The sequence below is a fragment of the Alphaproteobacteria bacterium genome (assembly GCA_035625915.1).
Taxonomy (GTDB): Bacteria; Pseudomonadota; Alphaproteobacteria; order JACZXZ01; family JACZXZ01; genus DATDHA01.
This window is the reverse complement of the sequence record DASPOR010000022.1, coordinates 1-57,671: the sequence shown is the minus strand read 5'-3', so window position 1 is coordinate 57,671 and position 57,671 is coordinate 1. Positions and strand designations below refer to the sequence as shown.

Annotated in this window: 47 protein-coding genes and 1 tRNA gene (1 of these 48 running past the window's edge); 25 read left to right on the top strand and 23 right to left on the bottom strand. The window is 59.9% G+C overall.

Translation table 11 applies throughout. From position 1 onward, the window contains the following. Positions 1-872, top strand: part of the annotated coding region (locus tag VEJ16_02225; GenBank protein HYB08470.1) for a tetratricopeptide repeat protein (this coding region is incomplete at its 5' end). Its footprint begins 51 nt before the window's first position; 872 of its 923 annotated nt are in view. Positions 873-1,706: 834 nt separating this feature from the next. On the opposite strand, the gene VEJ16_02220 is transcribed toward VEJ16_02225, so the two are convergent. From VEJ16_02220 to VEJ16_02200, 5 genes are all read right to left on the bottom strand, one after another. Next, positions 1,707-2,195, bottom strand: coding sequence for a CreA family protein (locus tag VEJ16_02220; GenBank protein HYB08469.1), 489 nt, complete (start codon positions 2,193-2,195; stop codon positions 1,707-1,709). A 472-nt stretch (positions 2,196-2,667) separates the two neighbouring features. Then, the gene (locus VEJ16_02215) at positions 2,668-3,558 is read right to left on the bottom strand and encodes a LysR family transcriptional regulator (GenBank protein HYB08468.1); all 891 of its coding nucleotides are present in this window, start codon (positions 3,556-3,558) and stop codon (positions 2,668-2,670) included. A gap of 62 nt (positions 3,559-3,620) precedes the next feature. Continuing rightward, the gene (trxB, locus tag VEJ16_02210; protein HYB08467.1) at positions 3,621-4,592 is read right to left on the bottom strand and encodes a thioredoxin-disulfide reductase; all 972 of its coding nucleotides are present in this window, start codon (positions 4,590-4,592) and stop codon (positions 3,621-3,623) included. Between the two features lie 124 nt (positions 4,593-4,716). Then, positions 4,717-6,627, bottom strand: a complete 1,911-nt coding sequence (locus VEJ16_02205; protein ID HYB08466.1) for a hypothetical protein — start codon at positions 6,625-6,627, stop codon at positions 4,717-4,719. A 53-nt stretch (positions 6,628-6,680) separates the two neighbouring features. Continuing rightward, complete coding sequence (locus VEJ16_02200) at positions 6,681-7,679, bottom strand: mitochondrial fission ELM1 family protein (protein HYB08465.1); 999 nt, start codon at positions 7,677-7,679, stop codon at positions 6,681-6,683. A 260-nt stretch (positions 7,680-7,939) separates the two neighbouring features. On the opposite strand from VEJ16_02200, the gene VEJ16_02195 reads away from it, so the two are divergent. Further along, complete coding sequence (locus VEJ16_02195; protein ID HYB08464.1) at positions 7,940-8,437, top strand: Lrp/AsnC family transcriptional regulator; 498 nt, start codon at positions 7,940-7,942, stop codon at positions 8,435-8,437. Between the two features lie 56 nt (positions 8,438-8,493). Here the strand turns inward: VEJ16_02195 and greA are convergent, their stop codons facing one another. The 3 genes from greA to carA form a co-directional block, all read right to left on the bottom strand. Then, positions 8,494-8,967, bottom strand: a complete 474-nt coding sequence (greA, locus tag VEJ16_02190) for a transcription elongation factor GreA (GenBank protein HYB08463.1) — start codon at positions 8,965-8,967, stop codon at positions 8,494-8,496. 79 nt (positions 8,968-9,046) lie between these two features. Continuing rightward, positions 9,047-12,298 (bottom strand): carbamoyl-phosphate synthase large subunit, encoded by a 3,252-nt coding sequence (carB, locus tag VEJ16_02185; protein HYB08462.1) that lies wholly within the window; start codon positions 12,296-12,298, stop codon positions 9,047-9,049. Beyond that, positions 12,291-13,484, bottom strand: a complete 1,194-nt coding sequence (gene carA / locus VEJ16_02180; protein ID HYB08461.1) for a glutamine-hydrolyzing carbamoyl-phosphate synthase small subunit — start codon at positions 13,482-13,484, stop codon at positions 12,291-12,293. The genes carB and carA overlap by 8 nt, the downstream gene beginning before the upstream one ends. Before the next feature lie 255 nt (positions 13,485-13,739). On the opposite strand from carA, the gene VEJ16_02175 reads away from it, so the two are divergent. The 8 genes from VEJ16_02175 to VEJ16_02140 all read left to right on the top strand — a co-directional run bounded on the left by VEJ16_02175 (position 13,740) and on the right by VEJ16_02140 (position 22,114). After that, positions 13,740-14,201 carry a GatB/YqeY domain-containing protein gene (locus tag VEJ16_02175; protein HYB08460.1) on the top strand — a complete coding sequence of 154 codons (462 nt, stop codon included), beginning with the start codon at positions 13,740-13,742 and terminating at the stop codon, positions 14,199-14,201. A gap of 87 nt (positions 14,202-14,288) precedes the next feature. Beyond that, entirely contained in the window at positions 14,289-16,145 is a 1,857-nt protein-coding gene (dnaG, locus tag VEJ16_02170) for a DNA primase (protein HYB08459.1), read from the top strand. Positions 16,146-16,247: 102 nt separating this feature from the next. After that, positions 16,248-18,275 carry an RNA polymerase sigma factor RpoD gene (rpoD, locus tag VEJ16_02165; GenBank protein ID HYB08458.1) on the top strand — a complete coding sequence of 676 codons (2,028 nt, stop codon included), beginning with the start codon at positions 16,248-16,250 and terminating at the stop codon, positions 18,273-18,275. Positions 18,276-18,351: 76 nt separating this feature from the next. Then, positions 18,352-18,427, top strand: a tRNA-Ile gene (locus tag VEJ16_02160). A 116-nt stretch (positions 18,428-18,543) separates the two neighbouring features. Beyond that, positions 18,544-18,936: a DUF1801 domain-containing protein gene (locus VEJ16_02155; GenBank protein HYB08457.1), complete on the top strand. Its 393-nt coding sequence runs from the start codon at positions 18,544-18,546 to the stop codon at positions 18,934-18,936. Between the two features lie 242 nt (positions 18,937-19,178). Then, positions 19,179-20,762: a tetratricopeptide repeat-containing glycosyltransferase family protein gene (locus tag VEJ16_02150; protein HYB08456.1), complete on the top strand. Its 1,584-nt coding sequence runs from the start codon at positions 19,179-19,181 to the stop codon at positions 20,760-20,762. 194 nt (positions 20,763-20,956) lie between these two features. Next, on the top strand, positions 20,957-21,274 hold the full coding sequence (locus VEJ16_02145; protein ID HYB08455.1) for a hypothetical protein: 318 nt from the start codon (positions 20,957-20,959) through the stop codon (positions 21,272-21,274). 246 nt (positions 21,275-21,520) lie between these two features. Beyond that, positions 21,521-22,114, top strand: coding sequence for a DUF3576 domain-containing protein (locus VEJ16_02140; protein ID HYB08454.1), 594 nt, complete (start codon positions 21,521-21,523; stop codon positions 22,112-22,114). Positions 22,115-22,274: 160 nt separating this feature from the next. On the opposite strand, the gene VEJ16_02135 is transcribed toward VEJ16_02140, so the two are convergent. Then, on the bottom strand, positions 22,275-23,816 hold the full coding sequence (locus VEJ16_02135; GenBank protein HYB08453.1) for a DcaP family trimeric outer membrane transporter: 1,542 nt from the start codon (positions 23,814-23,816) through the stop codon (positions 22,275-22,277). A 797-nt stretch (positions 23,817-24,613) separates the two neighbouring features. On the opposite strand from VEJ16_02135, the gene VEJ16_02130 reads away from it, so the two are divergent. Then, on the top strand, positions 24,614-24,943 hold the full coding sequence (locus VEJ16_02130; protein HYB08452.1) for a hypothetical protein: 330 nt from the start codon (positions 24,614-24,616) through the stop codon (positions 24,941-24,943). A 26-nt stretch (positions 24,944-24,969) separates the two neighbouring features. Here VEJ16_02130 and VEJ16_02125 read toward each other — a convergent pair whose 3' ends face one another. The 5 genes from VEJ16_02125 to VEJ16_02105 all read right to left on the bottom strand — a co-directional run bounded on the left by VEJ16_02125 (position 24,970) and on the right by VEJ16_02105 (position 32,592). Beyond that, positions 24,970-27,069, bottom strand: coding sequence for an ABC transporter ATP-binding protein (locus VEJ16_02125; GenBank protein ID HYB08451.1), 2,100 nt, complete (start codon positions 27,067-27,069; stop codon positions 24,970-24,972). Positions 27,070-27,084: 15 nt separating this feature from the next. Next, a complete protein-coding gene (locus tag VEJ16_02120) occupies positions 27,085-28,242 on the bottom strand; it encodes an ABC transporter permease (GenBank protein HYB08450.1) in 1,158 nt (385 codons plus the stop codon). A 9-nt stretch (positions 28,243-28,251) separates the two neighbouring features. Further along, positions 28,252-29,289, bottom strand: coding sequence for an ABC transporter permease (locus VEJ16_02115; GenBank protein ID HYB08449.1), 1,038 nt, complete (start codon positions 29,287-29,289; stop codon positions 28,252-28,254). 103 nt (positions 29,290-29,392) lie between these two features. Next, on the bottom strand, positions 29,393-31,039 hold the full coding sequence (locus tag VEJ16_02110; protein ID HYB08448.1) for an ABC transporter substrate-binding protein: 1,647 nt from the start codon (positions 31,037-31,039) through the stop codon (positions 29,393-29,395). Positions 31,040-31,359: 320 nt separating this feature from the next. Beyond that, positions 31,360-32,592, bottom strand: a complete 1,233-nt coding sequence (locus VEJ16_02105; protein HYB08447.1) for an aromatic ring-hydroxylating dioxygenase subunit alpha — start codon at positions 32,590-32,592, stop codon at positions 31,360-31,362. 560 nt (positions 32,593-33,152) lie between these two features. Here VEJ16_02105 and VEJ16_02100 point away from each other — a divergent pair. The 3 genes from VEJ16_02100 to pgaD all read left to right on the top strand — a co-directional run bounded on the left by VEJ16_02100 (position 33,153) and on the right by pgaD (position 35,433). Then, complete coding sequence (locus VEJ16_02100; protein HYB08446.1) at positions 33,153-33,527, top strand: DUF488 family protein; 375 nt, start codon at positions 33,153-33,155, stop codon at positions 33,525-33,527. A 158-nt stretch (positions 33,528-33,685) separates the two neighbouring features. Continuing rightward, a complete protein-coding gene (gene pgaC / locus VEJ16_02095) occupies positions 33,686-34,948 on the top strand; it encodes a poly-beta-1,6-N-acetyl-D-glucosamine synthase (GenBank protein HYB08445.1) in 1,263 nt (420 codons plus the stop codon). Next, complete coding sequence (pgaD, locus tag VEJ16_02090; GenBank protein HYB08444.1) at positions 34,945-35,433, top strand: poly-beta-1,6-N-acetyl-D-glucosamine biosynthesis protein PgaD; 489 nt, start codon at positions 34,945-34,947, stop codon at positions 35,431-35,433. The genes pgaC and pgaD overlap by 4 nt, the downstream gene beginning before the upstream one ends. A 54-nt stretch (positions 35,434-35,487) precedes the next feature. Here pgaD and VEJ16_02085 read toward each other — a convergent pair whose 3' ends face one another. From VEJ16_02085 to VEJ16_02070, 4 genes are all read right to left on the bottom strand, one after another. Further along, the gene (locus VEJ16_02085) at positions 35,488-35,739 is read right to left on the bottom strand and encodes a hypothetical protein (protein ID HYB08443.1); all 252 of its coding nucleotides are present in this window, start codon (positions 35,737-35,739) and stop codon (positions 35,488-35,490) included. Continuing rightward, positions 35,736-36,491, bottom strand: coding sequence for a hypothetical protein (locus tag VEJ16_02080; protein ID HYB08442.1), 756 nt, complete (start codon positions 36,489-36,491; stop codon positions 35,736-35,738). The genes VEJ16_02085 and VEJ16_02080 overlap by 4 nt, the downstream gene beginning before the upstream one ends. A gap of 159 nt (positions 36,492-36,650) precedes the next feature. Then, positions 36,651-38,792, bottom strand: a complete 2,142-nt coding sequence (locus VEJ16_02075; protein HYB08441.1) for a peptidase domain-containing ABC transporter — start codon at positions 38,790-38,792, stop codon at positions 36,651-36,653. After that, a complete protein-coding gene (locus tag VEJ16_02070) occupies positions 38,789-40,036 on the bottom strand; it encodes an HlyD family efflux transporter periplasmic adaptor subunit (protein ID HYB08440.1) in 1,248 nt (415 codons plus the stop codon). The genes VEJ16_02075 and VEJ16_02070 overlap by 4 nt, the downstream gene beginning before the upstream one ends. A gap of 1,005 nt (positions 40,037-41,041) precedes the next feature. On the opposite strand from VEJ16_02070, the gene VEJ16_02065 reads away from it, so the two are divergent. The 4 genes from VEJ16_02065 to VEJ16_02050 are packed head-to-tail and all read left to right on the top strand — an operon-like array spanning position 41,042 to position 44,644. Beyond that, positions 41,042-42,172: an ABC transporter permease gene (locus VEJ16_02065; protein ID HYB08439.1), complete on the top strand. Its 1,131-nt coding sequence runs from the start codon at positions 41,042-41,044 to the stop codon at positions 42,170-42,172. 13 nt (positions 42,173-42,185) lie between these two features. Continuing rightward, positions 42,186-42,962, top strand: a complete 777-nt coding sequence (locus tag VEJ16_02060) for an ATP-binding cassette domain-containing protein (protein ID HYB08438.1) — start codon at positions 42,186-42,188, stop codon at positions 42,960-42,962. 27 nt (positions 42,963-42,989) lie between these two features. Beyond that, complete coding sequence (locus VEJ16_02055) at positions 42,990-43,985, top strand: MlaD family protein (GenBank protein HYB08437.1); 996 nt, start codon at positions 42,990-42,992, stop codon at positions 43,983-43,985. Next, positions 43,982-44,644, top strand: a complete 663-nt coding sequence (locus VEJ16_02050) for a PqiC family protein (protein HYB08436.1) — start codon at positions 43,982-43,984, stop codon at positions 44,642-44,644. Before VEJ16_02055 ends, VEJ16_02050 begins: the two co-directional genes overlap by 4 nt. 55 nt (positions 44,645-44,699) lie before the next feature. Here the strand turns inward: VEJ16_02050 and VEJ16_02045 are convergent, their stop codons facing one another. The 3 genes from VEJ16_02045 to VEJ16_02035 form a co-directional block, all read right to left on the bottom strand. Continuing rightward, positions 44,700-45,311 carry a hypothetical protein gene (locus tag VEJ16_02045; protein ID HYB08435.1) on the bottom strand — a complete coding sequence of 204 codons (612 nt, stop codon included), beginning with the start codon at positions 45,309-45,311 and terminating at the stop codon, positions 44,700-44,702. Between the two features lie 52 nt (positions 45,312-45,363). Further along, the gene (locus tag VEJ16_02040; GenBank protein HYB08434.1) at positions 45,364-46,221 is read right to left on the bottom strand and encodes an amino acid ABC transporter substrate-binding protein; all 858 of its coding nucleotides are present in this window, start codon (positions 46,219-46,221) and stop codon (positions 45,364-45,366) included. Between the two features lie 142 nt (positions 46,222-46,363). Continuing rightward, positions 46,364-46,861 (bottom strand): hypothetical protein, encoded by a 498-nt coding sequence (locus tag VEJ16_02035; protein HYB08433.1) that lies wholly within the window; start codon positions 46,859-46,861, stop codon positions 46,364-46,366. Between the two features lie 401 nt (positions 46,862-47,262). Here VEJ16_02035 and VEJ16_02030 point away from each other — a divergent pair, with 401 nt between their 5' ends. From VEJ16_02030 to VEJ16_02005, 6 genes are all read left to right on the top strand, one after another. Beyond that, a complete protein-coding gene (locus VEJ16_02030) occupies positions 47,263-47,949 on the top strand; it encodes a CerR family C-terminal domain-containing protein (protein HYB08432.1) in 687 nt (228 codons plus the stop codon). 32 nt (positions 47,950-47,981) lie between these two features. Further along, positions 47,982-49,487 (top strand): efflux transporter outer membrane subunit, encoded by a 1,506-nt coding sequence (locus VEJ16_02025; GenBank protein HYB08431.1) that lies wholly within the window; start codon positions 47,982-47,984, stop codon positions 49,485-49,487. A gap of 62 nt (positions 49,488-49,549) precedes the next feature. Then, positions 49,550-50,680, top strand: coding sequence for an efflux RND transporter periplasmic adaptor subunit (locus tag VEJ16_02020; GenBank protein HYB08430.1), 1,131 nt, complete (start codon positions 49,550-49,552; stop codon positions 50,678-50,680). A 15-nt stretch (positions 50,681-50,695) separates the two neighbouring features. After that, positions 50,696-53,785: an efflux RND transporter permease subunit gene (locus VEJ16_02015; GenBank protein HYB08429.1), complete on the top strand. Its 3,090-nt coding sequence runs from the start codon at positions 50,696-50,698 to the stop codon at positions 53,783-53,785. A gap of 102 nt (positions 53,786-53,887) precedes the next feature. Beyond that, on the top strand, positions 53,888-54,262 hold the full coding sequence (locus VEJ16_02010; protein HYB08428.1) for a metalloregulator ArsR/SmtB family transcription factor: 375 nt from the start codon (positions 53,888-53,890) through the stop codon (positions 54,260-54,262). Next, positions 54,225-54,719 (top strand): SRPBCC domain-containing protein, encoded by a 495-nt coding sequence (locus VEJ16_02005; GenBank protein ID HYB08427.1) that lies wholly within the window; start codon positions 54,225-54,227, stop codon positions 54,717-54,719. The genes VEJ16_02010 and VEJ16_02005 overlap by 38 nt, the downstream gene beginning before the upstream one ends. Positions 54,720-54,925: 206 nt before the next feature. Here the strand turns inward: VEJ16_02005 and VEJ16_02000 are convergent, their stop codons facing one another. Beyond that, entirely contained in the window at positions 54,926-55,363 is a 438-nt protein-coding gene (locus VEJ16_02000) for a transglutaminase-like cysteine peptidase (GenBank protein HYB08426.1), read from the bottom strand. Between the two features lie 800 nt (positions 55,364-56,163). Here VEJ16_02000 and VEJ16_01995 point away from each other — a divergent pair. Beyond that, positions 56,164-56,562, top strand: coding sequence for a hypothetical protein (locus tag VEJ16_01995; protein HYB08425.1), 399 nt, complete (start codon positions 56,164-56,166; stop codon positions 56,560-56,562). A gap of 378 nt (positions 56,563-56,940) precedes the next feature. Here the strand turns inward: VEJ16_01995 and VEJ16_01990 are convergent. Continuing rightward, the coding region (locus tag VEJ16_01990; protein HYB08424.1) for an HlyD family type I secretion periplasmic adaptor subunit at positions 56,941-57,671 on the bottom strand (731 nt) is incomplete at its 5' end.

Here is a 57,671-nt window from a genome sequence, read left to right as displayed (position 1 = left end):
TGGCTCAATCCAATCTCGGCACGGCGTACTACATCGGTCGAGGGGTGCCGCAGGATTACTCAGAGTCCGTGAAGTGGAATCGCCTGGCAGCCGATCAGGGATACGCCCTGGCACAATGCAACCTCGGCGTCATGTACGAGAATGGGCAAGGTGTTTCTCGGGACTACGCGGCGGCCGCAGATTGGTATCGCAAGGCCGCCGATAAAGGTTACGACGTGGCTCAGTCGAATCTCGGTGCCATGTATGCCAGGGGTGAGGGTGTGCCGCAGGACTTTGCTATGTCGGCCAAGTTGAATCGACAAGCCGCGGACCAGGGATATGCGGTCGCTCAATATAACCTCGGCACGGCGTATTATCTCGGCAATGGTGTAACGCAGGACTACGCGGAGGCCTTCAAATGGATCCGCAAGGCTGCGGATCAGGGTAACGCGCTGGCGCAGTCGAACCTCGGCATCATGTACAGCAAGGGCCAGGGCGCGCCGCAGGACTATGCTGCGGCGTTAAAATGGTATCGGAAGGCTGCGGATCAGGGGCTGGTTGTGGCGGAGAACAATCTCGGCTTCATATATGAGAATGGCCGCGGCACGCGGCGGGACTTTGCCGAGGCGGCGAAGTGGTATCGAAAAGCGGCGGACCAGGGATATGCGCTCGCTCAATACAATCTCGGGGGCATGTACGCCAAGGGCGAGGGTGTGCCGCAGGATTTTGTAAGGGCATACATGTGGCTCGACCTTGCCGCATCGAAATACGCCGCGGCGGAGCCAGAGAGCCGCAATGGAGCGATCCGAAACCGAGACGTCGTGGCAGCAAAAATGACGCCGGCCCAGATCGCGGAGGCGAAGAAGTTGGTGCAGGAGTGGAAGCCAAAATGATCGGTGACGGCTTGTCAAAATATTCATGACGACCCGGCACCATAATGCGTTCGAATCGGCAGCGATGACGGATCTTGGGGCGATTGCGTCGATCGCGTTCGCGTACGAAGCCTAGTGTAGCGCTTCGCACCCCGCCTCCACCATACCGCCCACTTGCTACAGACGCTTCGAGTCTGCGCCTCAACCCTCCTTTGGCTGGGTTACTTTTCTCTCATTTTCTCGAAGCTGACTTTTGATGGTTCCTTTATTTTTTGCGCGGAAAAATCGAATGGAATTTTTAGGGGGTTCGCACTTACATGCAGCTTGCAGTGGGCACTTTGAGTGAGGGCATCCGTGAACATCGTCGCACCCTCGTTCCGCCGAGAAAAATCCGACCGCCTGGTTTCGCCGGCCGGCGTCACCGGTAGCGCCTTAAAGATGGCCGAAGACTCATATCCTATGGCAGGCAGCTGGCATGCCGCCAGGGGCGGCAGCGAGAAATCGGATCCTTATGCACTCTTGGCAATCGTCGTTGGCATTGTCGTCGTTCTCCTGTTGGCAATACCGGCTGCACAAGCCACATCGTGGCCACCCGCGCCGAAGGACCCGACCAGTTCATGCTTTGCACCTGCACCACCTCCAAACAAATCGATGAAATCCCCGGCGTGCCATACGGATCGAGTAGCAGGACGGAGATTTTCACCTGATCGCTCCGGCCGATGGTACTAGACTGCTACGATTTCATCGCTCTGTCCCAGCCCACTTCCCACATTGAAGGTGCGAGAGTCGAGGTCTCTTTCACAATCTCCACCACATCCCAATGGGGGACTCCGCCGCACACAAACCACGTCTTCGTCAAGGTGCTGTGGAGGACGGCCAGGGCATGACTGGCACAGTCGAGATCGAATTCTTCGGCGAGCCCTTTAGAACCTTGTCCGTATAACTTAGATACACGAGCGTGTTGTGCTTGGCGTCGTAGAAACGCACGACGTGGAGGTATTTGAACCAGATCGAGCGATGTTCATCGAATACCTCCTTCTTGACCGGCATTTTCGACGGCAGGGTGATTGGGCCCACTTGCCGGCATGCGATCGCTGCATCGGAAGTGTCTTCGGCGATGCCGATCATCCCCGACACACCGCCAGTCCTTGCCCGGCTCAGATGGCAAGCGACGCCAGGGATGTCAGGATCATCGAAAGCGGTAATGACGATCTTGCTGTCGGGGCCTAGCAGCTTCCATTCCGTATTGACACTGCCGACTTCGTTCTCGTCCGCAAGCGCTTCACAGGAGAGCACGATGGCCGCCAATACGAACAGCGGCGCGAGATATGTCCGAAGGGCCATTTCAGTTGCTCCAATTATTGAGAATCCACAGTACGAGATATGCAGGGGCCGTTAAGGGAGGCTGGACCGGGGCTCGCGCTCTTCAATTCGATAAGTGTGGCATCCCAGTATTGCCGTTGCTACCAAGCAAATCATTGAGCACAAAAGAAGACCGGGCCTTTCGGCCCGGTGAGTTGAACAGGGAGGCTTCACGTCTGGGAGACGTAGGGCCCGAAGGCCCCTTCCAGGCCTTGCGCCTGGAACTCGGAGGGCGAAATCGCCCAAAATCATTTAACAAATCAACGCAGGGGCTTGCTGCAACGCAACAACTACTTAAAACAGTAAATAGGTCTTTTTGCCGTGAAAACCATATAAAAATCATCAAAGTTGCCATGCGTTCCATGCATGGCGTGCGCGAGTTACACGCGGGTTAGCGTTTCGAAGGTGCCTGAAATGTCAGGAATCGGTGAGCCGCAGCGCTCCGCCAATTCGCCTAAAAATGCGACTCCGATATCCGCTTAATCAGGAACTCCCGGAACACTGCAATGCGCTTCGAGTGGCGCAACACCTCTGGATAGACGAAATAGGCATCGACACTCGGGCCTTCAAGATCGGTCAAGACGCGGATCAAGTCCTTATCTTCGCGCACCATGAAATCCGGCAGCGAGGCGATTCCCATTCCGCTCTTCACGGCGCGATAGATGCCGTAGATGTTGTTGACCCTGAGAACTTGCCTGGGCGAGCGCTTGTAAGCCTTGCAAAGGTCCATGAGCCAGTTGACGCTCGACGCGGGCAGCCGTGCCTCTTCGCCGAAAATGACGATCTTATGGTTCTCAAGATCCTCGGCGGCGACCGGCGTCCCGTTAGCATCCAGATAGTCGCGCGTCGTGTACAGGTGAACGTGCACCTTCATGAGCTGACGCTGGATCAGATCCGGCTGGCGGGGCGGCGCCATCCGTATCGCAACGTCGGCCTGCCGCATCGACAAGTCGAGCTGGCCGTCATCGAGGATGAGTGTCATCTCGATTTCCGGATAGAGGTCTAGAAATTCTCGGATGCGCGGCGTCAGCCAGGTCGAGCCGAAGGCGACCGTCGTCGTGACCTTGAGGGGACCCTTCGGTCGTTCCTTGCTCTCGGTCAGCATCGCCTCGGTCATGGCGAGCTTGCCGAACACGTCCTTCACCGTCTGGTTCAAAAGCTCGCCTTGCTCGGTGAGAATGAGGCCGCGCGCATGGCGATGGAAGAGCGTCGTGCTGAGGCTTTCCTCGAGTGCGCTTATCTGGCGGCTTACCGCCGATTGACTAAGTTTGAGGGTCTCACCGGCGTGCGTGAAGCTGCCCGCCTCGGCGACCGCATGAAAAACCCGGAGCTTATCCCAATCCATTCCCCTGCCTCTAAATCCCCGAATTTGCCCGCCCTTCGGGGTCGTTGAATTATCGCGCGGCATTATTCGGCCGCCGTCCGCGCTTGCTCTTCCTCGTTGGCGGCAAGAAAACGCTCCGCCTCGAGTGCGGCCATGCATCCCATCCCCGCAGCGGTCACCGCTTGACGGAAGACCTTGTCTTTGACGTCGCCCGCGGCGAACACGCCAGGGACACTCGTTGCCGTGCTGTCCGGGGCCGTCAGCACATAACCTCCACCGTCCATCGCGACCTTGCCCTTGAAGATCGATGTCGCCGGCTCATGGCCGATGGCGATGAAGACGCCGTCGACGGCAAGAGTGGTCGCAGCCCCGGTCTTGACGTGGTGAAGCCTTACGCCGGTCGTCGTTGCCGGGTTGCCGCTTCCAAGGATCTCATCGACCGCGTGGTCCCAGACGACCGTGATCTTGGGATTCTTGAATAGACGATCCTGGAGAATCTTCTCGGCTCGCAACTTATCGCGCCGGTGGACCAACGTGACGTGACGCGCAAAGTTGGTCAGGAAGATTGCCTCCTCGACCGCCGTATTGCCGCCGCCGATCACCGCCACCGCTTTATCGCGATAAAAGAATCCATCGCAGGTCGCGCACGCCGAAACGCCACGGCCGCGATAAGCGGTCTCGCTCGGGATTCCGAGCCAGCGCGCCTGTGCACCGGTCGAGATGATGACCGAATCGGCAATGTACGTATCGCCCGAGTCACCGAGGAGTCGGAATGGACGGTGCTGAAAATCAACCTCGACGATCAAGTCATTGAACAAGCGGGTTCCGACGTGCTCGGCCTGAGCCTGCATCTGCTGCATGAGCCAGGGACCCTGAATCACGTCGGCAAAGCCAGGGTAGTTCTCCACGTCGGTTGTGATCGTGAGTTGGCCGCCCGGCTCGAGGCCGGCCACCAGAATGGGCTGCAAATTGGCGCGTGCGGCGTAGATCGCGGCCGTGTAGCCGGCCGGGCCCGAGCCCACGATGACGACTTTGCTTTTGTGGGAATTGGCCATGAATCGAGGTCCAGAGGCTTCCAGGTCGAGAGTGGCAGCGTTGCCGTATAAGCGGAAAGGATAGGTAACCTATGCGCCAGAAGCAAGCCATGCGCTTCGGGAATAGCGTCCAAGGCCGCCGATTTCAGAATCCGAACATATGGTCCAGGCTGAAGGCGCCGTCCTCGCCGATGAGGCCGTGATAGCCGAAGAGCCGGCATGTCCCATCACGCACCACGATATAGGCGCCGGACCCGGCGTGCTCTCGCTCGCCTGCATCGAAGGTCTCGGCATATCGCCAAAATCGCGAGCCGCCGCACGGAATTGCAACTTGCCGCCGAGCCACTTCCTGCCCTTCGCCGTCATGGAGGATGAGATCGGTCGCCGAATGGGCGCGCCACGGCAAGGAGGCCGGAAAAATCAAATGGCAAAGTGTGTCGAGAGGCGGGGGGCCGAGCCGGAGGAAAAGGCGCGTTGAGAGGCCAGGTGGGGGTCCCGAATAGGATTGGGGCTCGCCCTTGTATGTAAGCACTGTATTGAAGACGTGGGCGCCGAAGCTCGTCTCGGCGGCGTGCCCGCTCGCGATGTCCTCGTACCGGAAGATGCCATGGAGCCAGCCATCGGCTTCGCCTCCGTGTGCAAAATCGTACACGAGTTCGACATGGCCGTAGCCGCGGGCAAATTCAGCGCCGCCATCGATGAGATCGCCCAAGTCCAGGGCAATACTCTCGCTTCGCTTCAGGCAGCCAAAGGAGTGGCGCGCGCGCTCATATCCCTCGGAGTCGTAGACGAGCAACGTGACCGGCAATGTCTTCTGGCACGTCGCCATAGGGGTTGGCAGCACCGTTAAACGGAATTGGCGAAGGGGTGCGAGCGGAGCAGGCAACAAGAATCCCTTGCCTAGTAGGTTGGCAAGCTCCGGGATGCGAGGGTCGGACTTGAGGTCGGTACGCTCAACATTCACGTGCGCGATTCTGCGCCGTCCGTTCGCCCTCGCGATCTCATAGCGCGGACGAACGAAGTGTTTGCCCGCCTGGATTTCGAGTTGCTGAGGCCAGCGCGCGTGCGGCAGCAATTCCGCGACATCGAGGGCGTGGCTTGCGAAAGGCGAAACGACGCGATCGAACCAAGCGGTCTCCGGCGAGCCCATAAGATTGAGGCCGACTGCCTTCGCGGGAATGGGGCAAGGATGGCTGTTCTGAATCCAAAGTATTACGCGCTCATCTTTGCGCGGCGCCGGCAGACCGGCATAGAAGTCGGCCGGCCACGCGTTGGCGTCGTGCGTGCAAGAGAGGGCGTCAGCTTCATCACCGTAAACGTCGAGGGCATATTTCACCACGTCGTGCCCCGCGGCACCGATCGCGTGCACGAAGAGCTGGCCCGTAAAAGGTGCGAGCCCGAACTGTGCCCGAACCTTACGGCTGTCGACGGAAATCGATGCCATGCCACACTTGGGCCTTTCGCGCCATTCGGCGATCGCCTTGCCGTGCTCGTCGAAGAGCATGAACCACAGCGAGACCTCTTTGGCGCCGTAGCCGGCCCAGTAATTCGCGGTCACGAGACGAGTGTGAAGGCCATCGGTGTCGCGAAAGAAGGCGAAATTGGTCGCGAAGTTGAGCGGGTCGAGATAGTGCCTGGGGTTACTCAGCATCTCCCTCGGTAATTTCGCGTCATCGAGGCTCACGATGGCCATATCCCTGGGTGCAAGATGCCGAATATGGTCGATTGCCCGCGCGGCATCGAACGCTACGATGAAGAGCGTCTTGGCCTTCGATGCCGGAAGCTCGGTAACGGGTTGCGCTGTAGCGCCGAATTTCATCTGGCCGATGTGTTCGACGTTCTGCACATAGACGCTCACGAGGTCGAGGCCGGCGGGCGGGTAGAGCGCTGCGAAACCTAGGGCGAAGCTGTGAGGGTCGTAGACCGCGACGGGGCCGGCGAGCTTCAGCCGCTCCAGCAGTGCGGCGATCTTCGGCGCCGCAAGCGGATGGCCGATGGCCTTGAAGAAGGCGTTCCCGCCCGTCAAATTACTGAATGTCTCGATCTCGAGGGCCATACCTTTCGCCGCTTCCCTGTGCGCTGTCTCGGCATGGAGTGCCGTCGCGTCGCTTATAGACGATCCCGCGTCGTAGTGGCGTGGATTTTCGCCGGGTGCCGGTGCTCGAGCAAGCGGCTTACCGCAGCCGCTACACGCCCGGCATCGTAGATCGGTTCATACGTCCAGTTTTCGAGCGTGCCATCGAACGGGCGCGTCACACCTTCGGCGCCAAGATCGTCGTGAAAACGGCCATGTCGCCGCGATCGGCTTTCAACCTCGATCACGTATACGGGCTTGCCCGTCGCACATGCCTCGGTGACCATCGAAACCGAGTCGGACGTGACGACGAGGTAATCGGCGAGGGCAAGCATGCCGAGATAGGGGTTTTCCCCACTTCCATCCCAGATGAAGGCTGAAAGGCCCTTGAGGCGCTCGTGCAGCACGGCTTCATTCGCCGCACCCGTCCGGCGCGAAGGGGTCACAAGCAGCGATGCGCCGTAGCGACGCGATAGTGCCGCCAAATTGTCGGCGATCCGCGCCATTTCAGACGTGTCCAGGCGATTGCGCCCGTTCGGTCCGCCTACAAGGACCGTGACGTAAGGCCGGCTCAGGTGCGAAAATTGCGCACGGAAATGCGCTGCGGCGGCAGATAGCTTTTGGGCGCTCACGGGGTGAAGCGCGCCGCGCGTCGAAACGACGTTTGGACCCTTAACGCGATCATGCACCGGTGCCGCGACCAGGTCGAATGCTTGCGGGTCCATCAATGGATCCTGAATGTGCACAATGAACGACTTGTCCCCGCTCGCTCGTTTTATTGCGAGAGAAAAGGGCACACTCTTGCGTCCGCAGCCGATCACGATATCGGGCCAAGGTGGAGCGAGGTGATCGCTACGGGGGCCAAGGGCGTGGAACGGAAACGGCCACAGGCCAACCGGAAGGATCAGCCAAGGCAGGCGCGGATCGACGCGCTTCAAGATTGGTTCCAGCCCGAGCGCTTCGGCGAGTCCCCGGCACTGGCTTTCCATGCCGACAGCACCCTCGGTTATGATCCAGCAGCTCAGATGGTCCATGCCGTTTGGTAAGATTCGATTGGACGTTCAATCACGGAATGGGCTTTTCGACATTTCGGCCCGGTTCGGAATGGGGCGCAATATCGCAAGGGCGAGCCGCCTACCGCAAGGGCCAGGGCGTTCGAGACGTAAAATTTCAATCCGCTGATGCTTGAAAGACAATTTCATGCTGTATTAGTGTGACTTCGTAATTTTATTGCGCCAAGAGGTTCCAGCGGGCTTCACGAGGATCGGAATCCGGCAAGCGGGAGACTTGTGTCATGCGACGGGTGAAGCTCGATCGGATCGATCGCCGAATACTTCGCGATCTTCAAGATAATGGCCGCATGACGAATGTGGAATTGGCCAAGCGGGCGGGAATCTCGGCACCACCCTGTCTGCGCCGCGTGCGGGCACTCGAGGAGGCGGGCTTTATCAGGGGCTACCACGCCGAACTTGATCACGAGCGGCTCAATTTCGAGGTTGTCTTCTTCGCTCTCGTCGGCCTCGATAGCCAAGCCGAATCGGTGCTCACTGAGTTCGAAAGCATGGTGCGCGGCTGGCCCGAAGTTCGGGAGTGCTATATGGCGCGCGGGGCGGATGACTTCGTGCTCAAGCTTGTCGCGCGCAATACTGCACATGAAAACGAGCTGACCACCAAGCTCACCTCCGCACGCCACGTCGCCAATGTACGGACGATTCAGGTGATCCGGATGTCCAAACATCTGCCGGGGGCGCCGGTCGCCGAGGACGCGCCGGAAGAGACGAAAACTGAATAAGCTGAGCGCCGAGCGTTGAAAGCTTCGCCGAACAGATCGCCGCAAGGGCTCACGGTCTACTCGAATTTCACCTTCTTGATCTCGTAAACCTTGGAGCCGCGCGGTGTCGAAACCTCGACCGTCTCACCGACTTCCTTGCCGATAAGTGCGCGCGCCAGAGGCGAAAGAATCGAAAGCTTGCCGGAATTGATGTCCGATTCCTCTGCGCCGACGATCACGTAGGTGACCTTTTCGTCGGTGTCGTCGTCAACGAGCACAACGGTGGCCCCGAACTTGACCGCCTTCCCGGTGAGTTTGCTCGTGTCGATCACTTCGGCGCGGCGGATCTTGTCCTCGAGTTCTGCCACGCGCCCCTCGATGAAGCTTTGGCGTTCGCGCGCAGCGTGATACTCCGCGTTCTCCGAGAGATCGCCATGGGTGCGCGCTTCCTCTAGCGCGCGAATTACCGCCGGTCGCTCGATCGCTTTGAGCCGGCGCAACTCCTCCTGAAGCCGGTTCAATCCTATGGGCGTGATGGGCATCTTTTCCATGGCGTGTCCATTCGACCGAAACAAACAATACCCCGCATAGCCGGAAAGCCGTGTCTCGACCGGGCTATGCAGGGGGGTGCTAAAACGAACCCTCAAGATAGGACTGGAGCGGCGCAACTTCAAGCTTGCCGGATTTAAGGGCGCTGATAGCGGCGACAGCGGCCCGGGCGCCCGCTACGGTCGTATAATAGGGAATCTTATTCATAAGTGCCGTGCGGCGGATACTGAAGCTGTCGGCGATCGCCTGCGCGCCGTCTGTCGTATTGAACACGAGTTGCACGCCCCCGTCTTTCATCGTGTCCACGATGTGAGGGCGACCCTCCATCACTTTCTTCACATCGTCGACCTTGATCCCGTGCGCGCGCAGTGCTGCCGCGGTCCCGTGCGTGGCGATCAGGGAAAAACCGAGTTCGATCAGCTTTTTTCCGACCGCGATCATGCCGGGCTTGTCGCGATCGCGTACCGAGACGAATACAGTACCGGCAAGCGGGAGCTCGATCCCGCTGCCAAGCTGCGACTTGGCGAATGCCCGGCCGAAATCGCTGTCGAGGCCCATCACTTCGCCGGTCGATTTCATCTCCGGGCCAAGCAGCGTATCGACGTTGGGGAAGCGCGCGAAGGGGAAGACCGCTTCCTTCACCGCGACGTGGCTTCCCTTGACACCGTCGAGCTTGAAGCTCGTAAGCGGCTCGCCGGCCATTAACCGGGCTGCGAGTTTGGCAATGGCAACCCCAGTCGCCTTAGCGACGAAGGGGACAGTGCGGGAGGCGCGCGGATTGACTTCGAGGATGTACACATCGTCGCCCTTGACGGCGTATTGCACGTTCATGAGCCCGATTACGCCGAGGGCGAGGCCGAGTTTTCGGGTCTGTGCACGAATGTCCTCGATGACGGAAGGGGAGAGCGTGTAGGGAGGGAGGGAGCACGCACTGTCGCCCGAATGAATGCCGGCTTCTTCGATATGTTCCATGATTCCGGCGACGTGGACATCGCGTCCGTCGGCGATTGCATCGACATCGACTTCAATCGCGTCCTGGAGGTAGCTGTCGATCAGGACCGGATCATTGCCGGAAGCCTTCACGGCCTCCGTCATATAGCGCGTGAGTCCGGACCGATCGTGCACGATTTCCATGGCGCGCCCGCCAAGCACGTAGGACGGGCGAATCACGACGGGGTAGCCGATCGACTCGGCGATGCGCTCCGCCTCATCAAGCGATGAGGCCGTGCCGTTGTTTGGTTGGCGGAGGCCGAGCCGCGCAAGGAGCCTTTGGAAGCGTTCTCGGTCCTCTGCGAGATCGATCGCATCGGGTGGCGTGCCGAGGATCGGTATCTTCGCATCTTCGAGGGCGGCGGCGAGCTTAAGCGGCGTCTGTCCGCCGAATTGGACGATGACCCCATTCAAGTTGCCGCGCTTTTGCTCGACTCGAACGAGCTCGATCACGTCTTCCGATGTCAGCGGTTCGAAATAAAGCCGATCCGACGTGTCGTAATCGGTCGACACAGTCTCCGGGTTACAGTTGACCATGATCGTTTCGTAACCTGCTTCGCCGAGTGCATAGACCGCGTGGACGCAGCAATAGTCGAATTCGATGCCTTGACCGATTCGGTTCGGGCCGCCGCCAAGAATGATCACCTTATTCGCTGCACTCGGGTCTGCCTCGCATTCGGCGGGCGATAGACCATCTCCTTCATAACTCGAATATAAGTAAGGGGTCGAGGAGGCGAATTCGGCGGCACATGTGTCGATGCGCTTGTAGACCGGATGAATGCCGAGTTCGTTTCGCAACAGTGCGACCGCGGCTTCGCTAGAGCCCGCAAGTTCGGCGAGGCGCGCATCGGAAAAGCCGATCTGCTTGAGAGCCAGTAAGCCGGGACGATCCGCGGGAAGGCCGCGTTCGCGAACCTTCGCCTCACTTGCTACGATGCGCTCGATCTGGCGAAGAAACCACGGATCGTAGCGGCACGCACGCTGAACATCCGCAACACTCAGGCCCAGACGAAATGCCTGGGCGATTACGAGCAGACGATCGGGCGTCGGTACGGCGAGGGCGGCGCGCACGACATCCCTGTTCTCGCCCGAGGCCGCTCCCGGGATATCGACTTCGTTGAGCCCGGTGAGCCCGGTTTCCATCGAGCGCAGCGCCTTTTGCAGGGACTCGGCGAAGTTACGCCCGATCGCCATCGCCTCTCCGACCGATTTCATCGATGTGGTGAGCGTCTTTTCAGCGCCCGGAAACTTCTCGAACGTGAAGCGCGGCATTTTCGTGACGACATAGTCGATGGTCGGTTCGAACGATGCCGGCGTGACCTCCGTGATATCGTTTTGCAATTCGTCAAGGGTGTAGCCGACGGCAAGCTTCGCGGCGATCTTTGCAATCGGGAATCCGGTGGCCTTCGACGCGAGCGCTGACGAGCGGGATACGCGCGGATTCATTTCGATCACGATCATGCGGCCCGTATCCGGGTTCACGGCAAACTGCACGTTGGAGCCACCTGTGTCGACGCCGATCTCCCGCAGGCACGCGATCGAAGCGTCGCGCATGATCTGATATTCTTTGTCGGTGAGCGTGAGGGCGGGTGCGACCGTAATGCTGTCGCCCGTGTGAATGCCCATCGGATCGACGTTTTCGATCGAACAGACGATGATGCAGTTGTCCGCGTGGTCGCGCACCACCTCCATCTCGAATTCTTTCCAGCCGAGAACCGATTCCTCGACGAGCACTTCGCAGACCGGCGACGCCTTGAGCCCGATCGTCACGATCTGCTCGAATTCATCCTGGTTGTAAGCGACCCCGCCGCCAGTGCCCGCGAGCGTGAATGAGGGACGGATGACCGCGGGAAGGCCGATTTCGAGGAGTGCGGCCTTGGCTTCTTCCATGCTGTGCGCGATGGCGCTCCGCGGCGACTCGAGACCGATCCGCGTCATGGCCTCGCGGAAGAGCAGGCGGTCCTCGGCCTTCTCGATTACCTCAGCCTTGGCGCCGATCAGCTCGACATCGTATTCCTTGAGAATGCCGCGCCTGGCTAGTTCCATCGCGGTGTTAAGGGCCGTCTGCCCGCCCATTGTAGGAAGGAGTGCGTCCGGCCGTTCCTTTTCGATGATGCGCGCGACGATTTCAGACGTGATCGGCTCAATGTATGTGGCATCGGCCAAACCGGGATCGGTCATGATCGTCGCAGGGTTGGAATTCACGAGGATGACGCGGTAGCCCTCCTCCTTGAGTGCTTTGCAGGCTTGCGTGCCCGAATAATCGAACTCGCAGGCTTGGCCGATCACAATAGGCCCGGCGCCGATGATGAGGATCGATTCGATGTCGCGGCGCTTAGGCATTCTCAGCCATCATTTTCACAAATCGCTCGAAGAGGTAGCGGCTGTCGCGCGGACCGGGCGATGCCTCGGGATGATATTGCACGGCGAAGGCCGGCATGTCCTTGACCTTGAAGCCCTCGACCGATCCGTCGAACAGCGATTTGTGGGTAACTTCGAGGCCCGACGGCAGCGAGCCCTCGACCACCACGAATCCATGGTTCTGACTCGTGATCTCGACCTTGCCGGTCTCGAGATCTTTGACCGGGTGATTGGCGCCCCGATGCCCGTGATGCATCTTCTCGGTCTTCGCACCCAGCGCCAGCGCCATCATCTGGTGTCCGAGGCAAATTCCGAAGGTCGGAATGCCTGCCTCGATAATCTGCTTGATCGTCGGTACGGCATAGTCGCCTGTCGCTGCCGGGTCGCCGGGGCCGTTTGAAAGGAACACACCATGCGGCCTCAGGCGCAGAATCGCGTCGATATTTGTCGATGCGGGCACCACGGTGACGCGGCAACCGCTCCAGGCGAGACAGCGCAGGATATTGCGCTTAGCGCCATAGTCGACGGCGACGACGTGGAACGTCGGTGCAGCCTGCCGGCCGTAACCCTGACCAAGAGTCCAAAGTGTTTCGTCCCATTGGTAGGCCTGCCGGCAGGTGACCTCTCTGGCGAGGTCCATGCCCTCGAGGCCGGGCCAGGCGCTGGCCTCTGAATGAAGTTTGGCGAGATCGAACTTGCCATCGGGCGCATGGCAGACAACGCCATTGGCCGCACCCGCCTCGCGCAATCGCCGGGTTAGGCTGCGCGTGTCCACACCCGCGACGCCGATGAGGCCGTGAGAGCGCAGCCACCCGTCGAGATGCTGGGACGAGCGCCAGTTACTTGGCTCGGTGATGTCCTCGCGCACGATGAGTCCGCGCGCTGCTGGCGTCGTCGTCTCAATGTCCTCGGGATTGGCGCCGACATTGCCGATATGGGGGAACGTGAACGCGATGATCTGGCCTGCGTAGGACGGATCGGTCAAGATTTCCTGATAGCCGGTGATCGAGGTATTGAAGCAGATTTCGCCCACGACCGACCCGGTTGCTCCGATCCCGCGGCCCCACAGGACCGTGCCGTCGGCGAGAACGACGGCGGCCGTCGCACCCGGCGGTGCTTCACGACTCGTCGGGCGCGCCGCTTGGAGCATCGGTCCCGAATTCGACATGGGCATTACCCTCGCCAAGCCGCGGTGCGCGCGTGCGAGGCGGTGGCTGATGCCACCACGCCGATGTTCACTTCCGAGCGGTATTGATGCACACGACCCGCGGGCCCGGTTGTAATAAGCAAAGAGCGTGCCGCCGTCAAGCTTGGGATGGTGGCAATAACCATAGAAATTCAAACGCTTAAGGAGACATAATCAATTGCACTTTGAAATGAAATCAGCTAGATTGGCCCCTTTCCAGATGCGTGATCCCGCTCCATGCTCCGTGCCCGCCTGACCGAAGCGCTCAAAACATCCATGAAGGCAAAAGACGAACGCGGCGTTTCGGCCGTCCGCATGATTTTGGCCAAGCTCAAGGAACGCGATATCGAAGCGAGGCCGAAAGGCAATGCGAGCGGCATATTGGACGATGAGATCGTCCAAATGATGCAAGGCATGATCAAGCAGCGTCGCGAGTCGATCGAACTGTACCAGAGGGGCGGGCGGCCCGAACTCGCACAGAAAGAGCAGGACGAAATCTCCGTAATCGAGTCGTTCATGCCCAAGCAGCTCTCGGAAGTGGAAATGGCGAGTGCCGTCAAGACCGTGATCGGCGAGGTGGGGGCCGTGGGAATGAAGGACATGGGCAAAGTCATGGCGCAGCTCAAGGCGCGCTATGGCGGCGCAATGGATTTCTCAAAGGCAAGCGGCGTCGTAAAATCGCAGCTTGGCTCGAGCTGAGGCCGGCCTGGGCGGCGGTACCGACGGTCTGGGGCAGGGCCGTGCGGGCCGAGGGATGCAGGTGAACTTGCAGGCGGTTTCAGGCTGATGGCGATCTCACCACAGTTCCTCGATGAACTGCGAGCGCGTGTGGGCCTCGTCGACACGATCTCACGACGCGTCAAGCTACAGCGCAAAGGCCGCGAGCATGGCGGGCTTTGTCCGTTCCACAACGAAAAGACGCCATCTTTTTGGGTGAATGAGGAAAAAGGCTTTTTTCACTGCTTCGGCTGTGGCGCGCATGGCGACGTGATCGGCTTCGTGATGCGCAGCGAACATCTGAGCTTCCCCGAGGCAATCGAGCGACTTGCGGCACAGGCGGGCCTTCAAGTACCCCGGTCGTCGCCTGCCGAGCGCGCCAAGGCCGAGCGCTACAAGAGCCTTGCGACGGCACTCGAGGCCGCATGCGCCTTTTATGAGCGACAGCTCTGCGGGGCCGCCGGCCGCGAAGCGCTGGGCTATCTCCGCGCTCGTGGCCTCGATGACGTGACGATTTCGCGCTTCCGACTGGGCTTCTCACCTCCGGGAAATTTGCTCAAGACGCAACTCATGAAGGAGGGATATACCGAATCGATGCTTCTCGAGGCCGGCCTCCTCGGCCACAACGAGGAGCGCGGGGAGACTTACGATTATTTTCGCGGCCGTGTGATATTTCCAATCGCGGATGCGCGTGGTCGGGTGGTTGCGTTCGGCGCGCGCATACTCGGTGAGGGCACCCCCAAGTATCTCAACTCCCGCGAGAGCGAGATCTTCCATAAGGGAAAGATGCTTTACGGCTTGGCCCATGCCAGGCGCGGGGCGGCCGAGCGAGGCGAGCTGATTGTGGTCGAAGGCTATATGGATGTCATCGCGCTGCACAAGGCGGGCTTCAATGTAGCGGTCGCTCCCCTTGGCACCGCCTTGACGGAAGCCCAGCTCGGCGAGCTGTGGCGTCACGTGGACGAGCCCATCCTGTGCTTCGATGGTGACGCCGCGGGAGGACGTGCCGCGGCACGCGCCGCTGGGCGTGCATTGCCGCTTCTCAAGCCGGGCAAGTCGCTCCGATTCGTAGCACTGCCGGCTGGAGAGGATCCAGATACACTGGTCCAAGGTGCCGGTGCCGATGCGATGCGCGCTTATCTCGACCGCGCCCGTCCGCTCGTCGATTTCCTGTGGGAAAGCGAGACGCTTGCCCATCCGGCGAATACGCCTGAGCGCCGCTCGCGCCTCGAACAGGCCCTTGAGCGTCTGGCTCAAGGTATTCAGGACAAGACGGTTCAGCGCGCCTATCGCCAAGCGCTCAGGAACCGCTTCTGGGACACCTTCGCCCCCCAACGCTTCAAAGCCGGAAAGAAGAGGCGGCCGGGGACTGAAGGCGCTTCGGCCCACATTGGGTCGGCGGGGCTCGGGTCGGGACGGCCGGCCACCGAGGCTTTCGGACCCCGGCAGGTGGAAGTCCTGGAAATGCGCCGTTTTCAAGGCTTTATGGCGGCGGTCCTCAATCATCCCGGCATATTAGATCAGCACTTGGAGGACTTCGGGAATCTCCATCCACCTGGCCGGGACCTTGACAATCTCCGCCAAGAAATCTTAAAGACCTGGACCCCAGATATTGACTCCGGGGCGCTAAAAAACCACCTAAAGGCACTTGGATTCAGTGAAATTCTCGATCGTGTTTTGACCCGGGAGGTCTACGAGGCAGCTCCTTTCGCCCATCCCGCACAAGCCTTTGCGGCGGCGATCAAGGGGTGGCGCCATAGCTACGACCTCCTTTCGCGTAGGCGGGCCAGGTCGGATATTGACGCGGCGGAAAGAGACCATGCCGAAAGCATGACGGAGGAGAGCCTTACTCGTTTGCGTGCGTTGCAGCGCCAGATCGAGGCCGACGGCTTAGGGACGGAGTTCTTGGATCGGGACGAGACTTGAGGCATTGCGGCAAGGTGTTTTGATCATTTGAGGCCTGCCTTCATTTCGCGGCGGGACGTGACGAGCGGCAACAAATTAAAGGTTATGAAGGGCGATCGCGGCATGGCAACGAAGGCGGCAAAGGCCAAGGCAAAAGAACAGGCTGTCAGCGGCAACGAGGCGAGCGATGGCCCGCTCATGGATGGCATGGCGGCCGCAGTCAAAAAGATGGTGGTCCGCGCCAAGGAGCGCGGCTACGTGACCTACGACGAGCTCAACTCCGTACTGCCGCCGGATCAGGTTTCCTCGGAGCAGATCGAGGACACCATGGCGATGCTCAATGAAATGGGCATCAACATCGTCGAGGCCGAAGAGACCGAGGAAGCGCCAGCACCTGCCGCGGCGGCGGGCGAAGTCGAGGTCGAGGTTGTCGAGGTCGAGGTCGAGGTGGACAGCGAGGGCGAAGCGCGCCCGGCCGGCAACATCGACGACGACGAACTCGGTCGTACCGACGATCCCGTGCGCATGTATCTGCGCGAGATGGGAAGCGTGGAGCTGCTGAGCCGCGAGGGCGAAATCGCGATTGCCAAGCGGATCGAAGCCGGACGCGAGAAGATGATCGGCGCAATCTGCGAGAGCCCGCTCACCATCAAGGCGATCGTGCTATGGCATGACGCCCTTACAGAAAACAAGCTGCTGCTTCGCGACATCATCGACCTCGATGCGACTTATGGCGCCGGTCCGGACGGCGAACTGGCCGCCGCCGCCGCCGTAGCACCCGTGCCCGCTGAGGCGGGCGGGGCCGAGGCGGAGGTCGAAAAAGTCCTCGAGGCGATCGACACGGCCGAAAGCGAGGCCGACGCCGACGCGGAAGAGACGAATATGTCCCTTGCGGCCATGGAAATGCACCTCATGCCGCAGGTGCTCGAGACGTTCGAGAGGATCGCGGCGACCTGGAAAAAGATGTCGAAGCTCCAGGAGCAGCGCATAGCCACGTTGCAGCAAGGCGAAGCCTTCGCACCCGCCTCCGAGCGGCGGTACAAAAAGCTGCGTGGCGAGCTCGTCGAATACATGCAGAATGTGCGCCTCAACAATGGCCGTATCGAGCAGCTTGTCGATCAGCTTTACGGCCTGAGCCGTCGCCTCCTCCAGTTTGACGGCGAGCTTCTGCGCCTTGCCGAAAGTGCCGGGGTCAAGCGCGACGCCTTCATCCAGCAATATCAGGGCTATGAAATCGACCCGAATTGGGTCGACGGCCTCCATGAATTGCCGGGTGCGGGTTGGAAGCGCTTCACCGCCAAGAAATACGCCGACCGCATCGAAACGGTGCGCGCGGGCCTGCGCAAGCTTTCGGACGAGTGCGGCCTGCCGATTGGGGAGTTCCGCCGAATCGTCCAGTCCGTGCAGCAAGGGGAGCGCGAGGCAAGCCGGGCCAAGAAGGAAATGGTCGAGGCGAATTTGCGACTCGTGATTTCGATCGCCAAGAAATACACCAATCGCGGCCTCCAGTTCCTCGACCTCATTCAGGAAGGAAATATCGGCCTCATGAAGGCGGTCGATAAGTTCGAATATCGCCGCGGATACAAATTTTCGACCTATGCGACCTGGTGGATTCGCCAAGCCATCACCCGCTCGATCGCCGACCAGGCGCGCACGATCCGCATCCCTGTCCATATGATCGAGACCATCAACAAGCTCGTGCGCACCTCGCGCCAGATGCTCCACGAGATCGGGCGCGAGCCCACGCCCGAGGAGTTGGCTGTCAAGCTCGCCATGCCGCTCGAAAAGGTGCGCAAGGTTCTAAAGATCGCAAAGGAGCCGATCAGCCTCGAAACGCCGATCGGCGACGAGGAGGATAGCCACCTCGGAGATTTCATCGAGGACAAAAACGCAGTCCTTCCGCTCGATGCCGCGATCCAGGCAAATTTGCGCGAAACAACAACCCGCGTGCTCTCCACCCTCACGCCGCGCGAGGAGCGGGTATTGCGCATGCGATTCGGAATCGGCATGAACACCGACCACACGCTCGAAGAGGTCGGGCAGCAATTCTCGGTCACGCGCGAACGCATACGCCAGATCGAAGCCAAGGCGCTTCGCAAGCTCAAGCACCCGAGCCGCTCCCGCAAATTGCGCAGCTTCCTCGATACGTGACGGACGCCCGAAGACAGTTGACAGAGGGAAGCGCCGTCCGCCTTTCTTCTGTCGCTTGTCGTCGGTCTTCCGGTACGGGCCCGTAGTTCAGTGGTCAGAACGCGCCGCTCATAACGGTGTTGTCGCAGGTTCGAGTCCTGCCGGGCCCACCATCATTCGCTTACTCCGTGAGCTACGGCCCGGCAAGCCATTGTCCTGCACGGATTGCGAAGCAGGATGCCCTCCGAAAGCCGGGCCGAAGTGGACGACGGAAAGGAACCGCAATCATATGAAGAAGGGCGCGACGACCACGGGAGAATCTCCCTCTCTGTTGATCGATGCGAGGATCAAGGGTCTCGATGACTGGAGGGGCAAGACGCTCTCCCGTGTCCGGACTCTCATCAAGCAGGCGGATCCCGAAGTGGTCGAGGAGTGGAAGTGGAGGGGGGTTCCAGTGTGGTCGCACGCGGGAATAATCTGCACCGGTGAGACGTACAAGAATATCGTGAAGATGACCTTCGCCAAGGGTGCGTCGTTGGAGGATCCTTCGGGCCTCTTCAACGCCAGCCTCGAAGGCAACACCAGGCGTGCTATCGACTTCCATGAAGGCGACAAGATTGATGAAAAGGCGTTGAAGGCGCTCATTCGCGCCGCCGTGGCACTGAATACGTCGTCGAAATAACCGAACCGAGTGCCCGGGTAGGCCCCGTTTGGTCCCCCATCGCTCAACCGCACTTCCCGATCCGGGCCATCCTGTGGAACCGCCCGATCATATAGGCAGTTGCCATAAATCGTTGCAAGACGGTAGAATATGTTCGCCCGTGGCGGTTAAGCGCATGTGACACGAGTCATAGATCAGAAGCCGAAAGCGATCTCGAGAATCGGCACGGGAATACAAGCAACCAATGCATTCTCGTCGCCACAGTGCCGCGAAATACTAATCAGCGACCGCAGCAAGGGCTGCCTCCATCGAATATCCGGCGAGCGCTTACACAGGCGGGCAACCTGCAAGCGCAAGGTCGGTTCGAGGAAGCGGCGGCAATTTATCGCCGCGTGGTCGCAGCAGCCCCTTCTCTGCCCCAAGCGCATTTTGCGCTCGCTACCGCATACGAGGACCTCGGCGCCTTAGACCAAGCGGCGGCATCCTTCCGCGTCGTGCTTGACCTAGATCCGAACAGCTATGCGGCGTGGGTGAATCTCGGCGCTTGTCAGGAGGATCTCGGTGAAATGGCCGCGGCAGAGGCTTCCTTCGAGCGGGCAATCGCCTTGCGGCCCAACATGCCGGAGGGGTGGTTCAATTTGGCTCACGTGCATGCGGCGGGCGGCGAACACGCGCGTGCAATTTCCTCCCTTGAGCGTGCAATTGCTCTTGCGCCAGATCGTCCCCAAATTCATCTCAACCTCGGCAATTCACTATGGAAACTCGGGCGTCTGGAGGAAGCGATAAATTCCTTTCGCCGCGCCGTAGAACTTAAATTCGAAAATGCCGACGTTTACCTCGGCCTCGCGGCATCGCTCAAGGTGATGGGGCGCATCGATGAGGCAATCGCGGCTTTGGACCGCGCAACGATTTTGGAGCCCGAAAATCCCCAACTGCGCTTTCAACGTGCGTTGGTGCTGCTCCTCGACGGCCAGTGGGACAAGGGTTGGGCCGAATATGAATGGCGCTGGAAGGATCCCACTTTTCCTTCTCCCCGACGCAATTATCCGGTCCCGCTTTGGGATGGCGGGTCACTCCGCGGCAGGCGAATCCTGTTGCATTGGGAACAGGGCTTTGGCGACACGATCCAGTTCATTCGCTTCGCAGCGCTCGTCAAGGCGCGCGGCGCCACGGTCTTAGCCGAATTACAACCACCGCTCTGTCGGCTGTTCCAGCACGTAGACGGGATCGACGAGATCATTCCAAGCGGGTCGCCATTGCCGCCCTTCGATTGCCACGCTCCGCTTATGAGCTTGCCGCGCATTCTCGGACTTCGTCCCGCGAACATACCCGCCTCAGACGGTTATTTGCGGCCCGACCCGGCACGCGTGAGACGCTGGACGACCAAGCTCGGCCCCATGAGCGGACTTAGGGTCGGTATCTGCTGGCAAGGAGCCCCGGCGCAAGTCGACAACCGCTTCCGCTCCATCCCGCCGGCGGAACTCGGCCCGTTGCTGGCACTTCCAGGTATCAGTTGGGTCAGCCTGCAAAAAGGTTTGTCGACCGACGGACTCCGGGAAATCGGGCTTGGCGATTTTGCCGATACGGCGGCAGTGATATCCAATCTCGATCTCGTAATAACGGTCTGCACATCCGTTGCACATGTTGCGGGTGCGTTGGGCAAGCCCACTTGGGTCCTCGTCCATGCCGGCCCGGATTGGCGCTGGCTCCGATCGGGTGAGCGCTCGGCGTGGTATTCGAGCGTGCGGCTCTTTCGTCAAAAGACTCTGGGCGCTTGGGGAGGTGTCCTGCGGGAAGTAATAGAAGCTCTCGCTGCTGCCGTGTCGTCGAAATCGGCAACCTTGTGAGCAATTCACTTCGGCGCAGCCACGGAACGCGAAGGCACTCGCCGGTGAATGCGCGGGCGTGGAAATGGGGCGCCGTCCTATATTCTTGTCGTTCTTGTAGGGGGTTGACGTGCGCCTTGCCGGACGAGAATACGTGTGAGCGTCGCAAAAGCGGCGATGCCTATCATGCGAGACTGGCCAGGAGCGAGGCCGACATGAAAACGTCGAATGGCAGACAATTTCGCCCCCTCTGCGTCGCGGCGATCTTTCTTTCCCTTGCGGCTTGCACGGGCGAAAAGCTCGTCAATCCCGAAGTCACCCCCCCGGGAAGCAGCGTTGCTTTCGCCGACGGCTATACGCCTGGCTGCCTCAGTGGTTTCGCCGATGCGAATCGCGTCGGCTACGAAAATTCCTATACAAAGGACGTTGATCGCTACGCAAGCGACCCCGAATACCGGGCTGGCTGGAATCAAGGACACGATGCCTGTTATCTCGAGGAACAACGTACTCCGAGGATGAATGGCTACTTATAGGTCGCACAATTTAGAGTACGGGCGCTGAGGGAGGAGCCAATTCCAACGTGCTCCAAAACCCATGTCCATTCCCGGGGCGAAGGAATATAAGGGGCTTGGCGCCGCCGTTTTTCCGCCCGGGACCTCGGTCGGCGAGAATGGGCTATTTGTCACGAAGCCGCTTTAGGCGCTGAGATCGTTAGGGAATCCGTCGGGAATGCGGATATAGTGGCTGGAAAATTGCGGGGCTGAAGCAGGGAAAATAGAATGGTTTCACGGTTTGCCGATCGAGCACGTTACCCGAATTTGCAAGCTGTGTTGCGGCTTGCGGTACCCGTTGTGGCGCTCGCGCTGTTGCCCAGTGCGTGCTCGCTCTTTGCGCCCAAGCCGCTGCCCCCGGGAGAGACCCCCGCTGAGCCGCCTCAGGTCAACATAATGGGCGGGCATACCGCCAACGACTTCGGACGGCAGGCGTCTCCGACGGTTCCCGCCATGGCCAACAACGTCGACGCCTCGACCGGCCAGCGTATCGGCGTCAATCGCTTCCTATGGCAGGGTGCTATCGACACCGTGTCGTTCATGCCGCTTGTATCGGCGGATCCGTTCGGCGGTGTCATCATCACCGACTGGTATGCGCCACCCGAAGCCCCGCAGGAGCGCTTCAAGCTCAACGTCTACATCCTCGGCCGGGAGTTGCGCGCAGACGCCGTGCGCGTTGCGGTATTCCACCAGCAGCAGACGGACGGTCAATGGCTGGACGTGCCTACCTCCACGACGACAGCGACCGACCTTGAGGATACGATCCTCGGGCGAGCCCAGAAAATTCGCGGCCAGGCGCTCGGAACCGGGGAGGGCGGTTAGATCGCGACGCAAGTCGTTCGCGGAACGCCGGATTCGTCGCGACTTGAAATCTCCGTCCTCGACCATGTCGCCAAATGATAGGGCGGCGCTGCTATAGCGGCGCCGCCCCAAAATCATATCGACAGTTTTAACACGCTGTGCGGTTCTTCTCGCTCCGCACTTAGAAGACGTACTGCGCGCTGAACTGCACTTGATTGGCGGTGCCACGGCTGCCGCCTGTGATGCCTGCTGTCGAGTTAAGCAAGTTCAGATTTTCGTTGTAGCCCCACATCCATTCAACACCGATGTTCACCGACTTGACGGGGCTCCAAATCAAGTTCACGTGGAGCGACTCGACTTTGTCAAGCTGCGTTCCGGCTGCCCCCCCTTGCGAGTTGACAAAGACGTTCTTCCAGTTCTGCGCATCGATACCGAACACAGCATTCGTCCGCAATGTATCGGTCCAGTTGTGCAGTATCCAGAAGAAACCACCATACTGGAGCTGCGTGTCAAGCGATTGGGTCGATCCACCAGCGCCATTTGCGCGGATGGTAAGGATCGCATCGCCTTGCCTGCCAGAGGTGTCGATGTAGCGGTTGAGGCCCTCGCCGACATAGCCACCGAAGCCGATCTGATCCTTGGCGAAGTACCCGCCGATCCAATTGCCGACATTGATGGTGCCGCTGATGGTGCCGCCACCGCCGATAACATCTTTCGATACACTATTGGTACCAAGGGCGGCTGCTCCCGGTAGAAGATTTCCCTGGGTGCTGCTACCTTGGCCATTGTCGACCGCGAAGTAGCGGAGCACGCCGGCCGCGTTCAGGTCACCCCAGCTATCCGTGTAGGTGGCCCTTGCGGTGATATCCGGCATCCGGTCGACGACGCCATTGGCACCAGTCCGGGGCGAACCCGACCCGACGCTAACTGCAGAGCCGGGCAGGAAGGCTATAGGTGTACCGGATGAGTTCTCTATGTTCGCGCCGACTTCGCCAGCCGGATTCTCAAGACCGGCGGCGAGCTTCCATTTGCCGGTTTTGTAAGTGTAGCTGGCCAGCGCTTGGCGAGCGTAAATGGAACCGACCGGGCCTTCGAAGTCGAGCGTTTCGGCGCCATCGTCAGCGTTGTTGAAGAGCGACTGGTCTTGACCGAACTCCCAGGGGCCCATCGTGGCATAGGCCTTGCGGAGGCGGAAGGCGGAGGAGTTGTTGCCTTCGGCACTACCCGCGCTGCCGAAGAAGTCCCCCTGTATATAGGTGCCTATTTGACCGTAGTTGGTCGGCGTGCGCGTCTCAAACGTCAGACGGGATTGACGCGCATGGGCGCGGAATTGCGGGCCGACATTATTAAGGGCCGAATGGTTGCCTGGGATGCTCGACTCCACGAAGGAGTCACCCATCCTGGCATTGATGCTGTAGATCATATCCAACTTCGTGTAGCCATGGATGGCGACCGAAGTATCGGAGCCCGGCAACTTGAAGGACCCCGGGAAATCGCCGCCTACGACGGCATCCGCGGGTGCTGCCGCCGGTGCGCCGGGTGCGGCTGCAGTATTCGCGTCAGTTGTCGCTGTTTGCTGCTTTTCGAGCTGATCGAGACGCGCCTGTAATTGATTGATCTGGTCCTTCAGATCCTCCGTTTCGCCGGCGAAAGCTGGACCCGCCATCAACGCCACGGCGGCGCCCGAGCCCAGCAGGGCGGTGCGCAGGGTTTTGTTGAACATGGAACCTCCTCTCTTATTGACTAGGTGCGGCTCTTTGATCGCCTCGCGTTTCTTTTTTTCGTTGCCGCGCTGCCACTTAGCTGTCTGGCTCTGTGGTGCTCCGAGATGGACGCGTAACGAACGATCCAACGCTTCGAGAGCAATTCCCCCTGGAACCAGCCTCTACTTTTCTCCATCACTAGGTCGCGAGCGTCAATGAAGGTTTAGTGATTTCTAACATTTGCTTTGTGATAGTGGCGCAAATGCCACAGTCTGATAAATGCACAACAGCCTTGACTTGCCGCATTGAGCGGCGTCGTCGGTATGTTTTACATATTTCTAGTGTTCTATTTTTCTAATTTATTGATTTATCGTAATAAATTGTAGATGGCTGTCTTACAGCCGCTAATGCGTACTGGTCTATTGCCCTTGCTCCTATGGCGAGCTTCACAACTTGAGCGGAACGGGCATCACAGGCTGTGAGCCTAAGTGAGCCGGCTTCTCCCCGCGCGTTTTCGTTGGCCCCCGCAGCTTGCAGCACATGATGGTGCGGAATGGCGTTCGGTGTGAGGGACGCGCGTTCCATGCCGCCGAAGAGGCGTGATAAATCATCACGAAAACGTGACTTACCCTTCCCACGCCAGTTCCGCGCGATGATTGTTGGACTAACAAAGAATTTAGTGTGCAGGCCGGCCCCATTCTCCTACGTATGCAAAGGCGTCACTTTTTTCTGAGCGCTAACCGAGGGTGCACGCCTTTGCCGGCGTGTGCCGGGGTATGACCAATTCGGATGTGTGGTCGCGCCGTGACCTTCTAGGATGAAGAAAGCTGTCCCTCTCGTTCGCATCGCGCTCGGCCTTTTCGTTGCGGGACTGGTTGGCGCCTGCGACGACACGCTCGTCAATCCGCGCGTGCCACCGCCCGGAAGCAGCCCCGCGTTCTCGGACGGCTGGGTCGACGGCTGCCTGAGCGGCTTCGACGATGCTGGCAGGGAAGGCTACGAACATTCATCGGTTAAGAACGAGGCGCGGTTTACCACGGATCCCGAATATCGCGGCGGATTCCAGAAGGCCTATGCGGCCTGTTTCGAAGAAGAGAAGCTTCACCCAAGACTCCTGAGTGGCCACGAGCACGCGACGCCGAACTAATCACGAGGAGTCTTGTTGGACGACGGTTACGACGTCGTCGGCGCGAAGCTTATGACCGGCTCCATCTTTGCCAGTACGTCGTCCGATAGCCAACAGAGCGATTTGTGCCCTTGGCCCAGATCGCGCTCCGGCGGCACTTCCTTTTCGCAACGATTATCGGACACTAGGTGCTTGTACCGGCAGCGCGTCTGGAACGGGCAACCGCGTGGAGGATTCATCGCCGAGGGAATGTCGCCCTCAAGCACGATGTGCTTTTTCACCACGCGCGTGTCCGCGATCGGGATCGCAGAGAGCAGCGCCTCCGTATAGGGGTGGTAGGGTGGCGCAAAGATCTGATCGGTCGAGCCTTGTTCCACGATGTAGCCGAGGTACATGACGATGACGCGATCCGCGATGTAGCGCACGACTGACAAGTCGTGACTGATAAAAAGCATCGTGGTTTTGTTCTTGCGCTGGATATCCATCAAAAGTTCGGTCACCGCGGCCTGCACGGATACGTCGAGGGCCGAAACAGGCTCGTCCGCGACGACGACTTTCGCATTTCCCGCGAAGGCGCGCGCCACGCCGATGCGCTGCTTCTGCCCACCCGAGAGCTGGCGCGGCTTGCGCGTTTCGAACGCGCGTGGAAGCTTCACCAGATCGAGCAGTTCCAGCATTTTTTGCCGCCGCTCGGCCGCGTTTTGGCCGACCTGAAATTTCTCGAGCGTGCGAATGATTTGGGAGCCTACCGTGTGGCTCGGGTTCAGGGTGTCGAACGGATTCTGAAAAACCATCTGGATAGATGACACGGTATGTACGTCCCGCACCTCGATGCCGGTCGACTGGATCTCCTTGTTTCTCAGCGTGACGCTCCCCGAGCTTGCCGTCTCGAGGCCGAGAAGCACCTTGGCCAAAGTCGACTTCCCGCAGCCAGACTCGCCGACGATCGCCACTGTCTCGGACTCCCGCGCTTCGAAGCTGATGGTCTCGTTGGCCTTCACCACCTTGCCTTCGCCCCCGCCAAAAACTTCGTTGGCAGGAACGCGGTAGTACTTCTTGAGATCATCGATCTTGAGCACGGGCGCGCCGGGCTTGATCGGCTCGCTTTGCTTTCCGACCCCCTCTGCCGCCGCCGACCAGTCGATCTCGTTGAAGCGGACGCAGCGGCTATAGTGGTTGTCGTGTCCGCCGACGGCTATCATCGGTATTTCCCCGGCGTCGCAAACACCCTTCACGAAATAACTGCAGCGGGGGCCGAAGTTGCAGCCCTTCGGGCGTTCGTGCGGCAACGGCAACTGGCCAGGGATCGCAACGAGCGGTCTTGCATTCTTGTCGGCGCCGGGGAGTGGGATCGAACGAAATAAGCCCTGCGTATAGGGGTGCCGCATGCGATCGAACACGTCCTTGACCGAACCGGTTTCGACGGCCTCCCCCGAATACATGACCGTAATGCGGTCGCACGTTTCCAGAATCAGTCCCAGATTGTGGGACACGAAGATCATGGACGTGCCAAGCCGCTTGTCGAGGTCTTTCACGAGTTCGACAATGCCGGCTTCGACCGTTACGTCCAATGCGGTTGTCGGCTCGTCGAGGAGGAGTAATGCCGGCTTCGACAAGAGCGCCATGGCGATGACGATGCGCTGCTGCTGGCCGCCCGAGAGTTGGTGCGGGTAGGAACGCATCATCCGTTCGGGATCCGGCAGGCGCACGGCCTTGAGCATCTCGAGGGAGCGTCGATATGCTTCCGCCTTCGACACCTTTTCATGAACGAGTGGCACCTCCATCAGCTGCTTTCCAACCTTCATCGCCGGGTTCAGGCTCGCCATCGGCTCCTGGTAGATCATCGCGATCTTCGAACCGCGCAGCCCCCGCAACTCGGCCTCCGACAGCTCACCCATGTCGCGGCCCTGGAACTTGATGCGTCCGTTGACGATCTTTCCCGTATTGGACAGATCACGCATGATCCCGAGCGAGACGGTCGACTTTCCGCAGCCAGACTCCCCTACGATCCCCATAGCCTCGCCGGGCATGACCGTGCACGAGAAATCCATGACCGCGGGGATTTCTCCAGCACGGGTAAAGAAGGAGATCGAAAGGTTTTCGATTTCCAGGATGGGTTCGGCGGTCTGTCTGACGGCCTCGTCCACGGGTCACCTCCGGTGTTAGTCCTTAAGCGATTGTTCGCGCAAGCCATCGGCCAGCAGGTTCAGGCCGAGCACGAGCGACATGAGCGATAGCGCCGGCGTAAGACCCTGCCACACAAAAAGCCGCAGTTGCGCAACTTGGCTGCCGTCCTTGATCGCTGTACCCCAGTCCGGACTTTCGGGGCCCATGCCAAGCCCGAAGAAACCCAGCGTCCCCAGAAGGATCGTCGTGTAGCCAATGCGCAGGCAAGTGTCGACGATGAGCGGCCCGCGCGCGTTGGGCAGAATTTCCCATAGCATGATGTACCAGGGCGTCTCACCGCGGGTCTGGGCGGCCGCGACGTAGTCACGGGTCTTGATGTCCATGGTCAGGCCGCGCACGATCCGAAACACACCAGGGCTCGACGCGAATACGACGGCGACGAATATGTTGAGTTCGTTCGGTTCGATCGAAATCACGCGGAGTGGATCGGCGTTGAAGACGAGGCCCGCGTAGAGCCACAGGCCGAGGACCAGCGTCGCTGCGAGATAGATGTAGAGTCTCTCCGGCCGCGTCTTGTAGCGCGTGTAAAACAAGACGCAGAAGAAAACGATGGGAATCAGGAACAGCACGCCCGCCATGGCATAGGGAATGGGCGTGTCCATGATGCCGGGCGTCACCAGCATGTAAAAGAGAAGGATGACTGGAAAGGCGAGAACGAGGTTTGCGAGGAACGATAAAACGTGGTCAACCCGCCCGCCGAAATAACCGGCGGGCAGCCCGAGTGCAATTCCCACCAGAAGTGCGATAAGCGTCGCGGCCGGCGAAATGGTCAATACTATTTGCGCACCGTAAACAGCACGGCTGAACACATCGCGCGCCAGTTGATCGCCGCCGAGCAGAAAGACGGTATGCGTCTCCGGGTTGATGGCCCCGGGGACGGCATTCTTCATGATCGATTCCTGCACGCGGGGGTCCAATGGCGCAATGAGGTGGGCGAAAATCGCCGTGAACAGCCAAAAGCAGCAGATCATGACGCCGGCAGCACCGATCGTGCTGTCGAAGAGATGTCCGAAAAGACCGAGCCGCCGCTTGAATTTCCAAGCGCCGACAAGCACCAAGGCCAATGCGATCCAGACCGGCCAGAAGCGCGAGATAAGTCCGATGACGACGCCCAAAATTCCGACTGTCTGCATACCCTGCCCCTATGCGACGCGGATGCGGGGGTTCAGAAAGGCATAGCCTATATCTGAAATGAGTTGGGTGAGTAGGACGAGCACGACCGAAATGAGTCCGCAGGCAAGCAGCATATCGATGTCGTTATTGGAGGCAGCCTGCACGAGAAGCCAGCCAAAGCCTTTGTAGTTGAAAATGGATTCGACGACGACGACACCCGTCAACAGCCACGGAAATTGGAGCATGATCACGGTGAACGGTGCGATCAGCGCGTTACGCAACGCGTGTTTGACGACGACCGCATGGAAACCAAGGCCCTTGAGTCGAGCCGTACGGATGTATTGAGCGGTCATGACCTCCGCCATGGAAGCGCGAGTCATGCGTGCAATGTAGCCGATTCCGTAGATGGCCAAGGTCATCACCGGCAGGGTGAAGTTGTTGAAACTCACGCCTTTCGTCGTCGCCGTCGCCGCGGAGCCGTTGAGCAGCCCGAGCCAGGTTGCAAAAATGGCGGTGAAAATGACGCCGGAGACATATTCGGGCGTCGCTGTGGAGGCGATCGAGATTACGGACAGGATTCGATCGAGTTTGGACCGCTCGCGCATGCCGGCAAGCACGCCGATAAGTAGCGAAACCGGCACCATCACGACCAAGACCCAGAACATCAGGATACCCGTCGCTTTTAGGGCTTCGGGCAGGCGCAATGCCACCGTCGTGCGGAAGGCGGTCGAGCAGCCGAAGTCACCCTCGAGCACCCCGGAGAAATGAGCGGCCGACGGTTCTGCGCAGAATCTGAACCGCGGTACCACTTCGCCCGTCGATGGGTCGATCGCGGGTTGTTTCGGCCAAACCCCAACCCAGCGGCCGAAGCGGACGAAGAAATTGTCGCGGTACCCGTTATGCTGCAGCCAATTCTCGAGATCTTGATCGCTTGCCCGCATCTCCGTTTCGAAAATTGCGAGCTTGCGCAGATTGGGCTCGAGATTCACGAAGAAGAACACGATGAAGCTGAGGCACAACATCGTCAGAAGCATAACGCCGAGGCGTCGCAAGATGAGTGAAAACATGCCCGCCCCCCTGAAGCGATGTCGACCGGCCAGTCAGCTCGCCTTGTTCTACGCCGCGGGGAACGTCGGGAGGGGCTAAACACCCCTCCCGTCGCCCCGGAAGCTATTTGTCGAGCCAGACCTTGTCGATCTGCAATTCGAAGGTCTGGTGCATGAACAGCCCTTTCACGTATGCCGCATGGTGTCGGTAAAGCGACCGCCAGAACGGCTGAATCAACACGCCCGAATCTTGAAGCGTCGCCTCGATGTCCTTCATCAGCGCCTTGCGCTTGGCGTTGTCGGATACGGCGAGGGCGGCGTTGAGCTTCTTGTCGAAATCGGGGTTCGAATAGCCCGTCTCGTTCCAGGCTTCGCCCGTGCGATAGGCAAGCGCCAGCACCTGCACGCCAAGTGGGCGCATATTCCACTCGGTCGTCGACCAGGGATATTTCGTCCAGTCGTTCCAGAAGCTGGAGCCCGGGATCACCGTGCGTTTCACCTTGAAACCAGCCTCACGACACTGCGCGGCGATCGAATCTCCAGGGTTTTTCACGTATTCGGCATCGTAGGAGATGAGTTCGAATTCGTGGTCCATCGCTCCCGCTTCGGTCATCAGCGCCTTGGCCTTGGCTGTGTCCCGAGCGATCTTCGGAAGTTCGTAATATTCCGGATGGATCGGACAAACGTGGTGGTTCTCACCAACCGTCCCGGCATCGTTGTAGCCGAGCTTGAGCACCGTGGCGTTGTCGACTGCAAGCTGCAGGGCATTGCGCACACGCTTGTCGTCGAATGGCTTGTTCTTGATGTTCGCGCGCAGGACGATTGTTGCGGCGGTGACTACCTGTTCCTTGACCAGGCCCATCTTGTCGAGCACCGTTACGGTCTCGCCGACGGTTTGATAGTTCGCATCGATCTCGCCCGACTCGAGCGCGCTGATGATGGCGTTCGCCTCGACGCCGTAGTCCGTGAACTCGATGCCATCGAGATAGGGGTCGCCACCCCACCACTTGAAGTCCTTGCGTCGTTTAACGACCGCAGATTTGCCGACTTCGTAAGACGCCACCTCATAGGGGCCTGTGCCCGGTGTCTTGAGCATGTCGCTGCCCAGCTTCACGAAGTCGCGGTGGATGATAATGGCCGGGTAGTCGGACATGCCCGGAATAAGCGTGATGTCCGGCTGGCTGGTCTTCAGCTTGATGGTATGGTCGTCGACTTTGGTGACGGCGCCATCCGCCACCTTGCCGGTCTTGGAGTCGATGAGGGAGCCCATGCGGCCGGCCATCGAATTTCCTTCGGCCGATTTGTCGCACCAGCGGGTGATGTTAAAGACCACGTCATCGGCGTTGAAGTCGTCGCCATTCGACCATTTGACGCCCTTGCGGACATGCAGGGTGGTTTCGATCGCGTCCTCGCTGATCTCCCAGCTTTCAACGAGATGGCCCTCGAACGTGTACTCCTTGGTGTAGCGCACAAGGTAGTCGTTGCATTGGCGAATAACATTCGCCATTTCCGACCAGTCCCAAGTCCGCGGATCCTTCATTTCTTTGATGATCATCTGCATCTTCAGCACGCCGCCCTTCTTGGGATCGGCTGCCTTGGCCACTTTCGGCACCACAAGGCCGAGCATGCTGTACGCCAAGGCGGTCGAGGCGCCCATGACGCTGGCCAGCGCGAGAAACTCGCGACGGTCCATTTTGCCCGCCTTCGCACTTTCCGCGAGCGATTTGATCACCGCCGGAACGCGATCGCTGTTACTTTTGAACATGGTCATTGCCGCCTCCCAATTTTTGGCCTTCCGTCTTCGCCATGCGCAGGCCTTCGGTCATGGCGCAAGGTTCAAATTCGGGACCGAGAACAGTCCGGTATGCCGATCTTCGAGCGCACTCACGATGCCATTCGAGCGAACCGGACCGCCGCCACCTTTCCCTGACCTCGACCATCGGAATTGGTTGCGCTTACGGCAGTTACACCCGGACTGCCAAACTTTTAATTAGAATGTCCTAATTCCACCGAAATTGGAAGGCATGACACTCGTTGGGATGCGCGATTGGCCCGTAAGCCCGTGGCCGGGTCCTGCGCTGCGAGAGCGCCTCACACGGCGCGCGCGATCCTTCGCTGTCCCCCGCCGAGAAATGCGACCATCTTGCGGCAGTACCATTCGACGAAAGCGATCACGCCAATCTCGGTTTCCTGCGAATAGGGACCTACACGATATCCCGTGGAATTAACGCCGAGTTGATTGCGCTCGACAAGAGTTCCGTCCTGTTTGTTGGTTTCGTCCCATACCTTGATCAAGTTTTTGAGGTCGTAGTCCCGTCCCTCGACCGCTTCGCCATCGACGAGCCAATACGCCGAGACGAGCGTTTGCTCCGGCGCTATCGGCAGCATGCGATAGTGGAACGAATAATCCGCGAGCACATGGTTGAACGTCGTGGGGAAGTATGCCCAGCGCAGCGAGCCGATGTCGCCCTCAGTGACGTTGCCGAGCAGGCGAGAGACGGCAGGCTTGCCGTCCATGGTAATCGACTGAGCACCCTTATCGAGCGGGAGGCGGTTGATGCGGAAATCCTCGTGTTCGCCCTCGGTATCCGCCGAGGGCAGGCCCAGCGATTCGCAACGACGCCAGAATTCGTCGATTCCCGCGATGCTTCTGGGATAGCTCGAATCGTACTCGGTGATGAAGCTGCGGGCCAATTCGGGATGTCCGCTGGCGCAGTGAAAGCACTCGCGAGAGTTCTCCATGACGAGTTTCCAATTTCCGCGCACAATTATGTTGTCGATGTGGGCGAGCTTCGCGTGGGCGAGATCGTGGGGGGCGAGATAAGGTTCGAGTGTGGACTTGTACTCCATGAAGTCTGGCGCCTCGGCCGCGAGACAGATGTATATCAATCCCCCCACTGTCTCCAGATGGACAGGGACCAGGCTATAGTCGGCAGGATCGAAGCCTTTGTGCATTCGTCCATTGAAGCGAAGCCTGCCCGTCAAATCGTAGGTCCATTTGTGGTAGGGACAAACGATGGTTTTAAGGCGGCCTCGATCGGCGGTGCAAATCCGCGAGCCGCGATGACGGCAGGTATTGTAGAAGGCACGCAGCGTCCCCGCCCGGTCGCGCAGGACGATGACCGAACTCTTACCGACGGCCACCGTGAAATATTCGCCCGGCGCCTGGATTTGACAGCTCGGGCCGGCAAAGAGCCAGTGCCGCTGCAAGATCGCGTCGAGATCGAGCTCGAACGCAACGGGGTCATTGTAGAACGCCGACGGAAGGGAAAAGGCCCGTTCACGCGATTGGAGGAGTTTCAGCATTCCATTGGGTGTGATCATAAAGGTTTCCTATGGGTTGGTGCGATCAAACAAATCCGTCGTTCCGCCTCGCCGGGCCATGGCTCAGCGTGGCATCGCCCCGCCAGCCTGACGCAAGCCTCTCCTCCGTTCGGATGAGTGGGGATGGGTGCGGGGGGCTTTGCGTCTCGACTAAAATTTGTCGCAAGCTAGCACCCGGCGCACGTCTCTGCGTCCGTAAGGCTCTTGTGAAGCCCACACCGCAGGCCAAGGGCGGTTATGAGCGTTCGTCGCCAGGATCGCGCACTTTTGCCCGAGACGCAACGACGGCCGGAACCCCGAGCCGAGAAAGTGCGGAGGACAATCTGAAGTTGTGCGAGAGATTTGTGTCTTCGACTTTACCGCGGAACGCCGAGAACGACTCCGAATCCTGGCGTGCGCGTGTCCTGCAGGCCCTTTGAGATGCGCCATTCCTTGAGGGACCGTCTCACCAAATCGGCGGCACGATGGTAGCCTGTTGGCGCAAGATATCGCCGACAAATAGAATCGGCAGGTTGTGCGGTCATGGCAAAATGACCGGGGTGTAGACGGGTTCGAGAACGATGCCACGAAAAACGCGTCACGCATTCCGCATCAAGCGCGTTTACGAACCGGCCGCGGAAGATGACGGCTTCCGCGTCCTGGTGGATCGACTCTGGCCACGGGGAATCTCGAAGGAGAAAGCACACATCGATCTGTGGCTCAAGGACATAGCACCGAGCGACGGCCTTCGCCGTCGCGTACACGCCGACCCGATGAAATGGGACGCATTCGTTGCCGATTACGGAAGTGAACTCAGGCAGGAGCCCGCGCGAAGTGCGGTCGCAAGCGTGCGAGAGCGGGCTGAACGGGAACCCGTAACACTTCTCTACGCGGCGCGCGATGAGACGCACAACAATGCCATCGCGCTCAAGATTTGGCTCGAAAAGCTCAAATGACAAATCCGCCGCCCCGACATTGATCGTTGGCGAGTTCGTATGCGTGCGCCGATTGTTCGACAAGCTGACTTATGCCTATCATTGTGCTCCGGCGGCGTTGCACCAAGCGCTGTCCAACCCCCGCGGGAATCTTCCCGCCTCTTCCGTGAGAGACGAACGTGGAAACCGATTCCACAGTGCTCTTGCTCGAAATCGTGCCGGTTTTCTGCTTCGGCTATCCCTTCGTGATGGCGTTCTACTGGATGATCGGCGCCTTCCTGTTTTGGGTCGGGGTCGAGCATCACTATCCGCCGTTGGAGCGGCCGCCTGCACTGCCGCATTATCCGCCGATCAGCATTGTGGTTCCCTGCCATAATGAAGGCGATACCGCCGACGAGACGTTCGCGGCCCTCGCCAATGTCGACTATCCGGATTTCGAGATCGTCGCCGTAAACGACGGCAGCCGCGACAATACGGGCGCCATCCTCGAAGGCCTAGCGGCACGGATGCAGCATATGCGCGTCGCGCATCTCGAAAAGAACCAAGGCAAGGCCACGGCGATGAATATTGGCGCGATGCTTGCGCGCCACGAGTTGCTCGTCCTGATCGATGGGGACGCGCTGCTCGATCCACATGCGCTGCGATGGATCGCGTGGCATTTTCGTTTGCCGCACCTCGGGGGCTTGACCGGCAATCCGCGCATTCGCAATCGCACGAGCATCCTGGGGCGCCTGCAGGTTGGCGAGTTTTCCTCGATCGTGGGACTGATCAAGCGCGCCCAGGCGACCTATGCGCGCCTCTTTACGGTCTCGGGCGTCATTTGCGCTTTCCGCAAACGTGCGCTCGCGGACGCGGGCTGGTGGTCTCCGCATACCTTGACGGACGATGTTGACGTGACGTGGCGAATCCAGGTGGCGGGCTGGCGCATCACCTACGCGCCCAATGCCGTGGTGTGGATCTTGATGCCCGAGACGCTGCGCGGCTTGTGGCGGCAGAGGCTTCGCTGGGCGGAAGGCGGCGGACAGATGCTGATCGACAATTTCGTGCCGATGATGCGAGGGGTAGCACCCAGCCTTCTGCCTGTATACCTCAATGCGGCCCTCAGCGTGCTTTGGTCCTATTGCATTATCCTGACGACTTTTCTCGGCACCTTGCACGGCGTCGGCTTGCCCGTATTGACGCGGGTGCCAACCTTCTCGCTCATTCCCGAATGGTACGGCTTGACGCTTTGCCTCACCTACCTGGTGCAAGCAATCGTCAGCACGACGATCGAGCGCCGCTTCGAGCCTGGCATAATGCGCTCGCTCTTCTGGATCATCTGGTACCCGCTTGCTTTCTGGGCGCTCAGCGCCCTGACGGCTGCGGTGGCACTCCCGCGCGCGGCCATGCTCAAGCGTGCCGCACGCACGACCTGGGTCAGTCCCGACAGGGGTTTGCGATGAGCGGCGAGATGCGACCGCCCTGGCCGCCGATCATCACGGATGCGAAGGAGCCGAGGCTTATCGTATGGCGCGATCGGCTCCTTACCGTGGGCATGTGGATATTGTTTCTCTATCTTCTGCGACACGGCATCCATGTGGTCCTCGACATCATCACCGATCTCTTCGGGCACGATCTCGGGGCGCCCGATCTGAATTGGGCGCTTTGGTGGAGCCGACTCCAGCCCTACCTCGTCGTCGCCATCGTCCTCGGCTTGTGGTTGCTCGCGTGGGGCTTCGTGGCGCTGAAACGGGCTCGCCAGAACATAACCAAGCCTCAGCCTCCGCCGCTGACTCTAGCCGAGGAAGCGCGGCATGCAGGGTCGAGCGAAGCGGATCTTCTTGCTTGGCGCAAGCTGCCCACAGCAATCGTCGAACTGGATGAGCGGGGGCGCCCTTCGGTCCGTGCTGGATCGCAAAGTGCATCAGAATCGGTTCGGGCAAATTAGACGCAATTCGATGCCGGCCGCGCCCGATGCGAAGCGCGTGCTTCGCTCTTGATCCTATCTTTCCTTCTCCCGGTTGGAGATCGAGGGCGATGGGCTCTTTCGCGGGCGCGCCGCACGCCACACGCCCACTGCGAGAGCGCCAAGGCATCCGCCGAGCAGAGAACCTCCAGTGACCATCGTGGGCGCTGCCGTCGCTTTGGCAAGAATGGCGACGATACCGACGACGGCGATGGTCGCCGCCGCGATGAACTGATCCCCCACAAAGAGACCGACGACCTCGCGCATCACCGTGCGGGGCAGGCTCATGCCGCGTGCCTTGCGGCGATCCGCCGCGCTTGGAGGGTCGCGAGAAGTCCGACAAGGAGGAACGCGGCCACGAAGGTGAGCAGGGCGAGGTCGTGGCCGGGCCAGTCGATGCCGAGTCCCTCTCCAGTCCAGAACACGCCGAAAGAGGACAACATCACACCGACGCCGAATTTGAGGGAATTTTCCGGAACCCGTGCAAGCGGGCGGTGAATGGCGACGCCGACCGCAAGCACCAGCACGAAAGCGGCGATTGCCCCAAGGCTCGCCGGCCATAGCAGGCCGCGGCCAGCCCCCACGGCGATGACAATGAAGACGACTTCGACCCCCTCAAGAGCCACGGCCTTGAACGCCGTAACGCCGGCGATCCAATCGAGCCGGTCTTGACGACGTTGAGCCTGATCCTGGAGATGCCTCGCCTCCGCATCGAACGCGGCGATCTCGTCGTGGAGCGCCACGACGCCCGCTGCACGCAATATGGCCTTGCAAAGCCATCGCATGCCGAACAGCAAAAGCAGGATGCCAATGGCAAGTTGGAGCAAGTGGAGCGGCACACGATCCAGCATTGGACCGAGCGCAAGGATAAGGGCCGCGAGAAAGGCGAGTGCGCTGATGCTTCCCAGTATCGCGGGCCGCCAGCCCTGGATCGTGCCGACCGCAAGCACGATGGTGAATGCCTCAACCACTTCGACGAGGGATGCCGCAAATGCAGCCCCGATCGCCGGCGCTGCCACGGCCCAGGAGGCCGGTTCCATGTAGCCACTCCCCAACGCATGCTGAACACATCGCAAGATCGAAGTCATGTAGCACTAACCGACGCCACCCGCACGATCTCGCTTCATCAGGCGCCGATGCGTGCCGACATAGTTGTGTGACGGAGCTGTACTGAAGGACAGGCCGAACCGGCGGAAGTCTCAGCCGAACGACGTTAAAACCAACGGGTCCAGCGTCACGGGCCTGATCGTGCCATGCTCGAGGCGAACGATCCGGTCGGCGGAGGCAATCGTATGGGGCCGATGCGCAATGATGATACGGGTCATGTTGAGCGATGCGACCGCATCGTTCACGATCTTTTCGGTATGAAGGTCGAGGTGTGCTGTACCCTCGTCGAGCATCAGGATTTTCGGCCGCGCATAGAGGGCTCGCGCAAGCAGGATGCGCTGCTTCTGCCCGCCGGAGAGCACGGTGCCCATGTCGCCCGTGAGCGTGTTGTAGCCCATCGGCATGCGCATGATGTCGTCGTGGACGGCGGCGATTTGCGCGCACTGCTGGATGCGTTCGAAATCCATGTCCGGGTCGAAGAAGGCTATATTGTCGGCGACGCTTCCCGACATCATGTGATCGTCCTGCATCACGGCGCTGGCGGCGTGGCGAAAGGTCTGTAGGCCGATCATGCTGAGGGGCTGCCCGTCGATAAGAAGATGGCCGCTCGTCGGCGGCACCAGGCCCAGCATGACCTTCATCATCGTGGTCTTGCCGCAGCCCGACGGACCCGTGATCGCCACGCATTCGCCGGGTTCGACGGCGAACGACAAATTCTCGAAGATGAACGGCTCCGTGTCGCCGTAGCGGAAGGAAACGTCCGAGAGTGCAACGGCGCCGGCGATGTTGCGCCGGACCGCGGGCGCTTCGATGCCCTTCTCCTTGGCCGTGAGACCGATGTCGGCAAGGCGGCTCAAGTGAATGTCGAGCATCCTGAAATCGATGATCGTCTGAACGACGCTCAGCGATTTCGATACGAAAAAGTCGCGGTAGGAAAGAAAGGCGAACATCATGCCGATGGTGAAGGATCCGTCGAGGATCATCCGTGCCGCGAGATAGATCACGAGAATCTCCTCGATGCCGAAGAAAAGATCGTTCGCCATCGTGAAAAGGATATTCGCGCGATTGACGCGAAAACCGATATTCACCGTCGCGGAATAGAGGTTTTGCCAAATGCTCTGGCGCTCGACCTCGCGGCTGAAGATTTTGATGGCGCGCGCGGCGCGCACGTTTTCCTGGAAATTCGTGCTTTCCTTCGCCTTGGCTTGGATTTGCTCTTGCGACTGGAGGCGCAGGTAACGGTAACGGACGACCCGGTAGAGGCTGTAAAGGAAAAGTGCCCCGACCACGACGAGGGCGAGCGTCAGGCTATAATAGAAGATCAGCACGAGCGTGGTGATCGCGAGCAGGCCGTCGACGATCGATCCCACGATCCCGTGCGTCAGCAACTGATTGATCGGGTCGGTCGAAGCGAAGCGGGAAACGATGTCGCCGATGTGGCGCTTTTCGAAGAACGGCATCGGCAGCCGCATGAGATGGCTGAACAGGTTGACTTCGAGCTGATAGCCGATCGTGCTACCGAGATAGAGCTGGATGTAGGAGCGCAGCGCCGAGGTCGCCATGTTGATCAGCTTGAGGATGCCGAATCCGATGGCGAGCACGGGGAGTAGGTTGGCGTCGAAGCGGGTCAACACCTCGTCGACGACGATCTGGTTGTAAAAGGGGCCCGCGATCGCGACGAGCTGGAGAACGACGGATAGCAGGAAAATCTGGAAGAGGACGGGAATGAGGCCTTTTGGGTTGCCGACGACGTCGGCGATCCGCATGCGTTCGGTTTCATCTCGCTTGCGAAAATTTGGTGTGGGCATCAGCTCGAGTGCCACGCCGCTGAAATGTGCCGAGACCTCGGCAATCGAGAGTTCGCGTTCGCCGACGGCCGGATCGTTGATGCGCACCTTTTCGCCCGACACCTTGGTCAGCACGACGAAATGGTTCATGTCCCAGTGAAGAATCGCCGGGCGCCGGATGCGGCCGAGCGCTTCAAGCTCGAGCCGAAGCGGGCGACAGGCAAGGTCCATCGCACTCCCGGCTGCCATGATGCCTTTGAGCGTCGTGCCGGTGAGCGATATCGATACGCGCTGGCGCATCCCGTGCAAGTCGGTCTTGAGCCCGTGATAGGACGCGATCATCGCGAGGCAGGCGAGCCCGCATTCGGTCGCCTCGCTCTGGAGGATGACCGGTACCCGCTTCGGGAAGACGAATTCGAGAAGATTGAGAACCGAAGGAGCGCTCATAGCGCGCGCCCGAGCCGAGCAAGCGGCGACAGGATCCACCCGATCAGCTTGCGCCGGTCCAGAATGATATTGGCGCTGAGTTGCTCGCCCGCCTGCAACTGGATTGCATCGCCTTCGGCGTCGATCGTCTGGGAATCGAGGGCGACGACCGCGCGATACACGGGTTCCCTGAGCCCGAGGATTGCCGACACGTCGCCCGGGGCGAGAATGGTCTTCGACACGGTTTCGACGTGGCCGATATAGGCGCCGAATCGCTCGTGCGGGAATGCTTCATAGAGAAGACGCACTTCTTGGTTCGGCTTCACGAAGCCGATCGCGCGGGAGGGGATATATATCTCGGCTTGGAGCCTGCTGCCGGAGGGCAGGATCGCCATGACCGGCACTCTCCCGTCGGCGGCCCCCCCGACCGAGACCTGAAGTGAGGACACCCGGCCGTCGACGGGTGCGCGCACCACATAGGCCCGGCGTCCCTCGATCTCGGTCGCGCGCTGGTCGATCTCCAGCAGCGACGCGCGGAGCTTGGATATGCTGTCGGCGGCGTTGACCGTGAGTTGCGCGAGCTTGTTGCGCGCCTGAGCGAGATCGTATTGGCGCGCCACGATTTGCTGTCCGAGCTCGGACTTGCGTTGAGCGCTTTGGAGAAAAGCCTCGCGTCGGCGTCGGTATTCATTTTCGGCAAGAAATCCCTTTTTCATCAGTACTTCCGCCGCTTCCACGTCCTTGCTCGAAAGCTCGCCCAAGTAAGTCTGGATGGCGCGTTGGCGCTCGAGCTGCTCGATTTCGCGGTTGAGACTTTCGACCTCCGTCGTGAGGCCCTGGCGCTCGGCGTTCGCGTTCGATTGCGCGAAGTTGATCTGGGACTCGATTTCCTTCTTCTGCCGCGCGATCACGTCGAGCGTGTTGGTATCGGCGCGCCCGCCTTCCTCGGTCGATTGCTCGACGAGCACGCTGAGAAGCGGGTCGTTCTTCTTCACGATTTGATTTTCGACGACGTTCACCTCGGTGATGGTGCCCGCGGCCCGGGCATAGACTTGCACCACGCCGCCGCTCGGCACGAGAAACCCTTGAACGGTTTCCTTGCGCGCATATTCGCCCCAGAAGAGATAGCTCACGATGGCGGCGACCGTTGCGATGAGCAGCCACGCAAGGATGCGCTGGGAGACCGGCTGATAGACAAGGACCTCGCCATGCAGGCGCAGGCGCTGATGGTCAATGGCTTCTTGCCGGAAGAGCGAGAGTGTCATGGGGGGGCAACCCGCCTGCTCGGGATAAAGGTCGGCGCAGTTCGTCCCGTAACCCGCGAGCCGCCCAAGTAAATTTGGACAAATCGGAACTGGTTGAATAATGTTCTAATATACATTTTCTCTAATATTTATTTTTCCTTGGGCTCTCTAAGAATAATCCTTCACGATTCGTTCGTGCAACTCAAATTATATTGCCATTCTCGCTAGAATTCTTTTCGTGTATTTGCTAAATGTTGTCCCCATCGGACGACGCACAATGTCCGCGTCAGACGACCAATCAACGAAGGGAGCAACTCATGAACGATAGAAACGACCTGGGCGTTGTGGAACTCACCGACGCCGAAATCGAACTCGTCGCTGGCGGCTGCCCTAATTGCAAAAATGTTGGGGGTCAGGTACCGGGTTGCCCATGCCCGAATCCCCCTGGTTCTGTCCTCCCTAAAATGCCGCCAATTCATCCGCACTGAATGCCGGAGATTCATCCGACGCCTGAGAAGAATTAGGGCGTGCGGTGCGGCATTCGGCGGCGCTCATCCAGAATGGAGAGCGTTGCCGAAGGCCGCAGCGGAACGGAAGCCCGGCTCAGCCGGGCTTTTTTGTCATTCGGTATCATCCCGGCCGTCATGGCCATTCCCTTTTTCGTCATGGCCGGGCCTGGACCCGGCCATTCACATCTTTCTGATTTCGGGAAAAGACGTGGATCCTCGTGACGCCCCCGGATCGAGGGTCGGGAGCCTCGATGGACGCGCGTCATAGGCGCCTCGATTCAAATCGATGCCCCTTCATAGTAGAGAATGTTCAGGTAAACTTCTCCGGGGGTGGACTTTTGACGCGCAACGCGGCGCCGGGCCGTTCCATCGCTGCCAGGATCGCCTTTGCGAGCGACAATCCGCATTGCGCGATGAGTCGCGACGGAACCGCAGCACTTTCGCTCGCGCGTCGCCAGTCCTCGAAGGCCCTCGCAGCGCCGATGTGTCGTCCTAGGATCTAAGTCGGAGGACCGCGATGGCGGAGAACGCTGAGATCAAGTTCGCGCAAGATGGGGCTGGTGCCCTCGTCCTCGCGCTTGCCGGTAGCTGGCGTGCCATCGATCACGTGCCGAGTGCTGGCGAAGTCGAAAAGCAGATCGGCTCGGGTGCGGTTCGTCAGATCGGCTTCGACAGCTCTAAACTCGCCGCATGGGACGGCGGCATCCTGCCCTTCCTTCTCAAGCTCGTCGCCTTGACGAAGGAGCGCAAGATCGAATTGAACCTGACGGGGTTGCCGGAGGGCGCGCGAAATCTCCTCAAGCTCGCCCAGGCGGTGCCGGAACGAAAGGGTGCTCGAAGAACGACCGTGGCTCAGTCGATTTTGGTCGAAGCCGGCAACGCGGCGATCGCCGCATGGCGGGAACTCGGCCGGATGATCGGCTTCATCGGCGACCAAACGCTCGGCATGTTGCGCTTGCTGGGCGGGAAGGCGAAATTCCGCCGCTCCGATTTCCTCGAGATCGTTCAGGATTGCGGTGCGAAGGCGCTGCCGATCGTCTCGCTCATCAGCGTGCTCGTTGGCCTCATCCTCGCATTCGTAGGCGCTGTGCAACTCCGGCAATTCGGCGCCCAGATCTACGTGGCCGATCTCGTGGGCATCGCCACGGTCCGGGAAATGGGCGCCATGATGACGGCGATCATCATGGCGGGCCGAACGGGGGCCGCGTTCGCGGCCCAGCTCGGCACCATGCAGGTCAACGAGGAAATCGACGCGCTCAGCACATTCGGCTTCTCCCCACTCGATTTTCTCGTGACGCCACGGGTCCTGGCATTGGTCGTCATGATGCCGTTCCTGTGCCTTTATGCCGATCTCCTCGGCATTGTGGGTGGCGGGATCGTCGGCGTCACCATGCTCGACATTCCGGTCCTGCAATACATCACCGAAACGCGCGCGGCGTTGTCCGTCGGCGATTTCGCGGTCGGTCTCGTGAAAGGCTGCGTCTTCGGCGTGCTGATCGCCGTCGCGGGTTGCATGCGCGGCATGGAATGCGGCCGCAGCGCCTCCTCGGTCGGCAACGCGGCGACCTCGGCGGTCGTGACCGCCATCGTCGCGATCGTCGTCACGGACGGAATCTTCGCGGTGGTCACCGACATTCTCGGCATATAGGGCTCTGCCTCCCATGTCCCATCCGGAAGCCGCATCCCCCGCAATCGTCATCGAGAATCTCGATATGGCTTTTGGCACCTTCGTCATCCAAAGGAACCTGAATTTCGTCATTAACAAGCGCGACATCTTCATCATCATGGGTGGAAGCGGGTGCGGCAAGAGCACGTTGCTGCGGCACATGATCGGGCTCATCTATCCAGCCCGCGGTAGGATCATCTATGGCAGTCAAAGCCTGTGGGACGCCGAGGAAGACAAACGACAGGCGCTGCTGCGGCGCGTCGGCGTGCTCTATCAGCAGGGCGCTCTTTGGAGCTCGATGACGCTCGCCGAGAATATCGCCTTGCCGCTCGAGGCCTACACCGATCTCTCGCGCGTCGCGATCCGCGATTTGGCGTCCGCCAAGTTGGCACTCGTCGGATTGTCGGGCTTCGAGGATTACTATCCATCGGAGATCAGTGGGGGCATGCAAAAGCGCGCTGGCCTTGCCCGCGCCATGGCGCTCGACCCCGAATTCCTCTTCTTCGACGAACCGTCGGCCGGCCTCGATCCGATCAGCTCGCGCCTGCTCGACGATTTGATCCTTCAACTCCGGGACAGTCTCGGTGCTACGGTCGTCGTCGTGACCCACGAGCTCGCGAGCATCTTCGCCATCGGCAATAATTCAGTATTCCTCGACCCGGACACCAAGACGATGATCGCGGAGGGCGATCCGAAGAAGCTTTTGGCCGAGAGCCGGGACGAGAGGGTGCAGCGATTCCTGCGCCGGGGCGAAAATCAGGCGAGCACCTAACGTTGCGGCTGCAATTCGAGGGGCATCATGGCGAGCCGAGCAAATCCGAAACTGATTGGTGCCTTCGTCATCGGCGGCGTGTTTCTGTTCGTCGCGATGATCGTTGCCTTCGGCAGCTTCCAGTTTTTTGCCGCGCGCATTCCCATCGTCATGTACTTCCATGACGATATGAGCGGTCTTGACGTCGGTGCCGCCGTGAATTTTCGCGGCGTGCGGATCGGCACCGTCACGAAAGTCATCATCCAATTTAACGCGAAAGACTTGAATGTGAACGTCCCGGTCTATGCCGAGCTCGATCCCGAGGAATGGACGGTCGTTGGCGGCCCCAAGGTGTCGATATTCCACCGGGAGGAGAGGCTCCAGACGCTCGTGGAGCGTGGTTTGCGCGCCCAGCTCGCGGCGCAGAGTCTGGTGACCGGGAAGCTGGTGGTGGAACTCTCGTTCCAGCCGGGCGCGCCAGTGCAAGCGGGTGCGATCGACCAAGGATATTTGGAAATTCCAACGGCACCGTCGGAGTTTTCGGAGCTCAAGAAGAGCATCGCCGACGTATTGAACTCGCTCGCCAGCGCCAAGATCCCCGAACTTGTGTCCGATCTGCGCCAGCTCGTCCAAGACGTCGATCAGCAGGTAAAGGCCGGCGATCCGGCCGCCGTGATGATCGACGCCCAGGAGCTTATGAAGGCGATCGAGCGGGACGCCGACAGGATAACGTCGAGCTTTGTGCAGACCATGGATACGGCCGACCCGGCACTCGTGAGCGCCGATCGTATGTTCCAAGACACCGACCGGACGGTCGTCGCGGCACGTCCCTTGATCGACGACCTGCGCGGAGCCGCGAAACGGCTCGACGATCTGGCGGCGGCGGCGATGGAAACAATACGGCCGGGCTCACCGCTCCATACCGAACTAATCAACGCATTAAGAGAGATCGCCGCCGTGTCGCGCTCGGTGCGCGCCCTCGCCGACGACCTCGAAAAAAATCCGGATTCGATCCTGTTCGGCAAGTCGGGAGGCAGGAGATGAAGGCCCATTGCGGCACGTGGATGTGGTCCTTCGCGGCGGGCGTTCTTCTCATCGGCCTGGGCGCTTGCGGCGGCTTGGGTGGCCCCAACCCACCCAACCACTATTATGTGTTGAACGCCGCGTCGACCGCTTCAGCGACCGGCGTGGGCCAGGCGCAGCACGGCCCCCTCATCGGCGTCTCGCCCGTGTCGCTTCCCGCCTATCTCGACCAGGCGGGTATCACGACGCGGGGAGCCGGAAACGAAGTCGTCCGCGCCGAATACGACCGCTGGGCGGGCCCCCTTGGCTCGGAGATCACGCGCGTCGTCGGGGAGAATTTGGCCCTCATGGTTCCGACGGACCGATTGACCACAACACAGACCGGACGGTCGATTTCGCTCGATTATTTGGTGGAAATCGAGATTGCGGCGTTCGAGCGCGATCAAAGCGGCGCCGTCCAACTCGTCGCACGGTGGAGCCTGTTCAGCCAGGACGGCAACAACCTTCTCACGATGCAGACCTCGCGCATCAGCCGCCCGACGTCGGGTTCGGACTACGACAGCGATGCCGCGGCAATGAGCAGCGCCCTTGAAGCACTCTGCCACGATATCGCAGCAGCGATTCGGGAAAATCTGGCGACGCCACGCACGACCAAGGCGCCGCCGAAGGCGACTAAATAACAGCGCCGCAACCGACAGCGTGGCAAGAGGAGACGGTCGCCCCGAAATCTCCCGATCAGCGTGGCGGCGACCGCGCCTCGGGTCGTTCGTTGCCGCGCTCCGCGTAGCGACTTAGAAGGATGGCGTGCAATTTGTCCCTGCCGATGGCGCGCGCAACCTGTGTGTACGCGAAATAGGGCATCAGGGCGAAGGTCATGATTATGGCCATGATGGCCACGCGAAAGAGACCACCCCTCGCACCGCCGAAACTCGGTATGCTATCGGCGATCGTCTTTCCGTCGAAGAGGCCGACAATCGTTTCTTCGATAACGTGAAAGCAAATGAAAAGGGCGGCGAACAAAAGGGACTTCAAAACGATCGAATAAATCACGCGCCACCGCTCGATCCGGCGCCCCAGGCGCAGATCCTCCGCAACAAGCATCACTTTGGCCAGAATGAGGGCGTTGATCGCGGCGAACCCATAATGGGTAAAGCTGATTTCATGTTGCGCCAGGACAAGCGATTCGTGGAGGGTGAAGAGGCCAAGCAAGACAAAGAGGTAAAGAAACATTGCCGCGAATTGCTTTACCTCATGGACCACCCTTTGCTCGACGCGGTGCATGCGTGTCTGTTCGCCCGCCGCACCGGTCGTTGAATTTGCTTCGGCAGGTACGTGCTCACCGCTCATTTTCGGAGAGTGTCACATTCGAACAAACGGCTGAACCGACCACCCCTGGCGGTCACTCGGAGAGCGACTGCAACGCATAGAGCGCCATTAGTGCTGGACCCGGCTTGACGTTCCACTCGCCGAACCAGCGCTTGTAGATTTCCCATATCTGTCCGGACTTGTAGGTTTGGGCGAGCGCGCGATCCGCCACAACCCGAAAATCGGCGTCGTTCTTACGAATCATCAATGCGTAAGGCTCGTAGGAATAGAACGTGCCCGACATCCGGTAAAGACTCGGATCCTTCGACTTCTTGGCAAGGCCGATCAGCAGCACCTGATCCGAGGCATAGCCATCCGCCCGTCCGTCGGTGATGGCGGCGATGCCGTCTTCGTGACTCTTGACCGGCACGATATCGGCATTGACCAGCAACTGCTTGAGCACGTCTTTCATAACCTTCTCGGTCGTCGTGCCCGGCAGGACGGCGATCTTCTTGCCCGCGAGGTCCGAGGGCGCACGAATATTGGAATCGAGCCGCACGAGCATCTCGGTTCCCGTGAGGAACGTGAATAAGCTGAAGTCGAAGCGGGTCTCGCGGGAGAGCGTGCGGGTCGTCGCCCCACATTCGATGTCGATCTCGCCGGACTCGAGCTTGCTGAAACGCGTTTCAGCATCGACCGGCACGTACTTCACCTGGAGGTTGTCCATTTTGAGCGCGAGCTTCAGCTCGACGACAACCCGATTGCATAAATCGATGGAAAAGCCCTGGGGCTCGGCACCGGCCCCCGAGGAAAAGGGCGGTGCATCGGTGCGATAGCCGACAAGAACCGCACCACTCGTCTTGATCTTGTCGAGAGTTTGAGCATGGGCGTGCAACACGGGCGATAGAACGCACATCGCAGCGCACGCAATCGCGATTCGGATGACACGCATGACAGCCCCCCGTCCGCTTCACCGCGCTTGGCATGAAAGCACAGTTTCAACACCCTCGCCACTTCGGATCGACGTCCGATGCGAGATCATCCGGCCGCCCCCTCGTTGCATGGCGCAAAGGCAGGCGCGGGCCCTTCAGCGGTTAGTGGAGCCCTCTGATACCCGAAACGACGCGGCGTACCTGTTCATTTTGCTGTTGCGCCGCCGCCGTGGTGCTCGTCACCTGTTTCTGTTCCGCGAGCCTGATCTGATCCACCAAGGCGTCGATCCGCTCGCGCCTTTGGCTACGCGTCATCGTCCCCTGCTGGATCGCCTGCGTCATACGCATGTCCTCGGAAATAAGCTGTTCGTAAAGCACGCTCAAAGAGGGATTGGATTGCTCGTAATTCCGCACGGCAGAATAGGCGCATTGACGCCATTCTAGCTCGTGCGGAGCAAGTGCATTCTCCGGGATGCTGGCGGTATTCTCTGGATCGTATCCATGCTCGGCCGTGCACTGCTTGAGATCGGCACTCAGCCTCTCGCGGGCCTGCATCAGTTGCCCTTCTGGTGTGTTGGAACTGGTGGAGCCCGTGTCACATGCAGACAGCGCGGCAACTAACGCAAGTGACGTGGCGAGCATGACGAGTTTGGTTCTCATCGTCCCTCCAAGTGCTGCGAAGCCCGTTTGGCGGATCCCCTGAACCGAGGGGCGCCCGCCCTATCCATTCCATCGGAGGTACCTAAAGGCCTGTGCTGGCAGGTATCCGGTTTCCCCAGTGACCGTATGGGAAATGTATCACGGGCGGCCGGGTGGCTGTTGATTCAAATCGGTCACGCGATCGCTGCGTGAATCGCTATTAAAGTTCGCGGCCCGCCTCCGGTGCGAGCCCACGTCGCCGGTGTGTCGGGATCGAATTTCATAAGCGTATGATTTGACACAATTTATTTTAGCGCATTCGCAGGCCGGTGCAGTGCGTTAGGGTCTTTTTGAAATATTATCTATCGATTGACATTATCACTTGTATGGAATAAAGCACCGGGCTTTCGGGGAAGGATGGGATGAGCAACGTCGAACGGCATTATCGCCCAGGCACTTATCAACGGGGTGAGGACACGCGTCGTCGGATTCTCGACGCCGCGATCGAGATCTTTGCAGTCGAGGGATACGACGGTGCGAGCACACGCACGCTGGCCGAACGGGCAGGCGTAAACCTCCCGGCCATCCAGTACTACTTCGGCAGCAAGGAGGGTCTCTACCGCGCGGTCATTGACTACATGGTTCGGCAAATGGAAACGCGCATGAATCCAATCGCCGAGCGCGTGCGTACTCTTCTTGACGGCGGCGAACCATCGCCGAGGGAACTCCTGGATCACTTGTGCGAAATGCTCGATGCCTTCGTCCTGGTCGTGTTCGACAAGGAGCATCAGCAAAGCCGGCGGCTTCTCTGGGCGCGCTCGGAGGTCGAGGAGACAGCCGCACTCGATCCGCTGCACGAAAGGGGGAAAAAACAGATCTTCGAGCCGTGCGCGATGCTGATAGCGCGCCTCTTGGCGCTCTCCGTGGACGACGAGCAAGTCGTCCTTCGAACAATCGCGATGATCGGTCAGGTCGTGATCTTCTGCAACAAGGCAACGCGCCGCGCCCTCGGATGGTCCGACTTTGGCGAGTACCGGATCGCGGCGATCCAGAAGATCGTGCGACGGCATGCGGAGGCAATTTTTTCGGTCGAAGGTTCCAGGCGATGACGACGGGCAACCGCCCTCATAGGATCGATACATTGCGCCGCGGCGTTGCGTTCATCGCGGCGATCGCTGCGACCAGTGTCGCGGCGGGATGCGAGCTCGGCCCGGACTTCACGCGCCCGCCGGCTCCCCAAGGGGCGGGCTACACGCCGGAGCCGTTGCCCGTCGCCACCGCTTCGTCCGACGTGCATGGCGGCGAGGCCCAACATTTCGTCGAGGGCCGCGACATCTCGGGTCAGTGGTGGACGCTCTTCCGCTCCGAAGCGCTCAATACCTTGATCGATCGTGCGCTCAAGGCGAATCCTTCGTTACAGTCCGCGGAGGCAACGCTGCGCGAGGCGCAAGAAAACGTTTATGCAGAGGAGGGCGCTCTCTTTCCAACCTTGAGCGTCAACTTCACGCCTCAGCACTCGAAGATCTCGGGCGAATCGTTTGGCGTGCCGGCCAATATTCCGGCATTCAACCTTGTTACCGCGTCGGTGAATGTCTCCTACGCGGTCGATGTCTGGGGCGGCACGCGACGGCAGGTCGAATCGCTCCAAGCCCAAGCGGAAATGGACGCGTTCGAGCTGGAGGCCGCATATCTCACTCTCACGTCGAACGTCGTCGCGGCGGCAATCGAAGAAGCCTCCCTGCGGGATCAGATCGCGGCGACCCAGGACATCATCGAGATCGAATCCCAGGAGCTCGACGTGCTGCAGCATCAATTCGAACTTGGCGGCACCTCCAAGGTCGCTGTACTTGCCCAAGCGGCGACACTCGCGCAGACGCGTGCGACCTTGCCGCCGTTGGAGAAGCAATTGGCCCAACAGCGCGACCTGCTCGCAAATTTGATCGGCCGGTTTCCCAACGAAGTCATAAACGAAAAGTTCGACATTGCTTCGCTGCAATTGCCGCAAGAACTCCCGGTCAGCCTGCCATCGAAACTTGTCGAGCAACGCCCGGACGTGCGTGCTGCGGAATCGGAGCTGCACGCGGCGAGCGCTTCAATCGGCGTTGCCACGGCAAATCAATTCCCGCAGTTCGACATCACGGGCCAGCTCGGCAGCAGTGCCACCGGATTCGGCGGCCTGTTTTCGAGCGGCACCGCCATTTGGAACATCGCGGGCAGCGCCACTCAGACAATTTTCGACGCTGACACCTTGCTTCACAAGAAACGCGCTGCGGTCGCTGCATTCGACGCATCGGACGCCATTTATCGCAGCACGGTGCTCTCCGCCTTCCAGAACGTCGCGGACACTTTGCGCGCACTCGAATCCGATGCAAACGCCGTGAATGCACAGCTCGCTGCGGTGCGCGCGGCCGCCGACAGCCTCGCCATAACGCGCACGCAGTATCAGGCAGGTGCCATCACGTACCTCTCGTTGCTCACGACCGAGCAAACGTACCAACAAGCGAGGATCGGTCTCGTGCAAGCGCAGGCCAGCCGATACGCGGACACGGCTGCCCTGTTCGTGGCTCTTGGCGGCGGTTGGTGGAACCGCAAGGACTTGCCGCCGGATTACGGAGCACCTGAAACGTTCGTTGAGATCGGCCCCTAGTATTTCGAATCCGATGACGGCGAAGCGAGATGGTGCGATAGCGAGAAACGGAGATTGAGGCGATGGCGAAGCGCATGATCGTGATGCTGATCGTGGTCGGATTGGTGCTCAGCGGCATTTTCGGCTTCCAGGCGTTCAAGAACTACAAGATCAAGCAATACTTCGCGTCACAGGGAGCGCCCCTGCAGACCGTATCGGCCACGCCAGCAACCGAGCAGGGCTGGCAGGCGCACGTCGACTCCGTGGGCACCCTGCGCGCCGTGAATGGCGCCGATCTTAGCTCCCAAGTCTCCGGCAACGTATCGGCGATCCACTTCGAGTCCGGGGCCGACGTCAAGGAGGGCACTTTGCTCGTCGAGTTGACCTCGGCGGATGATCTCGCCAAGCTGCAATCGCTGAAGGCCAACGCAGCGCTCGCAAAGATCACCTACGAGCGGGACCTGCGTCAGTTGAAGGCGCAGGCGGTGAGCCAGCAAACCGTCGATACCGACGAGCAGACGCTCAAGAGCCTCGAGGCTCAGGTCGCCCAGCAGCAGGCGACGGTCGATTATAAATTCATTCGTGCTCCCTTCGCCGGCCGGCTCGGCATTCGACAAGTGGACCTCGGCGAATATCTTGCCGCGGGTACGACGATCGTCACGCTTCAGTCCCTCGATCCGATTTACGTCGACTTCTATCTCCCCCAACAGGACCTCGATCAGATCAAGGTTGGCCAATCCCTCGAGGCATCGGTCGACACCTACCCGAATCAGAAATTCCCCGGCACGATCACCGCAGTCAACCCAAAGGTCGATTCGAGTACGCGCAATGTTCAAGTCCGCGCCACTCTCGGCAACGCCGACCACAGCCTGCTGCCGGGAATGTTCGCGTCGGTGAGCATCGATATCGGCGCGCCGAAACGCTACGTCACCCTGCCGCTGACCGCCATTACCTACAATCCCTATGGCAGCACCGTTTATGTGGTCGACGACAAAGGCAAGGGAGCTAACGGCCAACAGCAGCTTGTCGCACGCCAGACATTCGTTACAACGGGTGCTACCCGTGGCGATCAGGTTGCCGTCACGAGTGGCGTGAAGGAAGGAGAGATGGTCGTCAGCGCCGGCCAGAACAAGTTGCGCAATGGAGCGCCCGTCCTCATCGACAATACGATCAAGCCGACGGCCGACGCCAATCCCTTGCCGGTCGATCAATAAGGCGGAGCGACCCCGATGAAATTCACGGACATTTTCATCCGCCGGCCCGTCTTGGCGTCGGTCGTAAGCCTGATGATCCTCGTGCTGGGGTTGCGCTCGGCCGCACTGCTGCCGATCCTGCAGTATCCGCGCACGGAAAATGCCGTCGTCACCATCAGCACGACCTATTACGGCGCCGACCCCGAGGTGATTGCGGGTTTCATTACGACGCCGCTCGAGACGGCGATCGCGCAGGCGAACGGCATTGACTACATGAGTTCGACGAGTCAGTTGAGCGTCAGCACAATCACCGTGTACCTGCGCCTGAACTACGACGCCGACAAAGCACTCACCGAAATCAACACCAAAGTGAATTCGGTGCTCAACCAATTGCCGGCGGGATCGCAGCAGCCGGTGCTGAGCGTGAAGGTGGGCCAGACCATCGACGCGATGTATATCGGCTTCAACAGCGACGTGCTCGCCGCGAATCAGATCACCGACTATTTGGTTCGCGTTGTGCAGCCGAAATTGCAGGCGGTCGAGGGCGTGCAGACTGCAGAAATTCTCGGCGCCAAGAATTTTGCACTTCGTGCATGGCTCGATCCCGCCAAGCTCGCCGCTTACGGCCTTTCCGCCGCCGATGTCAGCCAAGCGCTGAGCGAAAACGACTATATCTCCGGCCTCGGCAATACTAAGGGGCAGATGGTGCAGGTCAACCTGTCCGCCTCTACGAGCCTGCATTCGGTCGAGCAGTTCAGGAACCTGATAATCAAGCACTCGAGCGATGCGATCGTGCGCCTCAAGGACGTCGCCAAGGTGACGTTGGGAGCGGAGGACTACGAGACGGAAGTCGGCTTCGATGGGAAGAAGGCGGTCTATATCGGCATCCAAGTGGCGCCGGCCGCCAATCTCCTCGACGTCATCAAGGGTGTGCGCAAGATATTCCCGGAGATACAGTCGCAGCTGCCGCAGGGCCTGAATGGAGAGATCGTCTACGACTCGACCGCATTCGTGAACAGCGCGATCAACGAAGTCGTGCGCACGCTCATCGAGGCGCTCTTGATCGTGACATTCGTCGTGTTTGCGTTCCTGGGCTCTCCGCGCTCGGTCCTCATTCCGACCATTGCCATTCCGCTGTCTCTGGTCGGCACCTTCACGATGATGCTGATATTCGGCTTCTCGATAAATCTCTTGACGTTGCTCGCCTTGGTCCTGGCGATCGGCCTCGTGGTGGACGACGCGATCATCGTCGTCGAAAATGTCAATCGGCATCTCGATGAAGGCATGAAGCCTATCGACGCGGGGATCCTGGCCGCTCGCGAGCTCGGTGGGCCGATCATCGCCATGACGGTTGTGCTCGTCGCGGTTTACGTTCCGGTCGGCTTTCAGGGGGGCTTGACGGGTGCCCTCTTTACCGAATTCGCCTTCACGCTCGTGGGCGCAGTCACGGTCTCGGCAATCATAGCGCTCACGCTTTCGCCGATGATGTGTTCGCGTTTGCTGAAACAGCATTCATTGGATGATCGGGGCTGGCAGGATCGGCTGATCGATTTCATCGACCGCAGATTCGAGGAGGTACGCCGGCCTTACGAGCGTTGGCTCCACGGCAGCTTGAATTATCTGCCGGTTACGGGCCTATTCGCCGCGATCGTGCTATCCAGCATCTATTTCCTCTATTCGAGTGCCAAGACGGAACTCGCCCCGCAGGAGGACCAGGGGGTCATCATTACCCAATCCATTGCACCCCCGACGGCGACGCTGCAACAGCGCCAGCTTTATGCGCGGCAACTTTACGAGATTTTCACTCAATATCCGGAGATGGACCACGTTTTCCAAATCGACGTGCCGGGCCAGTCGATCGGCGGCATGGTATTCAAACCGTGGGACCAGCGCACGCGCAGCTCAAATGACATCCAACCAAGCCTCCAGACCCAATTAAGCCGCGAAGTGGCAGGTGTGCGGGTGGTCGCCTTCCAGCCGGCACCGCTTCCCGGCAGCCAGGGACTACCGGTCCAGTTTGTCATCGGTACGACCGAGCCCTTTGGGCAATTGAACGACGTTGCGCAGCAATTCCTTCAAGAGGCGGTCAAAAGTGGAATGTTCATTTTTCTCGACAGCGATTTGAAGCTCGATCAGCCCGAGTCGACCGTCGAGATCGATCGCGACAAGACGGCGCAACTCGGGATGAAGATGAGCGACGTGGGCGGTGCGATGACGTCGATGCTGGGTGGCGGCTACATCAATTACTTCGCGCTCGATCAACGTTCCTATAAGGTGATACCGCAGGTGCAGCAGCGCTACCGCCTCAACACGGATCAACTTCTCGATTACTATATTGGCTCGGTGAACGGCATCCCGGTGCCACTCTCCACCGTCGCGCGTATCACCACGAAGACCGAGCCTGAGTCGCTCAATCATTTTCAGCAGATCAACGACGCGACGATCCAAGGTGTCGCCACTCCGGGCGTGGCACTGGGCGATGCGCTTGCCTATCTCCGCGCCCTCGCCGCGAAGACGTTGCCCCAGGGTTATTCGATCGATTACGGCGGCCTGACGCGGCAATACGTTCAGGAGTCGAGCGGTTTCGTTACGACGTTCGCATTCGCCCTGATTATTATTTTCCTCTCCCTCGCGGCCCTTTTCGAAAGCTTCCGCGATCCGCTTATCATCCTCGTCTCGGTGCCCATGTCGATCGCGGGGGCGCTTATTTTCATAAGTCTCGGGATCGGCGGGGCGAGCCTCAACATTTACACCGAAGTCGGACTCGTCACGCTGATGGGCCTCATCAGCAAGCACGGCATCTTGATCGTCGAGTTTGCCAATGAATTGCAGCGGCAAGGCAAATCGAAGCGCGAAGCGATTGAGGCGGCCGCCAGCATTCGCTTGCGACCGATCCTGATGACGACTGCGGCGATGGTACTCGGCGTCGTGCCGCTAATCGTCGCGAGCGGTGCGGGTGCCGTATCCCGTTTCGACATGGGACTCGTGATTGCGAGCGGCCTTGCGATCGGCACCCTTTTCACGCTCTTCGTGGTGCCAGCGGTCTACTTGATGATTGCAGGGGATCACTCGGTCCGGTCCCAAGAAAAGGAAGACTTGAGGCGCCCGGCACCCCACAAGGCTTGAACTGACCCTCGGTTCGCGCTGGCGCAAATACTCGTCCGCACTTGACCAGAGACTGTCGCGGCGTTAATTAACATATGCGTTAATTAACGGATAAAACAAGTGATAGACGCATCGAATCTCAACGGCACTTTCGCCGCCCTTGCCGATCCGACGCGTCGCGCGATACTCGCCCGGCTTGCACTCGGCGAGGCGACGGTCAACGAACTTGCAGCGCCGTTCGCCATCTCCCTTCCCGCGGTCTCGCGCCATTTGAAGGTGCTTGAGCGCGCGGCGCTGATCGTTCGTACGCGTGACGGGCAGCATCGACGGTGTCGTCTCAACGCGCATGCACTGAGTGAGGCGGCCGAATGGATCGCCTTCTATCGCCGCTTCTGGAACGAGAGGTTCGATCGGCTCGACCGGCAGCTTCGCGGTTCGCGCAAATCCAGGGAGAAGATCCATGGCAAGTCCAAGCAAGCCCAGCGCCGCGGAAGCTGATCAAGCCCTTTCGCTCGAGTTGACGCGAGTGTTCGATGCACCACCCGGGGAAGTGTTTCGAAGCTGGATTGAACCTGAGCGTATCGCGCGCTGGATCGGGCCGCGCAGCATCAAGGCGGAGGTGGTGAGAATGGATGCACGGCCGGGCGGATCCTACCGCATTCGGATGCACGACGAGTCGGGCAAGGTCTATACGGTGAGCGGCGTTTACCGCGAGATCATATTCCCCGAACGGCTCGTCTTCACCTGGGCATGGGAGGAAGACGGGCATGGGCACCGCAGCGGCCACGAGTCGGTGGCAGAGATCACGTGCCGAGCGATCGGCCGGAAAACGGAGATGACGATTCGCCATGGCCGGTTTGAAACGAAAGAGTCGCGCGATAGCCACGATCACGGCTGGAGTGGCTCGTTTGACAAGCTCGCGGACGTCCTTGCCGGCAAACCTGGAAGGATATGAACGGGTCGCGGGTTAAGGCCCTCGCGGCATCATCCGCCAACGGCTCGCGTGGCGGATCCGAAATTCGCCACATTAGGGGCCGGGGCCGTGAGCGAACTTCGGATTCAAAGCCACACGAGGAATATATTGTATCTCGTGTGGTATTCGGATTTGAAGTTCCTAAACGCGGATGCGACCAAAATGCTAGGAACTTCAAATCCACCGCACTAGTCCAAGCCCCGAGCCCCATGTCCACGGTCGTTCGATTCGGCGATGTAGAGCCACCACCCCGTTTCATTGATCGAATAGTAGGGGCGATATCGGCGAACTTTTGCGGCCGGCACCACACTTGTAAACTGGTTATCGAGAAGCAAGGCTTCGCCGTCAACGTAGGCGATCAGAACGGCGTGGTCGAGTTGCCGCTCGTCGTCGTGCACAATGACGATTCGAAGGCGCTCGTTTGGAAATCCCGTGGCCCGCAGCATCATGAACTTGGCGACCGAGTAGTCTTGACACTGTCCGTTTCTGCGCAGGAACTCGAACGGCGTTTCCCAGTAATTGACTTCGCCCCAGTTCTGATAGGAGGAAACGTAGGGATGGCGATTGAGCGCGGAATTGACACGCTCCAGCTTCTCCCGGTCGGAGAGCTGCGCCAAATCCTTCAATAAGCGCTGCCATTCCGGCGGCACACAATTGACAGAATTGCTGGCAGCACACGTTGTCGCCGCGAGACGTTGCTCACGCGCCCATCGCGCAAGCAAATCGCGCCATTTCTCGAACCGTGCCATATTCGTCGAATGGACCGTGGGTGCTACGAGAAAGCTTGCTTGTGATGATGCGCGGACGGTCGGTCCGTTGAATTCGCCGCCACTTGCCCCTGTCGCAGACAGGAGCGCGGTTGCGAGGATTACCGAGGTTCGCGGCACATTCAGCACAGTTGCAGGCCTGCCCGATAGTCCATCGTTGCGGTCGATATGCGAGGCCCGTTTCGCCGGCCCCGCCCGGCCCTGAGCCCACATCTCATTGCAGCGAACGCACGCGTCGCTGCGAGGTTTTGACACATCGTCCGATGACCTGTCCATAGTATCGCCTCGGGACGCCTTGGGCGGCTTCGACATGGCGGCCCCTTGCCAGGACAAGATTCGGTCGCCTGCTTCGATCGCACCTGCCCTTAGAGAGGATGCACTTACCGACTTGTCACCACCAAGCGGCCCGCACGATCCGGCCCGGGGCCTCGCCCGGCACTCTGGCGAACTCGATGTTTTTGCGTCATTTATTCTTAAAATTAAATAATACTTATATTTGATCTACGTCGTAATCCTGAGAGGAGCTCAGTATAGCAAAGTAATGGCGCGGGGGTTTTGCAAAATACATTTGCATGCTGATATAGCCTGTGGAATACTATCTTGGGGTGAGTCGTCTCATAGAGATGCCACCTTTGCGTTACCTAATATTAGAGATGACAATGTTGGATTCTGCAGGACTTACTGACCCGACGATTCAAGTTGCGGCAACCTCTGCAACTCAATCCGGCCCCTCTCCGATGGTCGTCAAGGCGCCAGCGGCGAACGAGCATCTCACCGTCGACATTGCGCCCGGTCAGGAACTTGTCTTCGAGTTCAACCCGCTAGACGTTCCCTCGCACGCTATTCGTGGCGACTTAGTTTTCGATTTTCCGAACGGCGGAACGCTCATATTGCAAGGGTTTCCAAATGGCTCGAGCCCGGACGGCTCGACGCTTGTTACCTTGCCGGACGGCGTTAGCCTTTCGATCGCCGATTTGCTTCAATCGCTCGATCTCAACGATATACGCTTCGACGCCGGCCGGTCGAACTCGTGTTCCATTGGGAATTCGATCGCATAACCGACGCCATCGAGGCCGAAAGGCAACTCAAGGGATGGCGACGGGCGAAGAAAGAAGCCTTGATCCGAGGCGACCTTGACGCCCTGCGCATTCTTTCCAAGCGCCGCAGCGATTGACCTCATCCTTCGAGATACTCGCAGTCGCTCGCTCCTCAGGATGAGGGACTGCGGTAAATAGATTTTCCTCATCCTGAGGAGGGACTGAAGGTCCCATCCCGAAGGACGAGGAAGTACTGTGAAAAATGGTCCTCATCCTTCGAGACGCTCGCTGCCGCTCGCCTTGGCCCCCAGGATGAGGAAGTGCTGTGAAAAATGGTCCTCATCCTGAGGAGGGACCGAAGGTCCCGTCTCGAAGGATGAGAGGCCTCTCCTAGCGGTTTCAACGCTCGTGCAGGGCGCGATCGCGCGCCTTGAGGACGGGCTTCAGGAGATAGTCGAGCACGCTCTTCTGCCCGGTGAGGATTTCCGCACTCGCCGTCATGCCCGGAATGATCGGCAGCGGGTTCTGTTCGCTCCCCAGGTGGTTCTTGTCCGTGCGAAGCGTCACACGGAAAAAGCTTCCACCCTTGCCATCGCCCCGTTCCTCCTGGATGGCGTCGGCGCTGATCTGCTCGAGATGCGCCTTGAGGCCGCCATAGATCGAGAAATCGTAGGCGCTGATCTTCACCATGGCCGATTGACCGGGCCGGAGAAAGGCGATGTCGGAGGGGCGCACCTTGGCCTCGACAAGCAAAGTGTCCTCGAGGGGGACGATCTCCACAAGGTCGGCACCGGGGCGAATGACGCCGCCGATCGTGTTGATCTTGATTTCCTTGATCGTGCCGCGGACGGGCGAGCGCACTTCCGTGCGGGTCACGCGATCCTGTTCTGCCGTGATTTTCTCCGTGACCGCCATGAGGTCGGACCGGCGCTTTGCCAAATCCGCACTCGTATCGGAGCGGAAGGTCGCGATCTTCTCGTCGATCTTGCGCTTGATTTCATCCCGTGCTGCCTCGGCGCGGGGGATCGAGATCCGGGTCGAGGAGAGCTGGCCTTCGAGATCGGCGATGGTGCGGTCGAGGCGGATCAGTTCGATACGCGGGGCCGACCCTTTCTCGACAAGGGGTGCCG

Coding starts and splice junctions, on each gene's coding strand:
- VEJ16_02220 (HYB08469.1), bottom strand. CDS start 2,195: ATGGCCCTTCGGACATATCTCGCGCCGCTGTTCGTATTGGCGGCCATC.
- VEJ16_02215 (HYB08468.1), bottom strand. CDS start 3,558: ATGGATTGGGATAAGCTCCGGGTTTTTCATGCGGTCGCCGAGGCGGGC.
- trxB (HYB08467.1), bottom strand. CDS start 4,592: ATGGCCAATTCCCACAAAAGCAAAGTCGTCATCGTGGGCTCGGGCCCG.
- VEJ16_02205 (HYB08466.1), bottom strand. CDS start 6,627: ATGGCCCTCGAGATCGAGACATTCAGTAATTTGACGGGCGGGAACGCC.
- VEJ16_02200 (HYB08465.1), bottom strand. CDS start 7,679: ATGGACCATCTGAGCTGCTGGATCATAACCGAGGGTGCTGTCGGCATG.
- VEJ16_02195 (HYB08464.1), top strand. CDS start 7,940: ATGCGACGGGTGAAGCTCGATCGGATCGATCGCCGAATACTTCGCGAT.
- greA (HYB08463.1), bottom strand. CDS start 8,967: ATGGAAAAGATGCCCATCACGCCCATAGGATTGAACCGGCTTCAGGAG.
- carB (HYB08462.1), bottom strand. CDS start 12,298: ATGCCTAAGCGCCGCGACATCGAATCGATCCTCATCATCGGCGCCGGG.
- carA (HYB08461.1), bottom strand. CDS start 13,484: ATGTCGAATTCGGGACCGATGCTCCAAGCGGCGCGCCCGACGAGTCGT.
- VEJ16_02175 (HYB08460.1), top strand. CDS start 13,740: ATGCTCCGTGCCCGCCTGACCGAAGCGCTCAAAACATCCATGAAGGCA.
- dnaG (HYB08459.1), top strand. CDS start 14,289: ATGGCGATCTCACCACAGTTCCTCGATGAACTGCGAGCGCGTGTGGGC.
- rpoD (HYB08458.1), top strand. CDS start 16,248: ATGGCAACGAAGGCGGCAAAGGCCAAGGCAAAAGAACAGGCTGTCAGC.
- VEJ16_02155 (HYB08457.1), top strand. CDS start 18,544: ATGAAGAAGGGCGCGACGACCACGGGAGAATCTCCCTCTCTGTTGATC.
- VEJ16_02145 (HYB08455.1), top strand. CDS start 20,957: ATGAAAACGTCGAATGGCAGACAATTTCGCCCCCTCTGCGTCGCGGCG.
- VEJ16_02140 (HYB08454.1), top strand. CDS start 21,521: ATGGTTTCACGGTTTGCCGATCGAGCACGTTACCCGAATTTGCAAGCT.
- VEJ16_02135 (HYB08453.1), bottom strand. CDS start 23,816: ATGTTCAACAAAACCCTGCGCACCGCCCTGCTGGGCTCGGGCGCCGCC.
- VEJ16_02130 (HYB08452.1), top strand. CDS start 24,614: ATGAAGAAAGCTGTCCCTCTCGTTCGCATCGCGCTCGGCCTTTTCGTT.
- VEJ16_02120 (HYB08450.1), bottom strand. CDS start 28,242: ATGCAGACAGTCGGAATTTTGGGCGTCGTCATCGGACTTATCTCGCGC.
- VEJ16_02115 (HYB08449.1), bottom strand. CDS start 29,289: ATGTTTTCACTCATCTTGCGACGCCTCGGCGTTATGCTTCTGACGATG.
- VEJ16_02110 (HYB08448.1), bottom strand. CDS start 31,039: ATGACCATGTTCAAAAGTAACAGCGATCGCGTTCCGGCGGTGATCAAA.
- VEJ16_02105 (HYB08447.1), bottom strand. CDS start 32,592: ATGATCACACCCAATGGAATGCTGAAACTCCTCCAATCGCGTGAACGG.
- VEJ16_02100 (HYB08446.1), top strand. CDS start 33,153: ATGCCACGAAAAACGCGTCACGCATTCCGCATCAAGCGCGTTTACGAA.
- pgaD (HYB08444.1), top strand. CDS start 34,945: ATGAGCGGCGAGATGCGACCGCCCTGGCCGCCGATCATCACGGATGCG.
- VEJ16_02085 (HYB08443.1), bottom strand. CDS start 35,739: ATGAGCCTGCCCCGCACGGTGATGCGCGAGGTCGTCGGTCTCTTTGTG.
- VEJ16_02080 (HYB08442.1), bottom strand. CDS start 36,491: ATGGAACCGGCCTCCTGGGCCGTGGCAGCGCCGGCGATCGGGGCTGCA.
- VEJ16_02075 (HYB08441.1), bottom strand. CDS start 38,792: ATGAGCGCTCCTTCGGTTCTCAATCTTCTCGAATTCGTCTTCCCGAAG.
- VEJ16_02070 (HYB08440.1), bottom strand. CDS start 40,036: ATGACACTCTCGCTCTTCCGGCAAGAAGCCATTGACCATCAGCGCCTG.
- VEJ16_02065 (HYB08439.1), top strand. CDS start 41,042: ATGGCGGAGAACGCTGAGATCAAGTTCGCGCAAGATGGGGCTGGTGCC.
- VEJ16_02060 (HYB08438.1), top strand. CDS start 42,186: ATGTCCCATCCGGAAGCCGCATCCCCCGCAATCGTCATCGAGAATCTC.
- VEJ16_02055 (HYB08437.1), top strand. CDS start 42,990: ATGGCGAGCCGAGCAAATCCGAAACTGATTGGTGCCTTCGTCATCGGC.
- VEJ16_02050 (HYB08436.1), top strand. CDS start 43,982: ATGAAGGCCCATTGCGGCACGTGGATGTGGTCCTTCGCGGCGGGCGTT.
- VEJ16_02045 (HYB08435.1), bottom strand. CDS start 45,311: ATGAGCGGTGAGCACGTACCTGCCGAAGCAAATTCAACGACCGGTGCG.
- VEJ16_02040 (HYB08434.1), bottom strand. CDS start 46,221: ATGCGTGTCATCCGAATCGCGATTGCGTGCGCTGCGATGTGCGTTCTA.
- VEJ16_02035 (HYB08433.1), bottom strand. CDS start 46,861: ATGAGAACCAAACTCGTCATGCTCGCCACGTCACTTGCGTTAGTTGCC.
- VEJ16_02030 (HYB08432.1), top strand. CDS start 47,263: ATGAGCAACGTCGAACGGCATTATCGCCCAGGCACTTATCAACGGGGT.
- VEJ16_02020 (HYB08430.1), top strand. CDS start 49,550: ATGGCGAAGCGCATGATCGTGATGCTGATCGTGGTCGGATTGGTGCTC.
- VEJ16_02015 (HYB08429.1), top strand. CDS start 50,696: ATGAAATTCACGGACATTTTCATCCGCCGGCCCGTCTTGGCGTCGGTC.
- VEJ16_02005 (HYB08427.1), top strand. CDS start 54,225: ATGGCAAGTCCAAGCAAGCCCAGCGCCGCGGAAGCTGATCAAGCCCTT.
- VEJ16_01995 (HYB08425.1), top strand. CDS start 56,164: ATGTTGGATTCTGCAGGACTTACTGACCCGACGATTCAAGTTGCGGCA.